The organism is Paraburkholderia unamae, from assembly GCF_003268775.1.
In the GTDB taxonomy this organism is placed as follows: domain Bacteria; phylum Pseudomonadota; class Gammaproteobacteria; order Burkholderiales; family Burkholderiaceae; genus Paraburkholderia; species Paraburkholderia unamae.
In genome coordinates this window covers 57,672-115,342 of the sequence record NZ_QLSU01000016.1, presented here as the reverse complement: position 1 = coordinate 115,342, position 57,671 = coordinate 57,672, and the positions used below count along the sequence as shown (strand labels likewise).

Genomic DNA, 57,671 nt, shown 5'->3' with positions numbered 1-57,671 from the left:
TTTTCATTGATGGCGGGGCCGCTGAGTTCGCCCGCAATGCGGCCCGCGCGCATGACCAGCACACGGTCACACAGGCCGATGATCTCCGGCATGTCGGAGGACACGACGATGACGGCCACGCCCGCGCGCGCGAGATCGTTGATGACCTGATAGATCTCGATCTTGGCGCCGATATCGACGCCGCGCGTGGGCTCGTCGAGAATCAGCACGCGGCAGCCGTTCGACAGCCACTTCATCAGCGCGACCTTCTGCTGGTTGCCGCCCGAGAGCGTGGACACGTCGATTTCGGTGTCGCGCGCCTTCACGCGCAACCGTTTGATGAGCTCGCGCGTTTGTGCGCGTTCGGCGCGATGGTCGAGAACGCAGCGCAGGCGCGCGAGCGTGTTGCGCGGCTTCATCATCGCGTTCACGCGTATCGGCATGTTCAGCAGCACGCCCTGTTGCTTGCGGTCCTCGGGCAGCATGCCGATGCCGCTTTCGATGCCGTGGCGCGGGCGCTTCAGATGCGCGATCAGGCGGCCGTCCACGCGGATCTCGCCGCTGTCCCGGCGATCCGCGCCGAAGATCGCGCGCATCGTTTCCGTGCGGCCCGCGCCGACGAGCCCGCTAAAGCCCAGCACCTCGCCCGCGCGAGCGTGAAACGAAACGTCGCGCACGCGCTCGCCCGCGCACAGGTCGCGTATGTCGAGGCGTGTTTCGCCGATGCGCGCGTCGCGCGCCGGAAAGAGATCGCCCAGTTCCCGGCCCACCATCAACTGCACGAGCCGGTGTTCGTCGATGTCGGCAATGCGCACGGTGCTCACGAAGGCGCCGTCCTTGAGCACCGTGGCGCTGTCGCACAGATGGAAAATTTCTTCGAGCCGATGCGAGATGTAGATGATGCACACGCCGTCGCGCTTGAGCCGTTCGAGCAAGGCGAAGAGGCGTGTGGTCTCGCGTGCGGTGAGCACGGCCGTGGGCTCGTCGAACACGAGCACGCGCGAAGTGCGTGAGAGCGCCTTGCATATCTCGACGATCTGCTGCTCGGCGACCGACAGCGTGGCAACGGGCCGCGACACGTCCAGTTCGCCGAAGCCGAGTGCATCGAGCTGTTCGCGGGCGCGCGCCTTGAGCTTCGACCAGTTGATGATCGTCCGTCCCGCGCCGAGATCGTGCAGGAAGATGTTCTCGGCCACGGACAGGTGCTTCGCAAGCGAGAACTCCTGATGGATCACGCTGATGCCGTGCGCCTGCGCGGCGTGCGGGCTGTCGATCGTGAGGCGTTGGCCGTCCAGCGATATTTCGCCTTCGTCCGGCGTGTACGCGCCGGCCAATATCTTCATGAGCGTCGATTTGCCCGCACCGTTTTCGCCCATCAGCGCATGTACCTGGCCGCCGTGCGCTTCCAGGCTGACGTTGCGTAGCGCCTGCACGCCGCCAAAGTGCTTGCTGATGTTGCGCATGACCAAATGATTGCTCATCGTCTCCTCGGTAATCCTGTTGTGCGACCCGGCAGCGCCCGCGAGCGCCTTTGTGTGCGTCGAATCGTGTTGCCGTCTTGCCGCTGCCTTGACGCGATGGATGATGCATCATATATCCAACGTCGAGACATGCGAGATGAGTGTTTGCCCCAGGACGCCGGAGCGCCGACGAAACGGCGCGACCGGTTGTTCAAAGCAGATGCATCATATATCATGCAACCATGCCGGGCCGCCGCAGCCCATGTGCGTAACGCGGCCGCGCCCCGTTCACTCGACTAGAAACAGACTCAGGAGACATCTTTGACGTACGACTACATCGTGATCGGAGGCGGTTCGGCGGGGAGCGCCGCGACCGGGAGGCTGATCGAAGCCGGTGCGAAGGTTCTGTTGCTGGAGGCGGGCCCGCGTGACAGGAATCCGCTCGTGCATATCCCCGCCGGTTTCACGAGGCTGCTCTCGACGGATCTTCTGTACCACTACGAAACCGAACCGCAAACCGGTCTCGACGCCAGGCCGCGCATCGTGCCGCAAGGGCGGGTGCTCGGCGGAGGCAGTTCCGTGAATGCGCTCATCTATATCCGCGGCCAACGCGAGGACTACGATGAATGGGGCCGCCTCGGCAATTCCGGATGGTCTTACGAGGAGGTGTTGCCGTATTTCAAGCGTGCGGAGGACAACGAGCGCCTGGACGATCACTATCACGGCGTGGGCGGACCGCTCGGCGTGTCGGACCTCACGCAGCGCTGCGAACTGTCCACGGCGTTCGTGCGCGCAGGCCAGCAGGCGGGCATTCCGTTCACGCACGACTTCAACGGCGTGCGCCAGAACGGCGTGGGCTTCAACCAGATCACGACGCGCAACAGCAAGCGTTGCAGCGCGGCGGTCGCGTATCTGCGCAATGCCGAGGCGAGCGGCCGCCTGACCATCCGCACGGGCGTGCGCGTGGACCGGATTCTGATCGAGCAGGGCCGGGCGGTGGGCGTGGAATACACGAGCAACGGCCAGGTCGTGCGCGAGAAAGGGTGCAAGGAAGTGATTCTTTCGGGTGGGGCCGTGCAGTCGCCGCGCCTGCTGATGCTCTCCGGCATTGGCGACGCCGCGGAACTCGCGCGCCATGGCATCCAGACGGTGCAAGACCTGCCGGGTGTCGGCGCGAATTTGCAGGACCATATCGAGTTTCCCGCGGTTTCCTACTGCACGGGCAACTACGGCTATTACGGCCAGGACAGCATCGTCAACACGCTGAAGAACGGCATGCAGTATCTGCTCTTCAAGAGCGGCCCCGTCACTTCGAACGTGACCGAAGCGTGCGCGTTCGTCAACGTCGACGACCCGCAGGAGCGCCCCAACATCCAGATGCATTTCGTTCCGATCGTGTTCCTCGACCTCGACCAGGACAGCGTGAAGTCCGCGGGTGCGACGATCAATCCATGCGTGCTGCGCCCGCAAAGCCGCGGCGAAATTCGCCTGCGGGGCGCGGACCCGGCCGCGGCGCTGCGCATCGACCCGAAGTATTTCCAGCACGCCGAAGACCGGCGCGTGGCCGTCGAGGGCCTGAAAAAAGCGCGCGAGATTCTCGCGCAACCCGCGCTGCGTGCCTATACGGGCGAAGAGGCGTTGCCGGGGGCATCGATTGCGACCGACGCCGCGCTCATGGACTACATTCGCAAGCGCGCGAAAACCGTTTATCACCCAGTTGGCACCTGCAAGATGGGCATCGACGCACAGGCGGTGGTGGACCCGGAACTGCGCGTGCGCGGCGTGAAAGGGCTGCGCGTGATCGATGCATCCGTGATGCCGAATCTCATTTCGGGCAATACGAACGCCGCGTCGATCATGATCGGCGAGAAGGGCGCCGACTACGTGCTCGGCAAGACAGCCCTGAGTCGAGCCGTGCTCGAAGCGGTGGTATAGCGATGTCTGAAGATAGCGTGACCATGAACACGATCGATACAACGGACTCGACCGGCACGATGGACGCCTGGACCTGGCAGACCGCCGGTGCGCCGCAAACGCTCGCCTGGCGGCAAGCGGCGAAGCCCGCGCCGGGACCCGGCGAGGTGCTCGTTCGCAACCGCGCGGTGGGTTTGAATCCCGTTGACTGGAAGTTCGTCGAGTGGGGCTCGCCGGCGTGGCGGCCGGGGCATGTGCCGGGCGTCGACGGCGCGGGGGAGGTGGTTGCGGTGGGGCCCGGCGTGCAGCGCGAATGGCTTGGCGTGCGCGTGGCCTACCATCAGTCGCTCACGCGTGACGGCAGTTTCGCGCAATACACGATCGTGCCGGTGCGCGCGCTGATGCGCTTGCCGCCCGGCCTGAATTTCGCCGAGGCCGCGGCGCTGCCGTGCCCCATGCTGACGGCCTGGCAGGCCATGCAGAAAGTGCCGCATCAACCGGGCCTGGAAGTGCTCATCACGGGCGCGGGAGGGGCGCTCGGCACGCTGCTGGTCCAGTTGGCCGTGCGCTCGCGCTGGCGCGTGGCCGCCATGTGCAACGCGCGGCATTTCGAGCGCATGGCGCGCCTCGGGGCATCGACCTGTCTCGTGCCGGACAGCGAAGGCAGCACCTTGTCGTCGCGCCGGCCCTTCGACGTCGTATTCGATACGGTGAGCGGCCAGCACGCCGCGCAGCTCGCACGCTTCGTGGCCGCGAACGGTCATCTGGTGTGCATCCAGGACCGCATGGAGACGCCTCCGGTCGCGCCCTTCACGACGGCCATCTCGCTGCATGAAGTGGCGCTCAATGCGCTGCACGCGCATGGCTCGGCGGCGCATTGGCGCGCGCTGGTCGAGGCGGGGGAGCGGTTGCTCACTGACGTGCTGCATCACGCCCTCGCGCCGCTGCCCGTCGAACCGATGCCATTCGCGCGGCTGCCGCAAGCGCTGGAGTCGTTGAAAGCCCATACCACGCCGGGCCGGCCCGTTGCCGTCGTGGACTGATTGGCGCGTCTGCGCCGATCCTCCACGCACGGCCGGCGCCGCCTGTTGCGGCGGCCGGGCGTGATGTATGATGCATGCAAACTGTTTTCGTCCAAATTGCCAGAATGAAGCCACTCGCCCGTGTCGAAAAGAGCAATCTCTCGTCACGTATTTACGAAGAGATTCGTTCCCGATTGATGAACGGTCAATATGCGCCCGGTGACCGGCTGCGCATCAACGACCTTGCCGAAAAGCTGGGCACGAGCATCACGCCGGTGCGCGAGGCGATTTTCCGTCTGGTCAGCGAACAGGCGCTGGAAATGACGGCGGCCACCTCGATCGTGGTGCCGGTGCTCGACCCCGACACCGTCGCGGAGATCCAGCTCATGCGCCGCCTTCTGGAAGGTGCCGCCGCCGAGCAAGCCGCGCAGCGCATCACGCAGAAGGAAATCCGTCATCTGAGCCTCACACATGACGAGTTCATCGAGGCCGTTGCCGCGAGCCCTTCCGAGGCCGCGGAGCGCAACCGCGACTTCCACTTCGAACTGATGGCCGCGGCCCGGATGCCCACGCTCAGCGCGACCGTGGAAACCATGTGGGTGCGCATGGGGCCGTTGCTGCACACCTTCCATTCGCATCTGCCCCGGCGCGAGATCTCGAACCGCTCGCACCCCCACTACCGCGTGCTGGCCGCGCTGCGCAAGGGCGATGCACTCGCGGCGTCGCAGGCCATCCAGGAAGATATCGAATGGGGCCAGCGCGTGTTGCTCGAATGGATGGCCGAGCGCGAGCGCGCGGAAGCCGACGCCACGTAAGCCGCAAGCCACGACTGTCACGCCTTTCCCGCGAGGGCGGACGGATGCGGCGGCGCAAGGCCGCCGCGTTGCTTCACTGCCGCATCACGCGATGCTGAATCCGCCGTCGATGGGCAGCACGATGCCGGTGATGTAATCCGCATCTTTCGAGCAGAGAAATTTCACGCCCCGGGCGACGTCCGCAGGCTGGCCCCAGCGGCCAAGCGGCAGGCGCGCGCGAATGGACGCACTGCGCTCGGGATTGTGCAGCGCGCCGGCCGACAGGCGCGTTTCGATCCAGCCCGGCGCCACCGCATTGACGCGCACGCCGCGTTCGGCGAAGGCGGCCGCATGCGCACGCGTCAGACCGACGACACCGGCCTTGCTGGCCGTGTAGGCGGGATTGCGCGCCGAGCCGAAAAAGCTCCACATCGAAGCGATATTGACGACGCAGCCGCGTGCGGCGGCCAGTTTGTCCAGTGCGACTTCGGTTGTGAGCTGGCACGCGTTGAGATTGACGTCGACCACTTTGCGAAAGCCCGCCGAGCCGAATTCCGCGCCCTCGTGCAAGATGATGCCCGCGCCGTTGACGAGCACGCCAATCTCGGCGAGGTCGCCGAAAGCGTCGCGAACCTCGGCCGCCGACGTCACGTCCACCTTGCGGAATTCGATGGCGGGATCGAGATCGTCGTCGGCGTCCTTTCCCATGCAGACGGGGCGCAAGCCTGCCTGCAAAAGCTCCTCGGCAATCGCGCGGCCAATGCCGGTGCCGCCACCCGTTACTACAGCAACCCTGGTCATGAGTTCTCCTCCTGTGAGTCAAATCGATAAAGATATATGATGCATCATATTCCCGGATACGGGAACGCACAAGCATGCGAGTGAATCGGGACGTTGAGGGAAATCCCGGGCACGTCTATGGCGATGCATCATATATCATGGTGGCGACGCCGGGAATGGGTCGTCCCTTCTTAATTCAATAGCTGGAGAGTCGAATGACCAATGCGAAGCGGTTCTACATTGCGGGCAAATGGCAAACACCTGAGTCGAATGCGCAGATCGAGGTGGAAAATCCGGCGGACGAGTCGGTCCTCGCGACTATCGCCGCTGCGTCCGCGCAAGACGTCGATCGCGCCGTGGCCGCTGCGAAGGCCGCTTTCGGCGTGTATTCGCGCACGACGTTCGAACAGCGCGAGCGCTGGCTCGTGAAGCTGCTGGAAATCTACAACCGGCGCTACGACGAGATGGCGCGCGCCATTTCGCTGGAGATGGGTGCACCGATCGATTTCGCCGTGGCGGCCCAGGCGCGCACCGGGCAAGGACACATCGAAGCGGGCATCAAGGCATTGCGCGAGTTTCGCTTCCAGCACGACGTATCCGGCGGTACGGTGGTGCGCGAGCCGATCGGCGTGTGCGCCTTGATCACGCCGTGGAACTGGCCCGTCAACCAGATCGCGTGCAAGGTGGTGCCCGCGCTCGCCACGGGATGCACCATGGTGCTCAAGCCGAGCGAAGTCACGCCGTTGAGCGCGCTGTTGTGGGCCGAGATGATCGACGAGCTCGACTTGCCGCCGGGCGTGTTCAACATGATCAACGGCGACGGCGCGACCGCCGGCGCGGCGCTCGTGGCGCACCCCGACGTGGACATGATTTCGTTTACGGGTTCGACGCGCGCGGGCAGCGCGATTGGCGCGGTGGGCGCGCAAATGGTCAAGCGCGTGACCCAGGAGCTGGGCGGCAAGTCGCCGAACATCATTCTCGAAGGGGCCGACCTGCGCCGCGCCGTGGAACGCGGCGTGCGCCACTGTATGGCGAACAGCGGACAGTCGTGCAACGCGCCGACGCGCATGCTCGTGCCCGAGCGCGATTACGCCCAGGCCGTCGAGATTGCGCGCGAGGTGGCGCAGAGCATTCGCGTGGAGCGTCCCGAGCAGCAAGGCAACCATATCGGCCCGGTCTCGTCGCGCGTGCAGTTCGAAAAGGTCCGCGCGCTCATTCAGGTTGGCATCGACGAAGGCGCCACGCTCGTCGCGGGCGGTCTCGATGCGCCGGCCGGTCTCGAACGCGGCTACTACGTGAAGCCGACGGTGTTCGCCAATGTGCATAACGGCATGCGTATCGCGCGCGAGGAAATCTTCGGGCCCGTGCTCTCGATGATCCCGTACCGGAGCCTCGACGAAGCGGTCGCCATTGCCAACGACACGCCGTACGGGCTCGCGGCCTACGTGCAGGGCGATGGCGAAGTCGCGCGAGCCGTGGCGCGCGACCTGCGTGCCGGCATGGTGAGTCTGAACGGCGCCGACCAGTCATTCGATGCGCCGTTTGGCGGCTACAAGCAATCGGGCAACGGGCGCGAGTGGGGGGCGTTTGGCTTCGAGGATTACCTGGAAACGAAGGTCATTAACGCGGGTTGATGCGTCGGGGTGATGGAAGGCGGGGCGGGGTGGCTATCGCGTTGCGTGATGCCACGCGCCTCGTACTGCGAAGCGTGTTTGCGGTGTTGGTGATCAACGAACGCCAGGCCGCAAAGGTGTCGCTACTGTACAAACGTGACCAGGGCATATCGAACCACATCGACCATTCAGCTCCTCAATAACGCCCGCGCGCGGCAGACATCTTCGCAAGGATTCGCTTCTGATAAGCTGGGCGTGATTCGCCTGGGCGGGGGTGGCGTGCGAACCCTGTTCGCACGGCGCGAGGCCAAGGCCAAGGCCGTTTGCGCCGTCAATGTGAGTTGGAACATGATCCTGTCTTGCCGACTTCGGTGGTACGCCCTTGCGACGTCTCGCATGCTGCGCAGGCATTGGCAGGCAATGTTGCTGTCGATCTCGCTGTTGTTGCCTGCCATGCCGGTGCTCGCGCAGACGCAGATTCTGGGCGCCCCGGTGCTTGAAGCGCTGGCCCCCTCGCACGGTGTCGAATGGCGCTATGCGTGGGTGCACATGCTCGAAGCCGTCGCTGTCCTGTGGGTGTTCGCGCAGCGTACCGCCATCGCCGGGGGGCCGTTCGCCGCCTTCCTCAAGTCGTTGCCTGCCTCCGCCAGCCGCCGCCGCCTGGTCGACGTCGTCGTCGTGCTCATTGCGAGCACGCCGTTGCTGCTGCCCGTGGTTGCCGCCGCCGTCGCGCTGGCCTTTCTGCCGCAGAAGCTGGCCAACTATCTATTCGTTGCCGGTCTGCTGCTGATTACGCTGGGCTGGCAATTGACGGTGCTCTCGCGCGATGTGCGTAGCGCGATATCGCTGATCGTTGCCAATATCCTTCTCGTCGGCAGCATGGAGTTCGAGGACACGATACGACCTGTGTTGCTGGCGATGCCATTGTTGCTCGCCGCGTTCGCGATTGCGTATGCGCCGCCTCGCACGACTTCGCGCTCCGCCAACCGCGGCGCGCGCTCGCATCGCGTCACGGGTTTCGTACGCGCCAACGTGCTGCCTCGACTGTCGCCCGTGGTCAGGCTGCAAGTCGGCATCGTGTGGGATCGCGCCGCAAGCGCTCTCGGGCGCTACCTGATAATGGGCTCGGTCACGGCCTCCACCGGCTTCCTGCTGGGAATATGGGGCTTCGATACGCGCGCCGTGCCGCTCACGCTGATTTCGCAGGCCGCCATCGCACTGATCGCAGCGGGCACCTTTCGCGATTTGCGCGCGGCGCATCTGCGTGCTTCCCACTTCATGCAATCGCTGCCGCTCACGACCGCCGCCAGGGTTCGCGCCGACATGCTGACCGTGGCCGCGCTGGCGCTGCCGTTCGCAGCCGCCACGCCGCTGCGGCTCGTGGCACACGGCGTGCTGTCGTTGTGGTCGGCGGCCGCGCTCGTGGGCCTGAGTGCGCCGCTGCTGGCATTGCTCTCGTTGTCGCAGCGTTACGCGACCCGGCAATCCATGTTGCTCGGCGTCCTGCTGGCCGCGACCTGGGTTGTTGTCGTCTGGAACATTTTTGTTTGATTCACTCCACCATGCTTCGATTCGAAAACCTCAGCAAACGCTTCGGCGGACGCGTCCTCTTTCAAGGACTGCACTATGCTTCGGGCGCGGGATGCGTCGCGCTCTGCGATGAAAACGGCAGTGGCAAGTCCACCTTGCTCGGCATTCTTGCCGGAACGATCGACGCCGACGACGGTGAAATATGGCTCGGTGGGCATTCGCTGCGTGCCGCGCCGCTAGAGGCGAAATCCGCCCTGGCGTATGTGCCCGACGATTGCATGGCGTATCCGTTTCAAACCGGCCGTGCGTTTCTCGAACTCGTGGCGTCCGCGAAAAAGACGACACTCGATACCCGCACGCTCGATCTCGCGGATCGCTTCGGCCTCACGCCGCATCTGGAGAAGCGTTTCGAGCAGATGTCCCTCGGCACCCGCAAGAAGTTTTTCCTGACGGCGACAGCGCTCGGCGATCCCGCCGTGATCATCGCGGACGAACCGGGCAACGGGCTCGACGCGGCCACGCGCGCCGTGCTGATCGATCTCTTCAAGACCTTGGCCAAAGACCGCGCCGTCTTTTTTTCGAGCCACGATCCGGCGCTGGTGCGAGCCTGCGAGGCAAAGATCACCACCTTTGCGGAGCTCGGATTCACCGTGTAAGCGGCTTTCTCAGCGCGCGGTCGGTCTTGATGACGTGTCCCGTGGTCGACATGAATTTCACGAAAGTGTCACAATTCGACCTTTGGGGACATTGTCTGACGAAAAGCACGGAGCTTCATCTTGATCAGCGACCTCGAACTCCTGTCGCGCCTGCTGATTGCGGCGCTCCTCGGCAGCGTGATCGGCTTTGAGCGCGAGCGCCTGAACTGGGCGGCCGGTCTGCGCACACACATGCTGGTGTGCGTCGGCGCCGCGCTGATGATGCTGGTTTCGGCGTTCGGTTTCGCCGACGTGCTGGGCGAAAAAAATGTCGTGCTCGATCCCTCCCGGGTCGCGGCCCAGGTCGTTTCGGGCATCGGCTTTCTGGGCGCGGGGTCCATCCTGCTGCGCGGCGAAGTCGTGCGCGGTCTCACGACCGCCGCGAGCCTGTGGTCGGTGGCCGGTATCGGTCTCGCGGTGGGCGGCGGCATGTACACGGCCGCCATCGGCGCGACCGTCATTATTCTGATCATTCTGGTGGGCGTGAAACCGCTGGAGCGGCGCTTCATTTCCGTGCGTCAGCAACGCAACATACAACTGCTGGTGGAGCGCGGTAGCGTCACGCTCGACTCGGTGCACGAGGCGCTCGGCTCGGGCAGCGTGCGCGTCAAGCAGTTCATCGTCCAGCAATCCGACGACGACGCCGATCTCGATGACGTGCAGATCGCGCTGTCACGCGTGAGCACGAGCGAATTCTCGGCGATCTGCTCACGGCTCGAAACCATGTCGGGCGTGCGCGAATGCCGCCGCGACAAGTAAGGTGAGTGACAGCCTTCACGTGAAGGGCCACGGCCCCTCCAACCGTGGCGGCCCAACTCACGCGCGCCAAATCTCACATATTGGGGAAACTCCTGGACGATACACATTAGTGGCGTTGATTTAACAAAGTTAGAATGATCGCTCTAGATCGATCGGCAGGGCGCTCCCGTGACCGTGCGTCCAGAAGCGCGCATGCCGAGGATCAAGCCGCAGTGGCAGCGGCAACGCTGGTTGGTGCCCCCCTGGAGCCAATTCGTGAGCATTCCTCAACACCGTTTGTTTGCCACGTCAGCCTCGGCTGTATTCCAGGTCCCGGCTATCCATCCTCTTGCGGGAGTCGGTCGTCATCGTGACAGGCGTTGCCTTCCGGCATGGCGCTATCCGATCGGCCGCTCCAGCGCGCTCGTGCCGCGCGTTACCACTTTCCTTTTCCAACCCCTGCATTGCGAGGGACTACCATGCTGAGCCCCCACGAACTTGCCACGTTGATGCTGGTAAAGAATGCGCCGGAGCGGATGGAGGTGGACCGACTGGAACTCGGCGCCCTGCGCGAGCTTCAGTTGATCGAAATCGAACCCCATGAAGTGGGCCTGCCCGTGCCTCGCGTCACTGCGAGGGGAGACGCGATTTTGCGTGCGATTGCCCGCGCGTAACACGACGCGACGAGAGATCGACGGTCTCTCGCCGCGGCAGAGCGGATTCACGCCGGGTGCCGGTTGAAACGGGAACCGGCGAACGGAGTGCAATTGGGGAGGCTGACATGGACCAATCCTGGCTGGGTATGGCCGCCGGCGCCATTGTGCTTGTCATTGCGGCAGTCGGCGTCGTAGTCCACTATCGTCGCGAGCGCAGGCGCGCCGATCTTCTGCGCAATCTCGACCATCACGAATGGTGGCAACGGAACCGCTCACGCCGGTAGACAAGATCAATACTGCTAATTAAAAAACAGGGAGAGCGATCGTGAGCTACGATTATTCGGAGCAGGATCTGGTGCATATCCGGCACGTCGTCGACCATCTCGAACATGAGGTCGAAGGCGCGCGCGTCGCGCAAAACGGCTCCATAGCGAGCCTGAACTACTGGCGCGCCAGGGTGACGACCATCCTTGCCACGCCGTCGCTGCCGATGCACGTCGAGAAGCAGGCGAGAGACCTGCTTGGCCGTCTGGACTGCCTGTGCGACGCGCGTCGTGGCGCGGGAACGGGCGGCAATGCCCGCTCGTTTTTCTCGGCGCACTGAGCGGCGGGGCAATGGTCGACTCGATACGCACGCACGTTCAAATCGATCACGCAAGCGTTGCCTCGAACACGCGCCGATAATTGCCGCCGAGCATCTGCTCGGTTTCCTGCTGCGAAAAGCCGGCCGCGCGAAGCGCCGCGCCCAAGGCCGGCAATTGCTCGTAGCGCTGGAATACGGGCGGCGAAATGAAACCGTACATGTCCGAACCGAGCCCCACGTGGTCGACGCCCACCACATCGGCCATTCTTCTGAATCCGTGTGCCATGGCCCCGAGGTCGTGGAACGTGCCGGAACTCGGCCACACGCCGATCACGCCGCCCGTTTGCGCCACGGCGCGCGCATGGTCGGCCGTGATCAAACGGCTGCGCGCGCCAGGATGGCTCGCGAGCGCCGTATGGGAGAGAACGAGCGGTTTCGTCGTGACCGCTGCCGCGCGTTTCACGAGATCGTAGGTGCCATGCGCCACGTCCACGACAATGCCCAGCGTGTTGCAGCGGCGCACGACGTCCGCGCCGAAATCGGTCAGGCCGCCGTGCACCGGCGCTTCGGTCTGGATGTCGCCGAGCTCGTTGACGCGATAGTGCGTCAACTGAAGGTGCCTCAACTGATGTTGCGAGTAAGCCTCGTCCACGCGTTCCAGTTGGCCTTCGAGAAAATCCGCACCTTCGGCCGCGATAATCACGCACGGCTTCTGGCCACCAACCGAAGCGAGCATGCTTGCGTTCGTCACGATGTCGAGTTGCTCGCGTTCAACCAGTGTTTTCGCGCGCGCGAACTCGATCTGGCCTAGCTGGTACAACTCGCCGGGCTGCGGCGTGCGCCACGCCTCGAAGCGTTTCCGGTCGGCGGACACGCGTGTGACGACGGTGTCGGTGACGATGGCGAGGCAGATGACGTTCATGCCGCCCGCGCGCATCGGCGCGCTCACCGGCGTGAGCGCTCGGCGCTCGCCAAGGGCGGGGTTGCGCGAAACGATCACATGTCCCGCGTGGCTGTGCATGTCGATCGTGAGCGCGCCCGTGGAGGCTTGCCAGGCGGACGGCGCGCTGTCGCTCGCCGCGGACGCGTGCTGCGTGTCCTGCGTGTCGGCATAGCGTGCAAAGCGTCCGGGCGCGCAGGCTGCGAGACCCAGTGCGGCCCCCGAGGCGAGGAATGCGCGCCGGCTCATTCCCGTTGCCGACGCGAGTGAGCCCGGCTGCTGCGGCACGCGTTGCGCGTCTTCGAGCCGATAACGCCAACCGGCCGGATCGTCGACCAGCCGTATCAGCCGGCCGCTCAAGCGAACGGATTCGCGCTCGGGCACGAGCGGCGCACGTGTCACGACTTCAATGCAACTGAAAGGATTCCGTGGCACGCAGCCGCCGCAACACGGCTCATCGGCGGCAAGAAGAAAATAGTCGGCGCTCGTGCTTGCCGGATCGAGTGGGATCATCCATCCGTCGATTTCCACGAGCGTGTCGTGCAATGCGTCGGCGGAGTCGTCGCGAATCGCGCTCCATACAGGCTGCGCGGACTGTGAAGGATCGGAAGAGTCGTCGGTTCGCATTGTCATTGTGATGATTCCGGCGGCCGGTATGGGCGACACCCGCGCGGGTTGTGTCATGCAATCGTAATCAATCAGGCACGCCGGAGAGCGGCAATGTCCTGCGGCATGTTACGTCAGAAGCCCATCGTCAGGCGGCTGAATACCCGTCCGCTGGGCGGGCGCGAGCGCGATGACGAAACTCGCTTGCCAATGTCTGCAATGTCAGATATATTCCGCATCAGATATCGAAATGGGTGAGTCGTGGCCGCTCTTCGACGCGTCACCTCGAACACGCCGCTTTCCAGATCGCGCCACACGGCCTCAGGCTCAGGGCCGCTTTTTTTGCCGAATTATCAGACAAGTCAGATAAATATTCGTGATTGACGGGACATTCGCATCCAGACGAGAGGACGTACCATGAATTCATCGATCAACCCAGGCGGCCCGGCGCAGCTGACCGGCGCGAAGTTCGCGCTCGGCACCTTCGCCGTGGCGCTCGCCACCTTCATGAACGTGCTGGACTCGTCGATCGCCAACGTCGCGATTCCCACGCTCTCCGGCAATCTCGGCGTGTCGATCGACGAAGGCACGTGGGTCATCACGCTCTTTGCGGCGGCCAATGCGGTGTCCATTCCGCTGACCGGCTGGCTTACGCAGCGCGTGGGCCAGGTCAAGCTGTTTGTCGGGGCGATTCTGCTGTTCGTGCTCTCGTCGGCCGCGTGCGGTCTCGCGCCGAACCTGTTGACGCTGCTGGTGGCGCGTATCGTTCAGGGCGCCGTGGCGGGGCCGCTGGTGCCGCTTTCGCAGGCCTTGCTGCTCGCTTCGTTTCCCAAGGAAAAGAGTTCGAACGCCCTGGCGCTGTGGGCGATGACCGCAACGGTCGGGCCGATCGCGGGCCCGGCGCTGGGCGGCTGGATCACCGACAGCTACAGTTGGTCATGGATCTTCTATATCAACGTCCCGGTCGGCCTCTTTGCCGCCGGCGTGGTGTGGGCGATCTATCGCGAACGCGAAACGCCCGCACGCAAACTGCCGGTCGACAAGGTCGGGCTGATTTCGCTCATCGCCTGGGTTGCGCCGTTGCAGATCATGCTCGACAAGGGCAAGGACCTCGACTGGTTCAGTTCGCCGGTCATCTGGGCGCTCACCGCCGTCGCGGCAGTGAGCTTCGTGTTCTTCCTCATCTGGGAATTGACTGAGGAAAGACCGATCGTCAACCTGCGGCTGTTCACCAAACGCAACTTCCTGGGCGGCACGATTGCCATCTCGGTCGCGTACGCGATCTTCTTTGCAAACCTCGTGATCCTGCCGCAGTGGATTCAGGGCTTTCTCGGCTATCGCGCCGTGGATGCGGGGCTCGTGACCGCGCCGCTCGGAATCTTCGCCGTGATCCTCGCCCCCGTGATGGGCAAGGTCATGCCGCGCATGGACCTGCGGGTGCTCGCCACGCTGGCATTCGCCGGCTTCGCCGCCGTGTTCTTCATGCGCTCGAACTACACGACCGGCGTGGATGCCTGGACGCTGATTTTGCCAACGCTGCTGCAAGGCATTCCAACGGCGCTGTTCTTCACGCCGCTCACCGGCATCATCCTGTCCGGCCTGCGGCCCGAGGAGATTCCGGCGGCCGCCGGTCTGTCGAATTTCGCGCGCATTTTCGCGGGCGCGGTGGGCACGTCACTGATGAGCAACGCCTGGAACGACCGCACGATCCTCCATCATGCGCGGCTCGCCGAGCAAACGAGCGTGGAGAATCCGGCGTTCACAGGCGCCATTGCGCACCTCCAGGCGACACTGGGCGGCGGCATACCCAAAGCCACGGCCTTCTACGAAAACGCGCTTAACGCGCAGGCCACCATGCTGGGCTTGAACGATATCTTCTGGATTTCGGCGGTGATCTTTGTCGTCATCATTCCGCTGATCTGGGTGACGCGCCCGGTGAAGGGCGGCGGCGCGGGCGCGGCTGCCTCCGGCGGCCACTGAGGACGGGGCGGCAGCGTGTTTTTTCTTGACAGTATCTGATAATGCAGATATTGTGAGACTCAATACGGAGGATGCCGCGATGGACCACTACACGCCGAAAAATTTCATGCTCACGGAAAGTGTCGGTTTCAGAATCGTCAAGGCGCGCAATCTGGTTGTCGCGGAGTTGGACACGGCGCTCAAGGACCTCGACATCACGAGCCAGCAAATGGGCATTCTGCTTTCGTTGAAGCAGCGTGTGGCGACCACGCCGTTCGAATTGTCGAAGCTGCTCGGCATCGACACGGGCCTGATGACGCGAATGCTGGACAAGCTCGAAACCAAGGGTCTGCTGGAGCGCTCGCGCGACGCGAACGACCGCCGCGTGGTCAATCTGAACCTCACCGCGCAAGGTCTGGAAACGGCGGCGCAGATCCCGGAAATCGCGCCGCATGTGTTGAACGCACGCCTGCACAAATTCACGAAGGCGGAGTTCGCCGAGCTCAATCGCCTGCTTCGCAAGTTCACCGGCGACTGAACGGCGCGGCCGTGGCGCCGCGCTTTTTTTCGACCATTAATCTGACATGTCAGAAAATGAAATCGCAGACTTCTAGATCAAGCATCGGTGCCCGCACGCTGAAGCGGGGCGTATCTGCCATCGCCATGGCCGCGCTCGCCGCCTGCGCGAACTACGCGGGCATCCACAGCGACAAGCAGATGGCCCAGCCGCAACACTTCGAGACGGCGCAGAGCCTGCCGCAAGAGCAGGGGCATTGGCCGTCCGCCGATTGGGTCGACCAGTTCGGCGACGCGCAATTGAAGGCGTTGATTGCCGAGGCGCTGCACGGCAGCCCGACGATCGAAGAGGCCAGGGCGCGAGTGGCCCAGGCCCAGGCGTACAGCGAAACCGCCAAGGCGGGCACGCTGCCGCGCGTCGACGCGAGCTACACCCTCACGCGCCAGCAGTACAGCAGCACGGCGCTGGTGCCCCCGCCGTATGCCGGCTCGTGGCAGACCGAGAACAAGGGCCTGCTCACCGCTTCCTACGATCTCGACCTGTGGGGCAAGAATCGCGAGGCGCTGAGGGCGGCGGTCTCGGAGGCGGCCGCGAGCGAGGCCGACGAGGAAGTCGTCAAGCTCACGCTGGACACGACGATTGCGCGCACCTACAACGAGCTGGCGCGGCTCTACGCGCTGCGTGACATCGCGCAGCAGGAAGTCGCGCGCCGCGAGCAGATCGACCGCATCACGGCGGGCCGGATTGCGACAGGGCTCGACACCGAAGTGGAGCGCAAGACCGCGCAGGCCAACCTGGCGACGAGCCGCTCACGCGTGAGCGCGCTCGACGGCCGCATTCTGACCACGCGCTATCAACTGGCGGCGTTGATGGGCAAAGGCCCCGACCGTGGCATCGCGATCACGCGGCCGACGCTCGGCGTGGGCGACGACGTGCGCCTGCCCGACAATCTGCCCGCCGACCTGGTGAGCCGCCGCCCGGATATCGTCGCGGCGCGCTGGCGCGTGGACGCGATCACGCACGAGGTGAAGGAGGCGAAAGCCGAGTTCTATCCGGACATCAACCTGAGCGCGGCGATCGGTCTGGACGCGTTCGGCTTCGGCCGCTTCCTCACCGCCGCGAGCCGCACGGCCTCGGCGGGCCCGGCAATCCATCTGCCGATCTTCGACGGGGGCGAACTGCGCGCGCAATTGAAGGGCCGCTATGCCGAGTTCGACTACGCGGTGGCCGCTTACAACCAGACACTCATTGGCGCGCTCAGCGGCGTGGCCACACAGCTCGCCCAGATCCGTTCGAGCGATGCGCAGCTCGTCGACGCACAAACCGCGCAGCAGGCCGCGCGCGACGCCGACCAGCTCGCCATCACGCAGTACAAGGGCGGCCTGACAAATCAACTGACCGTGCTCAACGCCGACGTCACCGCGCTGAATGCCGACGAAGCCATCGCCAACCTGAAGATGGATCGCCGCGACCAGCAGATCGCACTGGCTTCCGCGCTGGGCGGCGGCTATGTCGACACGTCTGCCCATGCCGTCGTCGCCGCGCGTTGAGCGCCATGTTTGCAAACCCGTCAGGAGAACTGAAATGAGCGAAACGATCGCGACCGAGCGCGATCCGGTGGATCAACTCGACGAGCCACAAGGCGGCGCGCAAGCGGCCCCCGCGCACGAGAACAAGGCGGCCACGCCCCCCGGCCGCCGCAAGCGCCTGATCGCGCTGCTCGGCGCCGCGACGCTGATAGCGTGTGCAGCATACGGCGCGTACTACTTCACGGATGGCCGCTTTCACGAAACGACGGACGACGCCTATGTGAGCGGCAATCTCGTGCAGCTTACGCCGCAAGTCACGGGCACGGTGGTTGCCGTGAACGCCGACGACACGCAGATCGTGAAGGCGGGCGACCCTGTCGTCACGCTGGACCCGGCCGACGCCAGAATCGCGCTGGCCGACGCCGAAGCGTCGCTCGGCCAGACCGTGCGGCGCGTGAGCGGCCTGTACGTCAACAACGACTTCTACGCGGCGAACGTGGCGCAACGCGCATCGGACCTCGCCCGCGCCAACGACGATTTGCGCCGCCGCGCGGCGGTCGCCGAGTCGGGCGCCGTTTCCGCCGAAGACATTGCCCACGCCCGCGACGCCGTGCAGGCCGCACAGGCCGCGCTCGACGCCGCCCGCCAGCAAGGGGCGGCGAATCATGCGCTGACCGACCGCACCTCGGTCGAACAGCATCCGGACGTCCAGGCGGCCGCCTCGAAAGTGCGCGCGGCCTGGCTCGCGTATGCGCGCGATACCTTGCCGGCGCCGGTCACGGGCTATGTGGCGCAGCGCCAGGTTCAGGTTGGCCAGCGCGTGTCGCCCGGCACGCCGCTCATGGCCATCGTGCCGCTCGACGGCGTATGGGTGGACGCGAACTTCAAGGAAGTGCAGCTCAAGCACATGCGCATTGGCCAGCCCGTTACGCTCACGGCGGATGTCTACGGCTCGGGCGTGAAGTATCACGGGCGTATCGCGGGCTTTTCGGCGGGCACGGGCAGCGCGTTCGCGACCTTGCCCGCGCAGAACGCCACGGGCAACTGGATCAAGATCGTCCAGCGCCTGCCTGTTCGGATCGAGCTCGATCCCCGCGAACTTGCGGCGCGGCCGCTGCGCATCGGCCTTTCCATGACGGTGGAGACCGATACGCGCGACGAGTCCGGCACGCAACTCGCCGCGGCACAAAATACGCGCTATCGCACCGATGTCTTCGCGCAGTACGACGCGCTGGCCGATGGCGAGATCGAAAAGATCATCAAGCAGAACGAAATGGCGGCGGCCGGAACCGCCACGCAATCGGCAACGCAGGGTTCGACCAGTGACGGCAAAGGAAAGAGCGTGCAAGCGTCGAACCTGCGCCAGACCTCACCCAGAAGAACGACCGACCCTGCAAGCGCAACATAACGACGATGGTGCGCGGCAGCAAATTCTGCATGATTTCGCACCGGCGCGGTGGGCAATCGCCGTATGCAGGATTCGCATGATGCATGCCGAAAATTGAATTGGCCACATCCGTGTCTTCCCATCAGAATGCATTCGACGCATTCGCAGGGAGACACGGATTTGACGCGACAGATCTACCTCAACGACCGCTTCGTACCGGAAGCCGAGGCGCGGATTTCCATATTCGACCGTGGCTTTCTGTTTGGCGACGGCGTGTATGAAGTCAGTGCCGTGATAGACCGCAGGCTGGTCGATAACGAACTCCATCTGGCCCGGCTCGAACGCTCTCTTGGCGAAATCGGCATCGCCATGCCGATGGAGCGTCACGCGATTGCAGACATCCAGGCCGAACTGGTCCGGCGCAACCGCATCGAAGAAGGGGTCGTCTACCTGCAAGTGACGCGCGGCGTCGCAGAGCGTGAATTCACATTTGCGCCCGGACTCGTGCCAACGTTTGTCGCCTTCACGCAGCAACGGCCCATTACCGGCGCGGTATCGGCGCGCGAAGGCGTGGCCGTGGGCATCGTGCCCGACCAGCGCTGGGCGCGCCGCGACATCAAGTCGGTGATGCTGCTCGCCCAGGTGCTCGCCAAACGCGACGTGCGGGCGCGTGGATTTCACGAAGCCTGGCTCGTGGAAGACGGCTACGTGACCGAAGGCGCATCGTCGACGGCGTATCTCGTCAACGCGCAAGGCGTGCTGGTTTCCCGCCCGAATTCACAAAGCGTGCTGCCCGGCTGCACGAAGGCCGCCATCTTGCAGATCGCCGGCGATGCAGGGTTACGCATTGAAGAACGACGCTTCACGGTTGAAGAAGCACAGGCCGCGCGGGAAGCGTTTCTCACCAGCGCGTCGAGCACCGTCACGCCCGTCGTCCAGGTTGAAAACGCGGTGATCGGCAACGGCCGTCCCGGACAACTGACGATGCGGCTTCAACAGATCTATCTGGAGCTGGCAACACGCGGGCCGGCTCTTTTCTAGCGGCTCGTCGCGCACGCGCCAGGCAGTGGCACTACACCGTCGTACCGTCATTCAACCACGGTCAGAACAGGGGAATCTCATGAAACCAACCCGCAGACTGGGCCCGCTGCTCGCGGCCACCTTCGCAGCAGGCAGCATGGCAATGGCGGCCGCGCCCGCGCACGCCGACGCCTCGTATGGCGATTGCCTCATCACCGGCGCGAAAGGCACCGATACGATCAAGCCCGCCGTGCCCGGCCAGCTCACCGTCGAGATCAATCTGCCGGCCGTGGGCGACTTCAACGGCGACACGCCCGATACCATCAAGGACGGTTTCGAATTCTGCATGGCCGCCAACATGGCGCATCGGCTGGGCCTCGACAAGCTCAAGCTCGTCAACGTGACATTCGATTCGATCGTTGCCGGGCAAACCAGAGACTACGACATCGCGCTCGCGCAGATCTCGGTCACCGAGCCGCGCAAGAAGGTCGTGGACTTCTCGGTGCCGTACCAGCAATCGGACTTCGGCGTCGCCTCACGCAAGAAAGACCCGGTGACCGAGCAGTCGATCAGGTCGAGCCGCATTGGCGTGCAGGCGGGCACGACGCTCGTCCAGTTCGTGCCCGAGAAGATCAAGGCGACCAACGTGCAGGTGTTTCCCGACACCTCGTCGATGTTCACTGCGCTCGTGGCGGGCAAAGTGGATGCGGTGCTCACCGACACGACGATCGTGCTCGGCCAGGTGGCCAACGCCCACGGCAAGCTCGAGATCGTCGGCCAGTATGTGTCGGGGCAGGAGACGGCCGGGGTCTATCCGAAGGGCTCACCCAACCGGGTCACGATCGACAAGGTGATGACCGACCTGAAGAACGACGGCACGCTCAAGAAGCTCGAAGCCACCTATCTCGTACCGCAATGGGGACGCTCACCGGCGTCGGTGGCTTTCTGGAAACCCTGACCGACTGACGGGAACCCCGACATGGACGCTACCGAATCCACCTTCACCAGCGATCGCGCGCGATCGTGGCACGCGATGAACCGGCTGCGCGTCCATCGCGGCCGGGGCATGCTCGCGCTCGCGGTGGGCGTGCTCGCATTCGCGCTCGTTGCGTTCACGGCGTACCACGTCACCCGCGTCGCGGTGTCGGCGGGCTGGCCGCCCGTTGCCGTGATGGCGGGCGCGGCGCTCGCCTGCGGTATCGCGTTTGCTTTGGGATGCAAGGCGCTGCAAGGGGTTCTGCTATCGGCGCGCGCCCAGCGCGCGGACGATATTTACGCCGCGCGCACTTGCGGCGCGCAGGCTTCCGATGCCTCGTGGCAGTCGTTCGCGTACTCCGCCGCGCTCGTCGGGGCCTGTGCGTTCGCATGGCTGCTCGTGGCCAACGACGCCGCCGTGAGCCGCACGTTCTTCGATGTCGGTCTCATCGTGCGATCATCAAAGGCGATCCTGCTCGCCTTCGTGACCAACCTCGAAATTTTCGCGGTCTCGGCTGTGTGCATTCTCGTGTGGGCGCTGGCCATCGCAATCGCACGGACCTTGCCCGGCCGCGCGGGCAAGCCGATACGCACGCTCGCAATCGCCTATTGCGACCTCTTTCGCGGGCTGCCCGTCATCATCAACATCTATCTGATCGGCTTTGGTCTTCCGCTCACCGACTTGCCCGTGCTGCGCGATCTTTCGTCGAATACGTATGCGATTCTCGCGCTCACGCTCACGTATGGCGCCTACACTGCCGAGATCTATCGTGCCGGCATCGAATCGGTTCACCCCAGCCAGATTGCGGCGGCGCGTTCGCTGGGGCTCTCGTATCTGAAGACGCTGCGCTTCGTGACCGTGCCGCTCGCCGTGCGCGGGATCGTGCCGCCGCTGCTGAACAACATGATCAGCCTGCAAAAGGACACGGCGCTCGTCGCGATCATCGGGACCATCGACGCATTCAATCAGTCGAAAATCATCGCCAGCAACAATTTCAATCTTTCGGCGGTGACGACGGTCGCGATCGTCTTCGTGCTCGTCACGATTCCGCAGGCGCGCTTTGTCGACCGCCTGATCGAGCGCGATCGCCGGCGCATGCGCGCGGGCCTGTGAGCACGACCGGTGAGGACTACGCATGAAACTGATCGAAATCGATAACGTCACCAAGCGCTATGGTGCAACCGAAGTGCTCTCGGGGCTCTCGCTCGACGTCGACGCGCATCAGGTCGTCTGCCTGATCGGCCCCTCCGGTTGCGGCAAGTCCACGCTGCTGCGTTGTATCAACCAGCTCGAAAGCATCGATGGCGGGCGCATCACGCTGCATGGCGATCGCATCGACGGACGCGGCGTCAATCTCGACATGCTCCGCCGCGAAGTCGGCATCGTGTTTCAGGGGTACAACCTGTTTCCGCACATGAGCGTGATCGACAACGTGACGCTCGGGCCGATCCAGGTGCTTGGCATGGCGCCGTATGACGCCCGCGAGGCGGGCATGAGCCTGCTTGCGCGCATCGGGCTCGCGCACAAGGCGCAAGCGTTTCCCGACCGGCTTTCGGGCGGCCAGCAACAGCGTGTGGCGATCGTGCGTGCGCTCATGATGGACCCGACCGTGCTGCTGCTCGACGAAATCACCTCGGCGCTCGACCCCGAACTCGTTTCCGAGGTGCTCGACATCGTGCGGGACCTGGCGGCGAAAGGCATGACGATGGTGCTCGCGACGCACGAGATGGGCTTCGCGCGCGAAGTGGCGGACAAGGTGTGCTTTCTGCAAGGCGGCGTAGTCTACGAGTCGGGGCCGCCGCGGCAGATATTCGATGCGCCCGAAGGTGAAAAGACGCGCGTGTTTTTGCGCGGCATCGTCAAGGCCGGGCGGCTTTAACGCGTGAGCGGGGCGAAGGAGCGACGCAATGGGATGGGGAGCGAGAGAACGGGGCCTGGTGTGCGGCACGCTGCCGCCTGGACGCCTCAACGCGATCACCGACGTGCCAGGTGTGCGCGTGGGCCATCGCACGCTGCGCGAAGGTGCGGTCAACACGGGCGTGACGGCCATCTTGCCGCACGACGGCAATCTTTATCGGCGGAGCGTGCTGGCCGCATCGCATGTGATCAACGGGTTCGGCAAGAGTGTCGGCCTCGTGCAGATCGAGGAACTCGGCGTGCTCGAAACGCCGGTGCTGCTCACCAACACGTTCTCGGTCGCGGCTTGCTCGCAGGCGCTGATTCGCGCGGCCATCGAGACAAACGCCGATATCGGGCGCGCGACGGCGACCGTCAATCCGGTCGTGTGCGAATGCAACGACGGCCACTTGAGCGATATTCAGGCGATGGCGGTCAGCGAGGCGCACGCGCGGGAAGCCCTGCGCTCGGCTCATGCGGGCGCGGTCGAGGAGGGCAGCGTCGGCGCGGGAACCGGCATGGTCTGCTTCGGCTTCAAAGGCGGCATTGGCAGTGCGTCGCGCCAACTCGTGCTGGGCGGTGAAACGCGGCACCTGGGCGTGATTGCGCTTACGAACTTTGGCAGGCCGGGCGACCTCGTGCTGCCGGGCGGCGCGCGCGCGCCGCATCCCGACGATGGCGGCGATGGTGAGCGAAGCGCGGTGGCCGAGAAAGGCTCGGTGATCGTGGTGATGGCGACGGATATCCCGCTGGATTATCGCCAGTTGTTGCGCGTGACTCGCCGCTGCGGCGCGGGCCTCGCGCGCCTCGGCGCATTCTGGGGACATGGCAGCGGCGACATCGCGCTCGGCTTTTCGACGGCCGTAGCGTTCGACCACGACGAGGCGCGCGATTTCGTGCCTGCGCAGCGGTTGAACGAGGCGCGCATCGACCTGCTGTTCCAGGCGGCGGCCGAAGCGACCGAGGAAGCCGTGCTCAACGCGCTCTTCGCCGCCGAAGCGATCAAGGGTCGCGACGGTCATTATCGTCCCGCGCTCGCCACGCTGTTCGCCCCGCGAGATGGCGATGCATAGTCCGCACTTCGAGTCCCTCACGAGCGTTGCGGCGCGCCTGAAGCGGCGCGAGATCACCTCGACGGCGCTCACGCGCGCACTGCTCGATCGCATCGAGTCCGTCAATCCCCGGCTGAACGCGTATTTGACGGTGACGGCCGACGAGGCGCTGGCCGCGGCGCGCGAGGCGGACGCGCAATGCGACGCGGGCAACTGGCGCGGCATGCTGCATGGCATACCGGTGGCGGTGAAGGACAACATCGCCGTGGCGGGCGTGCGGATGACCGCCGGCTCGGCGCTATGGCCGGATGAAACGCCCGCGCGCGACGCCGATGTGGTGGCGCGCCTGCGCGCGGCGGGCGCCGTTCTGCTCGGCAAGACGGCGATGCATGAGCTGGCGTACGGCACGACGGGCCTCAACGCGTTTTTCGGCGACACCGTGAATCCGTGGGGGCCGCGCCTCGATCCGGGCGGATCGAGCGGCGGCTCGGCCGTCGCGGTGGCGGCCGGGCTCGCCTTTGCTGCACTCGGCACCGATACGGCCTGCTCGATCCGCTATCCCGCGCATTGCTGCGGCGTGACGGGATTCAAGCCGACGCAGCATGTCGTCAGCACCGCGGGCGTCGTGCCCCTCGTGCCCACGCTCGATCATGTGGGCTGGTTCACGCGCGGCATCGATGACAGCAAGGCGCTGTGGAACGCGCTCGGCGCGCAGGGTTCGAATGCGGCTGCCGATCTGCCGCTTGAGGGCGCGCCGCGTATGGGTGTGCTCGCAAGCGGTTTCGCCAACGCCGAGCCCGACATCGCCCGCGCCGTTGAAGACGCGCTCATGAAACTGGAGCGCGCGGGCGCTACGCTCGTTGAATGCGCAGATCCGCAGTGGGACGAAGCAGACGAGCTAACCCGTCTCCTCTTTCGCGAGGCGTGGCAGAACTTCGCCGCACCGTTCAACACGCAGCCGGAGCGGTTCAGCGCCGAACTGCATGCGAAACTCGCTCGCAAGGCGACGATAGCGGAGGGCGAATGGCGCGAGGCGCTCCAGCGGCGCACGCGCTTCATCGAGCACATGGAGCGTATCGCCGGAAACGTCGACGTGATGGTGACGGCCTCGGCGCAAACGCTGCCTGCCTCGCTCGATGCGATTCCGCCGGACTACGACCAGCTAGCCTCGCGCAATGCGGCGTTGTTCAATCTGAGCGGGCAGCCGTCGCTCAGCATGCGCTGTGGCTTCGCGCGGGGGCGCTGGCCCGTGGGCCTGCTGGTTAGCGCGCGACGCGGCCACGACGCGCAGCTCTTTGCCGTCGCGCGCTGGATCGAGGCGCAGATCGCGCCACGGGCCGCAATGTCGACGTACGCTCCAGAATGAAACGATGCGGTGTCGTTATGCGCCGGCGTCCGCAGGGCGCAACGCCGCCCAGAACTCGTCGACAACGGGCCGCGTGGCGTCGGCGTTCCGGTAGATGCAGATATCGACGGTGAACCGCCATGCGGGATCGTCGCTCGCGGGCGACAGCGTGCCCGCGGCAAGTTCATCGCGGATCAGCGATTCAGGCAACCATGCCACGCCCCATCCGGCCATCGCCATCGCTTTCAGGCCCACGGCGATGGTGTTTTCGTAGACGTCGTTGCGCTCGAACGCAGCCCGCTCGCGAAAGAGCCGGGCGAGCGCGACGCCGAAGAACGAGTCTCCGCCGTAGCTCAGGTAGTCGAGCGCTGTGTGCTCGCTGATGGCGCGATCGAGTGGACGTTCGCGTGCAGGCGACGCGCAAACCGGCCACACCTGTTCCGTGCCGAGCACGTGCCGCGGAAAACGCGTCTGGTCGAGCAGCATCGGCACCGACTCGTGAGCGTAGGTCAGCAGGAAATCCACTTCGCCTTCGACCAGCGTATTGATGTTGTCCTCGATGCCGCCGTGATCCGGACAAAGACGCGGATAGAACGCGCTCATTTTCTCCGACACCTCGCACAACCACGCTGGAAAGAACGTCACGGCCAGTGTGTGCAATGCGGAGAACGTGAGCGTCGGCCTGATGTCGTGCGTGCGCGCCTCGAAAAGCCGGCGCGTGGCGTAGAACGTCTCGATCGTTTCGCGCGCAACGGGCAGGAACAGGCGGCCGTCGCGCGTGAGCTCGGCCGGAAAGCTCACGCGGCTGACGAGGGTCGTGCCGAGCCACTGTTCGAGTTGTTTGATGCGTCGGCTGAAAGTGGACTGGGTGACGCAGCGTTCCTGCGCCGAGCGGGAAAAGCTGAGCGTCGTTGCGAGACTCACAAAGTCTTCCAGCCATTTCAGTTCCATATGTGGCGCCTCATCGCAAAGCCCCGCCGTTCGTCCTGGACCGTCACTCGCTGCGCCTAGACAGCGTCGACCACAAGACCCTGAGGATACGCCTGGCTCAGCGCCTCAAAGACCATTTCGCCGATGCCGGGCAGCACGGTGTCGTCGGCGGAAACGGCCTCGCCTTCGGTGAACACCGCGAGCGTGTAGCGCAGCCCTTCCGGCGTGGCGACATGCAGCGCGTCGTGGCGGCGGTAGCTTGCGAGCGGGTCGCGCGTCCAGCCTGTCCAGCCCGCCTTGGACCAGACCTTGACGCTCTCGGGCAGCCGCTCCCCGAGATAGCCGCTCACCTGCGCGCCCGGCGTGGCCGCGAACGCGGCGTCGCGCGGGCGCAGCAGCCGCTGCGCCATGCGCGCGCTGGCCTCGGCGTTCACCATTGCACCGTCCATGATGCGCGCGAGCATCGAGGCGGCCGCGTTCGCGCTAAGGCGGTTGTGGTGGTTTTCGCCGCGCCATTTCACGAACTCCGCTTCACGGCCATAGCGGTCGTCGTCCATGAGTTTCTGGGCAATGTTGATACCCGAGAACTCATGGAGTCCTAATGACATGAGCCAAATGTTGATACGCTCACGGGCGGCGGCCCACTGCGCCATCACGTCGGGAGCAAGCTCGGTGTCGCCGGTCGTGCCCGTATAGTGGTCGATCAGGTAGTTCGTGGCGGTGTTGCTCGACCAGCGGATCATGTCGCGCATGGCGCGTTCGATCTCGGGCGTCGCCTCCAGTGCGCCTTCGGCGAGCGCGGCTTCGACGGCCGCCATGATAAAGACCTTCACGACGCTGCAAGGGTAGAACTGCGCATCGCCGCGCGAGGCATAGCCTCGCCATGCGAGCGGCGCGTGGCGACCGGTGCGGTCGTGGGCATGCACGAGCAGCGTGAGCGCGAAACGGTCCGCCGCGAGTCCGGCGCCGGAAAAGCGCTGCACGGCGTGACGCACGAGCGGGTCGCCGAGCGCGTCGAGGGTAGGGGTGCGTTCGAAGAGCATAGGGCGGTTCAGGAGTGGCGATGCAGGTGGACCGGCGCGAGCGCCGCGCCGGTGGTGGAGAGCGGCCGGATGCAACGGACTTCGCGCAGCTCGCCCGGCTCGGCGGCCGGTTCGAGCGCAGGGCGCGCGGCACGGCATGCGTCGACGGCGTGCGGGCAGCGCGAAGAAAAGCTGCATCCCGCGGGCGGGTGGAGCGGGTCGGGCAACTCGCCCGTCACGCCGGGCGTGCGCTTGCGGTGCTTCGGGTCGGGCAACGGAATCGCATCGAGCAAGCCGTGCGTGTAGGGATGATGCGGCGCTTCGAACAGCGCGTCCGCCGAGGCGGATTCGAGCACTTCGCCCAGATACATCACCGTCACGCGGTCGCTGATATGGCGCACGACGTTGAGGTCGTGCGCGACGAACAGGATCGCGATGCCGAGCTTCGCACGCAGGTCTTCGAGCAGATTGATGATCTGCGCCTGCACCGAGGCGTCGAGTGCGGACACGGGTTCGTCGGCGATCAGCAGGCGCGGCTCGACCGCCAGCGCGCGTGCGATGCTCACGCGCTGGCGCTGCCCGCCGCTGATCGCATGCGGCATGCGCTCCTTGAGTTGCGGCGCGAGCCCCACCATGAGCAGCAGTTCGTCCACGCGCTCGCGTCGCTCGGCGGCACTCGCGGCGAGGCCATGCACGAGCAGCACTTCATCGAGCATCTGGCCGAGCGTCATACGCGGGTTCAGCGATGCATAGGGGTCCTGAAACACCATCTGGATGTTGCGCGCGCGGGCCTTGCGGTCGCCGCCCGCCGCCAGCGCGCGGCCTTCCCAGCGCAGCTCGCCGGAATCGGGCGCTTGCAGCCCCGCGATCGTGCGGCCGAGCGTGCTCTTGCCACAGCCCGACTCGCCCACCACGCCGAGTATTTCGCCCGGCTTCACGGCGAGCGAGACATTGCGCAGCGCGTGCAGCTTCAGCGGCTTGCGCCCGCTCAGCAGGTCGCGCGCCGTGCGCGTCTGCCGAAACGTCACGCTGATGTCGCGGCATTCGAGCAGCGGCGCGAGCGCGGCCGCATTCGATGAAGGAAAGCTCGTGGTCATGCGATTTCCTCGATGCGGATGCAGGCGCTCGTATGCCCCTCTCCCACGCCGACGAAGGGCGGCTGGCCCTCGGCGCAGGCGGGCGCGGCGTGCGTGCAGCGCGGGTGAAAGCGGCAGCCCGCAGGGGGCGCGGCGAGGTCGGGCGGCGCGCCCGCGATGGGTTCGAGACGCCCCGCGCGCCGCGCATGGGCGGGCAGGGCGTTGAGCAGCGCGCGCGTGTACGGATGCGAGGGCCGCTCGAACAGCGCAACGGTCTCGGCGCGCTCGACAATGCGGCCCGCGTACATCACCGCCACCTGATCGCAGGTTTGCGCCACCACGCCCAGATCGTGGGTGACGAGCAGCACGGCCATGCCGGTTTCGTCGCGCAACTGCACGACAAGCTTGAGGATCTGGTCCTGGATCGTCACGTCGAGCGCCGTGGTCGGCTCGTCGGCGATCAGCAGCTTGGGGCGGCAGGCGAGCGCGATGGCGATCAGCACGCGCTGGCGCATGCCGCCGCTCAGCGCGTGCGGATAGTCGTGAATGCGCCGCTCGGGCGCGGTCACGCCCACCGACTTCAGCAGGTCGATGGCCTGCGTGCGCGCCTGGCGCGCCGTGAGCTTCCAGTGGCGGCGCAAGCCTTCCTCGATCTGCGCGCCCACGCGCATGGTGGGGTTGAGCGCAGTCATCGGGTCCTGGAAGATCATCGCGATCTCGCGGCCGCGAATGTCGGCCAGCGTGCGATCGGACGCGCCCACCAGCTCGCGGCCCGCGAAGTTGAGCGAGCCTTCCGTGCGCAGCGGCCGCGCGCCGCCGAAAAGCTGCACGAGCGAGCGGCACGTCACGCTCTTGCCACTGCCCGATTCGCCCACGAGGCCGAAAATCTCGCCGGGGCGCACGCTGAAGCTCACGCCGTCCACGGCGGCCACGGTGCGCTGCGCGTCGCCGAAGCTCACGCGCAGGTCGCGCACGTCGAGCAGCACGTCATTGTTGTCGATGCGGGTTTCGGGCGTCATCGCTTGGGCCTCAGCAGGTCGTCGAGCCCGTCGCCGATCAGCGTGAACGTCATGCCGATATAAACGATCGCAAGCCCTGGGAAAACGGAGATCCACCAGCCGTCCTGAATGAAGGTGCGGCCCTCCGAGATCATGATGCCCAGCTCGGGCGTAGGCGGCTGGATGCCGAGACCGAGAAAGCCGAGCGAAGTGACGGCGAGTATCGTCAGGACGACATCGGACATCATGAACACGATGGCGGGGGTGATGACATTGGGCAGCACGTGGCGCAGCATGATGCGCGCGTTGCTGTAGCCGAGCACGCGCACGGCCTGGGTGTATTCGAGGCGGCGCACGAGCAGCACCTCGCCGCGCACGATGCGCGCGAACGAGATCCACACCACGAGCGAGAACGCGAGATACATGTTGCCCGTGCCGGGCCCGAGCGCCCCCACGATGCTGATGACGAGCACATAGAACGGAAACGCCCAGAGAATATCGACGAGGCGCATGATCACGCGATCGACCCAGCCGCCGAAGTAGCCGGACACGAGCCCGACGGCCGTGCCGATCACGAACGGCAGCGCCACACAGATGGCCACGACCACGAGGTCGGTGCGCAGCCCGGCGAGCACGCGCGCCAGCACGTCGCGGCCGAGTTCGTCGGTACCGAGGAGGCTGCCCGCGCCGGGCGCCTGGAGCGACTGGCCCAGATCGACGGCGAGCGGGTCGTGCGCGGCGAGCGTGGGGCCGAACAGCGCGGCGAATATCAGCAGCGCGAGCATCGCGAGGCCCACGCGCAGGCTGTGGCCACGCGTGGCGCGGCGCGCGAAGTGGAAAGTGGCGGCGAGCATCATGACAGACTCACGCGCGGATCGATCAGCGAGTACGCGACGTCCGCCAACAGGTTGATGATGACGACGAGCACCGCGAACACGACGGTCAGGCCTTGCACCATCGGATAGTCGCGCGTGCCGATCGAGGAGACGAGCAGCGACCCCAGGCCCGGAATACCGAACACTGTTTCGATCACGACCGTGCCGCCGATCACCCAGCTCGTGTGCACGGCGAGCACGGAGATCGTGGACATGAGCGAATTGCGGAACACGTGCTTCCACAGGACGCTGGCGTTGCGCAGCCCCTTGGCGCGCGCGGTGTCCACGAAATCGGCGCCCAGCACCGCGATCACCGAGCTGCGCAGCGACTTGATGGTGAGCGCGGCGGTGCCGAGCGCAATGACGGCCGAGGGCAGCACGAGATGCCAGAGGTGGCTGACCCAGCCTTCGCCATAGCCCGACACCGGAAAGAGCGGCCAGTGGATCGACAGCAGCAGCACGAGCAGGATGCCGAGCCAGAACGGCGGCATGGAGAGCGCCACCACGAACACGAGCTTCACGCCATGGTCGAAGAGGCCGCCGCGCTTGAGCGCCGTGAGCATGGCGAGCGGCACCGTGAGCGCGAGCGCCATGAGCGTGCTCACGCCCACGAGCGCGAGCGTGGGGCCGAGGCGCGCCAGCACGAGCGGCGCGACGGCGCTGCGATAGGCGATGGACTGGCCGAAGCTGCCGCGCAGGATGTCCGCGAGAAACGACAGGTATTGCTGCCACAACGGCCGGTCGAGACCCAGTTGCGCGGTGAGGTTGGCGATATCGGCCGCGGTGCCGCGGCTGCCCAGCATGAGCGTGGCGGGGTCGCCGGGCAGCGCGCGCAGCAGCAGGAAGGCGATGACCGTGATGCCGAGCAGCACCGGCACCAGCTGGATCACGCGCGACACGCAGAATGCGACGAGTTTCATGACGGTTTCCGGTGAAGGCCCGCGGAAGTGCGAAAACGCATCAATGCATCACCACGTTCTTGAGCGAGTAGTTCGAGGTGGGCAACACCTCGAAGCCCGTCACGTTGCGGCGGTAGGCATACGGCTCCGTGGGCGTATAGAGGAAGATGAACGGCGCGCCGTCGTGCACGCGCTGCTCGATCTCCTTGAACATCTTGCCGCGCGCTTCGCCGTCCGGCGTCACGCGCTCCTGCGCGTAGAGCGCGTTCACGCGCTCGTCCTTCCATTGCGTGTGGAACGCGTTCGCGCGCTCGGGATTGACGGCCGTGAAGCCCGTGAGCTGGTCGGGGTCGATCGTGTCGCTCGTCGCATAGCTGAGCGACATTTCGTAGTTGCCCGCCTTGGTCGTGCTGAACTGCGTGCTCGCCTCGATGGTCTGCAAATCGACCTGCACGCCGATTTGCGCGAGTTCGGCTTGCAGCGCGCTCGCCACCTGGCGCGCCACGGTGTCGCCGCCGGGCACGAGCATCGAAGTCTTGAAGCCGTTGGCGAGACCGGCCTGCGCGAGCAGCGCCTTCGCCTTCGCGACATCGTGCGGATAGGGCTGCAACTGCGTGTTGTTGTACGCCATGACCGGCAGCGACGATGTGGCCGCGCGCCCATTACCTCGCAGAATGCCCTTGATGATGCCGGCCTGGTCCACGGCAAGGTTGAGCGCCTCGCGCACGCGCGGGTCGCCGAACGGCGGCTTCGTGGTGTTGAGCTGCACGAGGTCGATGCGGAACACCGGCGCGCTTTGCACGGCGATGTTCGCATCCTGCTTGAGGCCGTCGACCTGGTTATAGGGAATGCCCACGATGGCGTCCAGCTCGCCCGCCTTTAGCTTGAGCACGCGCGCATTGTCCTCGGGCACGATCTCGACGCTTGCGCCATCCACCGAAGGCTTGCCCTTTTCCCAGTAGTACGGGTTCTTTTCGAACACCTGGCGCTGGCCGCGCGCCCAGCTCTTGAGCACGAACGGCCCTGAACCCACGGGATGTTCGAAGAACGCGTCGCCTTGTTGCTCCACGAGCTTCTGCGGCAGGATCGAAGCGCTGAACATGGCGAGGTTGTTGAGCATCGGCGTGAAGGGCTTGTCGAGCTTCATCACCACCGTGTGGTCGTCCACGGCGCTGTAGCTCGCAATGGGCTTGAAGAAGCTGGCCCACGACGACTTTTCGCCGGCCGCGCGCTTGAGCGAGTACACCACGTCGGCCGCCGTGACCGGTTGGCCGTTCGAGAAGCGCGCGTCGCCGCGCAGCTTGAAGCGGAACTCCTTGCCGTCGGACGAGACGGTCCACGACTCAGCCACACCCGGTTCGAGGCGCTTGCCGTCGCGGCTCGGGCGCACCAGCTGGTCGTAGATCAGCAGCTCGGTCCAGATCGAAGGGTTGTCGCTCGAAGCAATGGGGTCGAGCGTGAGCGCGTCGGCGCGCACGCCCAGGCGCAGCGTCGCCGCGCTGCCGTCGGGCGCGAACAGCGACGATGCGAGCGCGAGTGCGGCGAGGCTCGCCTTCAGGGCGAGAGAAGTACGGTTCGTGACGGGCACAGGCCTCTCCATGAGTGGGAACGTGTGCTCCGAGTGTCGAAGGGACAAATTTTGGCGTCAAATCACAAGATCACCCCATTGCATAACCTTGCGTTATAGGTTGCGGGGGCAACGAAGTGGGTGCGCGGTGGGCGCAAAGGCGTGTCGGCGGGAGAAAGCACGGTATTTCTGTTTGGCTGGCAGCACGACATTTGAACGTGGCTGGGGCACCATTGTCATGGCCAGATAGAGATGTCTGGTCGCCATGCGGGTGCAGAAACTGGACGGCGCTTTGGAGCGGCTTGAACGGTGAGCCCTGCTCACGACCCGTGACTGTGCACCCGATTCAGTCGTGCTCGAAAGCGGCGCTCTCCGGGCCAGTATGCCGTCTTGCGCATTCCACGAAGGTGTCCAGACCCGGCGAGCCATAGCTGGGGTTCCACGCGATCAGCGCCGGGGTCACGGCGCCCACATCCGCAAGCGGAACGAAACATACCCCCCGCATGCCGCTGCGGGCCATGCTCTCCGGCACGAGTCCGATGTGGAAACCGTTGGCGACCATTGCCGCGATGCTGAGCCAGGTCCGGGTTGCATGGCGTGTGCGCGGGTGCACGCCGGCACGGCTGAATGCGGCGATGACGTTGTCGTAGTTGGCGGGCGCGATCTCGCGGTCGAACATGACGAAGTGCTCGTGCTCCAGATCCGCGATACGAAGCGACTCCCGCTGCGCGAGGGCATGAGATTCCGGCAGGCAGACAGCCAGCTTGTCCGCGCGTAACGGAATCGATTTCAGCTGGGGCGGCACGGTGGCGGCGTTGATGAAGCCGACATGCAATTCACCGTGCAAAAGCGCCTGGACTTGTTCGGCCGATCCAGTCTCGTGCAGGATGACCTCGATATTCGGCATCACCTCGTCGAATGCCGTGAGGATCCTCGGCACCTCGCGATAGAAGAACGAACTGGTCACCCCGACATCGAGGCGGCCGCGTCTGCCGCTGGCGACGGCCTTGGCCGTGTCCTTGGCGCGTGCAATACGCTCCAGGATGATGCGGGCCTCCACCAGGAAGGCGGCGCCGGCCGGCGTGAGCTGGACCTGCTTGCTGTCGCGATCGAAGAGGCGGGCGCCGACTTCCTCCTCCAGCGCCCTGATGGCCGAACTCAGCGGCGGCTGCGTAATGGACAGACGCTCCGCCGCTCGCCCGAAATGCAATTCCTCGGCCAGAACGGAGAAGTATCGGAGATAGTGCGTCTTCATCTCGGCATCGATAGCTATTTTTATCTATTTTAGGCTCCGTCAATACTTTCTGTAAATCGTCGGGCCAGGGTTGTGCCGCGCCGATGCATCTTCGATTCGAAAAAAAGATCGTCCGAGCCGAAAACGCAATTGGACGGGAATCGTTGCTCTGCCTACAGTCGCTCGCATGTCGCCGATATCTGACCGGCCGATTACCAACATGCAGGAGACACGATGAAACCGGACGAAAATACGGGCCCTGGGCACGAAACCGCTGCGCAGGCGCGCGGCGGCCCGCTGGCTGGCGTGAGGATCCTGGACTTGACCTCCGTCGTGATGGGGCCTTTCGCAACCCAGATCCTCGCCGCGCTCGGCGCCGAGGTGATCAAGGTCGAGTCACCCGACGGCGACAACATGCGCCACGTGGGGCCGATGAAGCACCCCGGCATGGGTCATATCTTTTTGCACGCCAACCGCGGCAAGCGCAGCCTTGTCCTGGACCTCAAGCAGCCTGAAGCGCGCAAGGCGGCGCTGCAACTGGCTGAGCGCTGCGATGTGTTGATCTCCAACGTGCGCCCCCAGGCGATGGCGCGTCTGGGTCTCGACTACGAAGCCGTGCGTGCGGTCAATCCGCGCATCATCCACGTGTCCTGTTGCGGCTTTGGCCAGGACGGCCCGTATGCCGCGAAGCCGGCGTATGACGACCTGATCCAGGGCGCTTCCGGGCTGCCCTGGCTGATGAGCGAGTACGGCGCCGACAAACCCTGCTATGCGCCGCTCACGCTGGCCGACCGTGTCACGGGCTTGCACACGGTGTATGCCGTGACGACGGCCCTCTACGAGCGCGAGAAGTCCGGCACCGGACAGGCGGTCGTCGTGCCCATGTTCGAGGCCATGGCGCAGTTCGTACTGGGGGATCACCTCGCGGGCCTGAGTTTCGAGCCGCAGGACGGCGAGCCCGGCTATGCGCGGCTCCTGACCTCGCACCGCCGGCCGTACAAAACGAAGGACGGGCACCTGTGCGTGCTGATCTACAACGACAAGCACTGGCGCGCGTTCTTCACTGCCATCGGTCAGGCCGGGAAGTTCGAAAGCGATCATCGCTTCTCCACCCATACCAACCGCGCGAGACATATCGACGAGGTCTATGCCTGGGTTGCGGATTTGATGCACACACGCACCACGGCGGAGTGGCAGGCGCTGCTTCAGCAGGCGGACATCCCGAACATGCCGATGAATTCGCCGCACGATCTGGTGGACGACCCGCATCTCACCGCCGTGGGCTTTATCGGCCATCAGGAGCATCCGACCGAGGGGCCTTTGCGCACGCTGGGCAACCCGACGAGCTGGTCTCGTAGCGCTTGCGTCGAGCCGTCACCCGCCCGGCGTCTGGGCGAGGACTCCGCCGATATCCTCCGCGAGTTGGGTTGGTCCGATGCCGAGATCGATGACCTCGTGCAATCGCATGGCACGGCCACGCCCACCTGAGCACGATTCGGCTCAGTTCTCCTAAAAAATTTCACGAGACACACCATGGATTTCGCACTCACAGAATCCCAGCAGCAGATTGTTGATGCCATCGAGAAAGTTTGCACCCCGTTCGACGCCGATTACTGGTATGCGCGGGACAACGATGGCGAGTTTCCCGAAGCGTTTTACCGCGCGCTCGCCGATGCCGGCTGGCTGGGCATTGCAATGCCGGAGGAGTTTGGCGGCGCGGGGCTCGGCATTACCGAAGCCGCGCTGATGATGCACACCATTGCGAGCACCGGCGCGGGATTGTCAGGCGCGTCGGCGGTGCACATGAACATTTTCGGCCTGCATCCGGTGGTGGTGTTTGGCACACAGGAGCAGAAGCAGCGCATGCTGCCGCCGCTGATTGCCGGCAAGGAGAAGGCCTGCTTTGGCGTGACCGAACCCAATGCGGGCCTCAACACCCTCAAGCTCAAGACGCGCGCCGTGCGCGAAGGCGACCACTACGTGGTGCATGGCCAGAAGGTGTTCATCTCCACCGCGCGAGAAGCCGCAAAGATCCTGCTGCTCGCGCGCACCAAGCCGGTGGAGGAGTGCAAGGGTACCGAGGGACTCTCACTGTTCTACACCGACTTCGACCGCAGCAAGATCGAAGTGCACGAGATCCCGAAGATGGGCCGCAAGTGCGTGGATACGAACCAGCTATTCATCGATGGGCTGCGCATTCCCGTGGAGGACCGCATTGGCGAGGAGGGCAAGGGCTTTGAATACATCCTGCACGGCATGAACCCGGAGCGCATCTTGATCGCGAGCGAGGCGATCGGTCTCGGCCGCGCGGCTCTCTCGCGCGCTGCCAGATATGCCGGCGAGCGCGAGGTGTTCAATCGTCCCATCGGCAAGAACCAGGGCATTCAGCATCCGCTCGCCGAGCGCTGGATCGAGCTGGAAGCCGCCTTTTTGCTGGCGATGAAGGCCGCATGGCTGTACGACCAGCACAAGCCTTGCGGCGCCGAGGCCAATGCCGCGAAGTTCTTCGGCGCGGAAGCGGGTTTTCGCGCCTGCGAGACGGCAATCTTCACGCACGGCGGCATGGGCTACGCGAAGGAGTTTCATGTGGAGCGCTACATGCGCGAGAGCTGGATTCCGCGCCTCGCGCCCGTGAGCCCGCAACTGATCCTGTGCTTCATCGCCGAAAAGGTGCTGGGGCTGCCGAAATCCTACTGAGCGGGCGCGTATGGACTATCGAAACCTTGAAATCGCGGTCGCCCGCGGCGTCGCCACGATCTGGCTCAACCGGCCCGACATGCGCAATGCGATGAACGAGGCGTTGATCAGCGAGCTGACCGACGCGGTGCGCGCAGTGGGCGCCGACACCGGCGTACGGGTAGTCGTGCTGGCGGGGCGCGGCAAGGCATTCTGTGCCGGCGCCGACCTGGGCTGGATGAAGCAGATGGCCGAATACAGCCACGCGGAAAACCGGGCCAGCGCAGTGGAGCTGGCGCGGATGCTCAACACGCTGCATACCTGCCCCAAGCCGACGATCGCACGCGTGCACGGACATGCCTTTGCTGGTGGCATGGGACTGGCATCGGCCTGCGATATTCGTATTGCAGATCCTGCGGCCGAGTTCTGCCTGAGCGAGGTGCGCATCGGTCTCGTGCCGGCGACGATTTCTCCATACGTGGTGCAGGCCATGGGAGCGGCGGCCGCTCGGCGCTATATGCTGAGCGCCGAGCGCTTGACGGCCACCGAGGCGCACCGTATCGGCTTCGTGCATGCCCTATGCGCGCCGGGTGCGATCGACGCAGCCGTTGACCGCTTTGCGCAACAGCTGCTCGGCGCCGGACCGGCCGCGCTGGCGCGCACCAAGCAGCTGCTCGATGACGTGGTGGATCGTCCGGGCGACGAGGCATTGCTGGAGATGACCGCCGACGTCATTGCCGATGTGCGCGCGTCAACCGAAGGCCGCGAGGGTCTCAGCGCCTTCCTCGAGAAACGCAAGCCTGCATGGGAGGGGGCATGACCCAGGTCCGTATCGTCGAGGTTGGCCCCCGTGACGGGCTCCAGAACGAAACGCAGACGGTTGTGACCGCAACGAAGATCGAACTCATCGAACGTTTGGTCGCGGCGGGTCTGCGCACGGTCGAGGCGACATCTTTCGTTTCGCCCAGGTGGGTGCCGCAAATGGCCGATCACGCCGAGCTGATGGCGGCGCTCCCGCGGCATCCGGGCGTGACCTACCCGGTGCTGACGCCCAACCTGAAGGGGTTCGAGGCGGCGTTGACGCATGGCGTGCGCGAAGTGGCCGTATTCGCCGCTGCCTCGGAGAGCTTCTCCCAACGCAACATCAATTGCTCGATCAGCGAGTCGATCGAGCGCTTTCAGCCTGTGTTCGAGGCCGCGCAGCGCGAAGGCGTGCGTGTGCGCGGCTATGTCTCGTGCGTGGTGAGCTGCCCCTATGAAGGGCCGGTCGATCCGCAACGGGTGGCCGAGGTCGCCGCGCAAATGATGGCGCTGGGCAGTTATGAAGTGTCGCTGGGAGACACCATCGGCACAGGCACGCCGGCTTCGGTATTGCGCATGCTGGAGGCGGTCGCCACGCGCGTGCCGGTGGCGCAACTGGCCGGTCATTACCACGACACCTACGGCATGGCCGCGGCCAACGTACACGCCTCGTACCAGTTCGGGCTGCGCGTGTTCGACAGCTCCGTGAGCGGTCTGGGCGGCTGTCCGTATGCGAAGGGCGCGTCGGGGAACATCGCGACGGAAGACGTGGTTTACCTGCTGCACGGGCTGGGCGCTACGACCGGCATCGACCTCGACCGGCTCGTCGACACGTCCGTCTGGATTTCACAGCAACTCGGGCGCGAGCCGGGTTCCAGGGTGACTCGGGCGATGTTCGCCAAACGCCAGAGCATCTGACAAGGCGGCTGCCTTTTTTATTAGAAATATCTGCCGTACTTAAACGGCGCACGGAGACAACATGCTGGCAATCATCGGGCTCATATCGGTATTGACGCTACTGACGCTCATCCTGACGAAGAAGATGTCGCCCCTCGTGGCGCTGATCGCCGTACCCATCGTTGCCGCACTGATCAGCGGCTCCGGATTGAAAACGGCGACGTTCGTCGTCAAGGGCATCGAGAGCGTTGCACCCGTCGTCGGCATGTTTATCTTTGCGATTCTGTACTTTGGCATTGTGAGCGATGCCGGCATGCTGGATCCCATCATCAACCGCATTCTCCGGATGGTGGGCGGGCGCCCCACGCGCATTCTGATGGGCACGGCAATGCTCGCGCTGCTCATTCACCTCGACGGCTCCGGCGCGGTGTGCTTCCTCGTCACGGTGCCAGCCATGTTGCCGGTCTATGAACGGCTCAACATGGACAAGCGCTTGTTGACCTGCATGGCGGCGTTGGGGGCGGGCATCAATTTTCTGCCCTGGAGCGGGGTCATGATCCGTGCTTCCGTCGCGCTGCATATCCCGGCCATCGATATTTTCACCCCGCTCATTGGCGCTCAGGTGGTAGGCATCGTATTCGTGCTCGTGACCGCGTTCGTATTGGGCAAGCGTGAAGAGCGGCGCCTCGGCCTGGTGCACGATGGCGCCGCGTTCGTCGTGCCGACGCGCGAGTTGTCAGAACAGGAGCGGGCGCTGCGCCGGCCGAAAATGTTCTGGGCAAACCTCGGCCTGACCATCCTGGTGATGGGCGTGATGATCAGCGGCAAGGTCGAGCCGGTCGTGATGTTCATGATCGGCACGGTCATCGCGCTGTTTCTCAACTACCCGAATGCCGACGAACAGCGCGCACGCGTTGATGCGCATGCCCGCGCCGCGCTGATGATGGCCGGCGTGCTGCTCGCGGCCGGCGCCTTTACCGGTGTCATGTCCGGAACCGGCATGCTCAATGCCATGGCGAACGCCGCCGTTCACTTCATTCCTGCGGAACACGCCTCGCATATCCCGTTCATCATGGGGCTGATCTCCATGCCGCTGAGCCTGATTTTCGATCCGGATTCGTTCTACTTCGGCATTCTGCCGGTCGTGGCGAACGCGGCGCATCAGCTTGGCGTCCCGCAAATTCAGGTTGCTCAGGCCGCCATTCTCGGGCAGATGACCACCGGCTTTCCGGTGAGCCCGCTGACGCCCGCGACGTTTCTTCTGGTCGGCCTGGCAGGACTGGAATTGTCCGAGCATCAAAAATTCGCCATTCCGTTCCTTTTCGGCGCGTCGGTTGTCATGACGTTGGCATGCGTGGTGATGGGCGTCTTTCCGCTCTGAATGCGACGAATTCGATCCACCTGAAAACGGGGTTGCGCGCCGCGCCCTCGGCGAAGCGCGCTTCACCGCCCGGCTACGACGCGCGCGTGAACGTCCCCAAGCCCTGCTCGTTAAAATTGTCGAGCGTCACCTGCTGCCCCGCGAAACTGACCTCGAAGCGCGAGCCAGCCGGAGCCTCCGTGGGCGGCAGGACGTAGCTGAACACGTCGCCGTTCCAGTGCGTGCAGGTGAACTGGGTGCTGGCGGGGCCGAGAGTGAGCACGAGCGCATTGTCCTGGACGGCGACCTGTAGCGGACCGAAATAGTCGTTGGCGTAGACGCCAGCGTAATTGGCGAGAGGCTGCGCGGGTGCAGGAGACGCGGGGGGCGTCGCGCCCGCCAGCGCGCCCACTGGTTGCGAGTACACGGCGAACACCGAGGTGAAAAACGCCAGCCAGTCCTGCTGGGCCTTGCCATACTGCACGAGATCGAAAAACTGTTGCGCGAGCGCTTCGGGCACGCCTACTGGTGCCGTGTTGGTGAGCACGACAATGGCGAGGTCCATTGACGGCACGACCATGAAGGTAGTCGCCGCGCCGGCGGTGAACGCGCCGGAATGATTGAACATTGCGCGGCCGCTGTCGGTCGTGCTCACAACGAAGCCGTAGCCGTAATACGCGGCCGGCAGCGTCGCAGTGGCGGGGCGGCTCTCGATCTGCTGGGAGAGTGCCGGCTGAAGCGCGCTGGCGGGAATCACCACCTGTCCGTTGACGGTACCGTTGCGAAGCAGCATGGCTAGCCATCGGGCCATGTCGTTCGCGGACGAACTGACGCCGCCCGCCGGTGACTGGGGGTCGGGGTCACGCAGCGGGCCGGGCACGTATTTGCCGTTGACCAGAACATGGCCCGCGGCCGCATTCGAGCGTGCGGCGAAATCGGCGTAGAGCGAACTGGTGCGCGTCATGCCGAGCGGCCGGTAGATCGCTTGCTGCGAGAGCGTGGCCCAGTCCACGCCCGCTGCCGCCGCGACGCCGGCCGCGCCCGCGGTGAGCCCGAAGTTCGTGTAGTGATAGGTCGTACGGAACGGGTCGAGCGCGAGGTAGTGCAGACGTTGCAGTATCTGCGTCTGGTCGTAGCCGATCTCTTCGAGGGTGTCGCCGGCATGCTCTGGCAATCCCGAGCGATGCGCGTAGAGATCGCCGACCGTCACCTTCGCTGTGGTGGTCGGGTCGGCCAGCGTGAACCACGGCAGTATGCGGGACATGGGGGTGTCCCAGCTCACGACGCCTTGACCGACCTGCGCCGCGACGACCGTCGCCCCGACAGATTTGGATACCGAAGCGAGCTGGAACACGGTGTCGGCGTTGACGGCCTGCTGGGTTGTCACGCTGGTGACGCCGTAGCCCTGCGCGAAGACGGTGTTCGTGCCCCGCACAACCGCGACCGACATGCCGGGGATGCCCGAGGTTGCCATCATGCTGCGTGCGAGCCCATCGAGTTGCGCAAGTGCCGCATTAACCTGTGCATCCGATACTGGCCCGGTTGCCGAACCCGAACCTGTCGTCACGGCGGCGCTACCGCCACATGCGCTCAGCGCGCCACACAATGCCGTGCCCAGAACGCGCCGACGCATCAGGAAGTGGGGAGTCGTTGTGGATTCCGCTTTCATTGTCATGATGAGTTGTGGTTGGTTTGCATATGTCGTTGAGAAGTTCTATGCCGGCATTGCCATGGCAGGGCGTAGTGCCGGCGTTGCCGCTTGTCGCCGCGGGAATACGGACAGCAACCACATGGGCGAACCACTTTCGCGTCGATAGCAGCCCGAGGGCCAATTGCGATCGCAGCGACCGCGTACTTCAAGAACGTGAGCTTGCCGGAGACCTGTTCATCCACGGTTGGCCGTTGCGAGCGGATGATAAAGACGCAGAACGCGACGGCGAATGGCCGCGCGGGCCGTGTTGCCGGAACCGTGTTGATGCAAATTACTATCGAGTTATGCTGCCCACTTTCACTGGGGAATCCTGTCTCGGAGCTTCATGGATAATAGCAAGTTGAAACAACAAATTCAGTCATCCGAAGATGCCAGGGTGAACCTTCGCTGGCTCGCTGCTACCCCATGTGGAGCGCTTGCGCGATGTGGCGCGCGAGGGTGCTTTCATCGACAGGCTTATGCAGCAGCGCGTCGCCAATGCGGGTTGCATGCCGGATACGTGCCGGGTCAATGTCGCCGCTCACAAAGATGACCGAAAGCGCTGGCATCCTGGCCCTCAGGGCCATCGCGAGATCGAGTCCGTCCTCACCGTGTTGCAGGCGCAGGTCGCTCAGGCACACGCGCCATTGACGCTCGTTCGCCAGTTCAAGCGCCTGCGCGGCGCTCTTCACTGCGTCGACCTGGGCGCCCCAGGCCCTGAGTAGACGCGCGAGGCTGTCACACACCACGCGATCGTCATCCACGACCAGCATCGCGATCCCGTCGAAGCGCGTAATGCCCGCAAGCCCCTCCGGCGCCAGCCGCGTGCGACCCGAGTCCGCTGCATCGAAAGGCAGGCGTACGCTGAATATGGTCCCTTCACCCGGTTGCGAGCGGAGGGTGACTGTGGCTTCCAGCACGCGCGCGAGACGCGAGACGATCGACAGGCCGAGCCCGAGACCCCGTTCGCGCGAATGCTCCGGGTTGTGCGACTGAAAGAACTCCTCGAACACCTGCGTTTGATGTTCCAGTTCGATGCCCGGCCCTGTATCGGATACGTCGATTTGAATCGTATGCGCTTCGGGTACGACGTCGATCCTTACGCTGCCCTGCTCCGTGAATTTGACCGCGTTGTCCAGCAGATTGCGCAGCAGCCGTTCGAGCAGCACGGGGTCGGTATGGAAGACCACATCCGGGCACGATGACTCGATCATGATATTGCGTTCCCGTGCAACCAGCCCGATCTCGCGGGCGAGACGCTCGACCAGTTCCTGCAAGTCGATGTGCTCATACCTGACCCTCACGACGCCGGCATCGAGCCGCGAGAGGTCCAGCAGGTTGTCCAGCAGTCCACCCAGCGCGCGGCTTGCGCGCGCAATGTTGTCTGCAATCTCGCGCTGCTCGTCGGTGGTCGACGTTTCCCGCAGCACCGCGGTATAGAGGGCGAGCGCTTGAGCGGGCTGGCGAAGGTCGTGGCTTGCGTTGGCGAGAAAGCGCGACTTCGCCATGTTCGCGTCGATCGCCTTCCTGTGCTCAATCCCGGTGAGCTGTTGCTGGTGTTCAAGCGCCTTCATCGCCTCCTCACGCTCGAAGCGGATACGCACCGAATGTTCGAAGACATCCGCCATGTTGCGTGAGAAACGCAACGTCGTCACCAGGAACCCAAAGAGCGTGAAGACGATAATGTAGGCCGAACCCGTGCCGAGCCGCAACCACTCGAACGCGAGCGGAGGGAGGGACAGGAGCACCAGCGCGCGGTAGGCCGGAACATACGACGCATAAGTCACGACTGAACCTGTCAACGAGAGCAGCACCAGGATGGTCCACTCCGCGCGCCCTCCGGGCGACAGCGCGCCAAAGTAGCCGACCGAGGCGAACGCAAACCACAGGCCGTTCACGGTCGCGAACGCCACATACTGACCGAAGACCCGCGGGACTTCGCGATCCTCGAGTTCCTGTAGCGCGCCCTTGAGCAGTCCGCGACTCAGCCATACCCGGTAGGCATTGACGGTTGCCACCAGCACCACCGGGCCAATCACCGCAGCGACCGGGGCGTTGCCCCAGAACACGATCGTGAAGAGGATGGTCCCAACGACAAAGGCTGGGCCGGCTTCGCGAGAGCGTTGCGCGAGCAACTGGATGCACTCACGCTTGAGTACGCGTTTCGTCTCGCTGGCGGTTGCATCAGTCGGCGCCTGGCCCAGTGTCGCGCCCGCCGTGGCGGCGTCAAAGTGTGCCTCGGTGCTCATGCCAGATCCGCCCCGCGCCAGCCGAGGCGCGCCAGCACATACACAAGCTGACCGCGGCTACGCACGCCCAGGATGTTGAAGAGGTTCTGCACGTGGGTTTTCACGGTCAGATCGGAGATGCAGAGTTCCTCTGCAATCGCCTTGTTGGTCTTGCCCTGCGCTATGCGCGCGAGCACCGCGCCCTGTCGGGTGGAGACACCGACTTCGCGCAGCACCTGGTCACGCTCAGCGAGGGTGCGTGTGACACTCAGCAAACACGTGGCCGGCAGCGAGATGCCGCCGGCGAGTACCGTTTCGATTGCAGACATCATCTCTTCGGAATTCCCGGACTTCTGAATGAAACCCATTGCACCATTGTCGATGGTGAGTCGGATGACGTCGGGGTCCTCGTTACCCGAGAGCACGACGATGGGGATGTTGTCGTGAAGTTCTCGCATGGCGTGCAGTGCCTGCACACCCTGCATGCCCGGCAACTGCAGATCCAGCAGGATCAGGTCCACGAGATGCGCCCGCTCCAGGACTGCCTCTGCTCCCGCCACGTTCGACGCAAGATCCACCTGAATCCCGGGCCGAACGTGTCGAAGCAACAGTCTCAGGCCTTCGCGGAAGAGGGCGTGGTCGTCAATGACCAGAACATGCAATCGCTTCATGGAACCCCCATGTGAACCGTCCGGGTCTTTCGGATCTGGTTGCGCATTCAAATAGCATATCGACGTCATCGACACTCCATATTCAGGACATGCTGCCTGGTGGTACCCAGCGCTACGCTATTTTCTCGAAGGATTGGGAAAATACTCCATATGGAGCATTCCCTGGCAAAAACCCAAGGCATAGCATTCATCAGGTTACGCTTGAAACCGCGTGAATCAGTTCTACGAATTTCCCGGAGTGTGAATGCAGCTATATAGCAATGGGTTATCTGACGTTACGCGAGAACACCAGCCAGAGGAACGCTGGATAAGAAGTCACTGAATGTCATTCCCGCGGGCAGCAGTCCTTAACTCTAGCCAATCCAGATAGACAGGCAACGCCGAAAGATTGCCGCCACCGCTAACAATGTGATTGCACACTTTCCGGAATGTGTGCGCTGCCGGTTGTCGAGAAGCACATTGTTTGCGATGCAAAGCCGGTCGTGTTTTCCCAACACGACGGTTTTTTTGCCAGCGCCTGCAAGGCATTTGAGAAAACTACACCGACCGAACAAGGGAATTCGTACCATGAAAATGAAGCCATTCACGCTGGCAGCGAAAATTGCCATGCTGGCGCCGTTTGCACTTGCCGCTTGTTCAGGCAGCGACTCGCAGAGTCCGGTGCAATCGGGCGTGTTCTCGGACAGTCCAGTCAAGGGCCTCTACTACGCGGCCAGCCCCTCGGGCCAGTCGGGCATGACCGACGTGAATGGCGCGTTTAAATATGTGACGGGCGACACGGTGTCCTTCTACATTGGCAAAGATGCCACCGGCACCCTGCTGGGCAGCGCCACCGGCGGCGCCACGCTGACCCCGATCGACCTTGCCGAAACGCCTACGGGTAATGTGACGGCAATGTTGCAGGTACTGCAGTCGCTGGACGCCGATCACAATCCAGACAACGGCATCGACATCGAGAGTGCGCCGCCCAGCAAGTGCAATATGACCGATCAGTCCGGCTGCACGGTGTCCGCTGCGCAGGCACAGTCCAATTTCGCCACCTCGCTAGCCCTGTCGGGAAACACGACATATATTGGCAAGCCAACGGCATGGGCCTCGCAAATGAAAGCAAACTGCCTGATTACCCGAAACGGCGATTGCTACCAGATCAGGGGCGTAGCCTATTCGCCATCGCCGGTGGGCTATAACGTCAAAGACGGCCCCGCTCTAGGCGATCTGTTCTGGGATTCATTTTCTACGCAGAACAACGGCAATATCGATCTCTATAACTGGTACTCGCTATGGGGCGAGGGCGTATTGCAAGGCACGGCGTCGCAGTGTGGCGGTAGTAACTGCGTCGCCCGCAACGACCTCAAGAATCTTAAGAACATGGGTGTCAACACCATTCGCGTCTACGCCATGCTCGACCGTCAATTGCCGAATGGCGCTGTCACGCTGCCCCTGACAGGCCACCAGTTTTCGCATAGTGCTTTCCTGCAAAGATGTGCCGACCTGGGCATTCAGGTCCTGGTGGATATCCCGATGCCCTCAATCATGTTCAAGCAGAACGAGTACGTCAACGCCGACCCCAACCTCATAAAATTCTGGGAACAGAATCTTCAGGAGACCGTGAGTGAGCTGAAGGACAATCCGGTGGTCATGGGCTTCGACATCATGAACGAGCAGGACGGGGATCCATACGGCTTCAACAGCAACCAGAGCGCGGGAACACCCACCAACGACTTTTACTATGAGCAGTCCATCAAATATGCGTCGATGATCAAGCAGATCGCCCCCAGCAAACTGGTGGGCTGGGCGATCCACGACGACCCCACGCAGCTGCGATGGGCCGCGAACAACCAGTTCTCGGCGGGTGCTCTGGCTGGCCGCACCTACCTGGCGGAACTGGCCAAGGTGTTCGACTTTTGGGGCCTCAATACCTATCAATCGGAGATCCTGGACCCCGTGCTAGGCAAGACGGCCGACACTCAAAAGTCTGTAAACATGTCTTATGCGGAACTGCCGGGTTCGATGCAGCACCCCGTTATCTTCACCGAGTTTGGCTGGCCGGGCACCGGCCGTCAGGGTGACCAGGCAAGCGGCGGACTGTATGTCAGTACGGCGACCGATCAGAATCTGGCAAAAAAAATTACCCAGATGTACAGCCTCGCGTATGGGTCGACCTACCAGAACGTCTTTGCCGGCGCATTCTTCTTCTCATACGCGGAAGAGTGGTGGAAAGGCGGCAATCAAAGCACTGCGCAAGGGGATCCTAATAATTGGCGGACGACCACATCGGTGACCGTGCCCATTCCGACCTTTCCGAATCATTGGAATGACGAAGCGGGGTATGGTCTTTACACGGTCACTCAGCAAGGCAAGAAAAATGGCTTGAGTCCGTGGTGCGGCAGCGGACCGTGCCTGCCTGCCGACACCCTTGGCGGCTTGCAGTACTCGATCGATGCATTGCACCAAATCTATGACCCGTCGTTCAGTCCGCCTGCCAATCCTAATTACCCGCTCTAACGATGAATAAGAGGCCCCGATAACAACGGGGCCTCTCAATTTCACGCTCGTGGCCGACCGGGCGAACGGCGGGGCTGCCTGGTGTTGTCACAGGGTAAGCGACGTTCAGTTTTGCGCCAGGTGCTTCGCGCGAACCGGATTCCAGGAAAATACATGGGCCCAATCATCGATCGACAATGGAAACGGTGGACCGCCGTAGCGGGCGCGATGTTGCTGGCTTCGTGCGGCGATTCGGGTGGCTCGAACGCTGGCGTTCCCGATCCGATCCTGCAGATCATGCACAAATCGAACTACCAGAGTTCGACATGGTCGATGCGCGTGATCGACCTTGACTCCGGGAAGCTCATCTACGACCTGAATCCGGACGCGCAACTGCTGATCGGTTCGGTTCGCAAACTTTTCTCGGTTGGCTCGGCGCTGATTCAACTCGGTGCCCAGTATCAGTTCGTCACGCCCGTCTACCGTCAAGGCGCAGTCGATGCGAGCGGCATACTCAACGGGAACCTCGTGCTGGTGGCGAGTGGGGATCTGACAATGGGGGGCCGCGATAACCCGGACGGCACGATCGCCATTAGCACTTTCGACCACAACGAAGCCAACTCGCTACGTAATGCGATACTGACCACCCCCGATCCGCTCGCCGGATACAACGCCCTCGCACAGCAGGTGGCCGCAGCCGGTATCAGGACGATCAACGGCGACGTCGTGATCGACGACAGGCTGTTCGAGCCATTCGACTTTCGTAGCGAGTTCAAGGTGCGGCCGATCTTCGTCAATGACGACGTGATCGACGTCACCTTGAACCCGAGCGCCGCGGGCACGGTCATGCCTTTCGACTGGCGGCCGAAATCGGCCGCGTTTAGCGTGCAGTCCACCCTCTCGACGGGCAGCGCCGCGTCCGACCTCGAAATCAAGCTCGAACCCGCGCCGCCGACATGCTTCGGCACACCGGGCTGTGCCGGTGAAATCAGCGGCAACGTGCCGGCTGACTATGTGCCTGCGCTGACGAAGAGCTGGCCGGTGATCCGTACGTTTCGCGTGACCGACCCTTCCAGCTACGCGCGCACCGTGTTTATCGAGGCGCTGGCGCGCGCGGGCGTAAAGGTGACGGCGACGCCTGTTGCGTCCAATCCCGTGCAGTTGCTGCCGGCGAAGGGCTCGTATTCGAGTAGTACGCAGGTTGCGCAACTGACGTCCCAGTCTTACGCACAAATCGCCAGATACGTGATGAAGGTCAGCTACAACATAGGCGCCGACACGAGCTTGATGCTGTACGGCCTTGCTGCCAGCGGCGCGACCACAATGACTGGCGCACTCGCGGCTGAGCAGGCAGAGCTATCCTCAACCTTCGGCATTGCGCCCAGCCAGTACCATTTCGTCGACGGCAGCGGCGGCGACGATACCACCGCGACCAGTAGCGCTGTCATTTCGCTGCTCAAGGGCATGAGCACGCAATCCGTGTTTTCGTCGTACCGGGACTCGTTGCCGACACTCGGTGTAGACGGCACGCTCGCCAACACCACGAACTTCGAGTCCGACTCCACGTTGGCGGGTGCGAGAGGTCAGGTGCACGCGAAAACGGGCACGTTTGTCGGCGCAGATGCGTCCGCGCCCTCCGGGATGATTCTGAAAGGGCATTCGCTGGCTGGCTATATCGACACCAAAAGCGGGCACCGGCTGGCGTTTGTCGTGACCGTGAACAACGTGCCGATGTCGAGTCTCGATGACGTGATTTCGGTCTTCCAGGACGAAGGAACCATCTCGGCGCAGCTCTGGAATTTGCAGTGACGCTATAGCGCTGCAACGCACATCGCGTCCAGCGCATGAGCCGGACGCGATGTCGTCAATCCACGCTAGTAACGCGCGTAGACGATCCCGAGAATGTCCGCTTCATCGTTGAACACGTCGAGCGTATCCGAGAGTGCGCTCAACGGTCCCGCGTTGTTGACGAACAACGCATACGTCAGGCGTCTGCCGCTTGAAAATTTCACGAATCCCGGCCAACCCTCATCGACGTAACTGGCGCTACCACAATTTGAACGTCCTCACGTGGTCCCGTGGCGCCAGCCCTCGCGTTGTAACAGGCGCGAGACAAAGCACAACAACAAGAAATCCAACTTGCGCCAGATAGAACGAAGCGGACCATTGATCGTGCGCGGCAACGTAACAAGTGTTGTGCAAGACGTCGCTAACGATTACGAGCACCGTAAGCCGCACACCCGTTCGTGGTTCTAGAAATAAGAGTACGGCCGCCAACGGATCGAGGACCGTCAATGTGTCCCAGTAGACCTTGCTGAGTGGCGAAATTGCGGTGCCGTAACCGTAATCCCACAACAAACCATGTTGCAAGATCGCTCTGAGATGATTGAATGTTGCACCGAGCAAGCACAGCGCAAAAAGTGCACGGATTGCAATGGATGCACGACGCACTATGAAAGTCCACGAGAACGAATCTCGCGGCAGCTTACCAGACGTGCGGTTGCGCAGGGTACGTCACGCGGACCGGCGCGGTACGTGCCGGCGATGTTTCCCGACATTACAAATAGCGCTATCCAAGATGGGCGTCGTTCAACGATCGCATACCGAGTTTGCCGCACCCGCCGCTGCTGTGACGTCATTCGTCGAGGTCAACGCGCAGGAACGTCACCGAGCCCGTCGTCAAGCCTGACGAAGCGGCGCTGTCACCACTTCGTGTCGTCTAGCAGCCGATCGAAAAGCCGGTTGCGCAACTCGTCGGGCACGGCTGACAGCCCGAGCAGCGTGCTGAACGCGATGCCGCTCGCCGCAAAGTAGCGCAGCAACGAGAGTTCGAGGTCCCGTGCCTCGGCTTGAAGTTTCTCCATCTTGACCGCGTCGTGAATTTTGAGGTCATCGAGGAGGGCCGGGCTTTCGATCAGGGCCGCAAGCACCGCGCGTGCGACGGAGTCCGGCTGGTTGATCGACTCCCTGAAGATAGCGATCTGTGTGGAAAGAACGGGTTCAGTCCGTGCCGTGCCACCGGCCAGGTGCTCGTGCGCGATCTGCTCGAACTGCTCGCGCTGACGATCAAGCAGCGCGCGCAGCACCCCGAGCTTGTTGCGAAACTGGTGAAGCAGTCCGCCTTTGCTAATGCCGCTCTCGCGCGCAAGCGCATCGAAGGTCAATCCGCCGACTCCGTCTCGGCTCAAGATTGCAAGCGCAGCGTCAATTGCCTTTTTGCGGGAAATCTCGGAACGTGTCTGGTTATCCATTGTTGCTGGGCGCTGCATTTCGCGCTCGCATGGTGCGCGTACGGCCTGCACGCGGGAGGAGAGCGCCGGTTTGATGACGAAACCGCGATTGTACCCCTCCGGTCGGTCAAAAACAAACCGGGTAGACGGTTTACATTCGAGCGAGCCGATGCTACTCTTCGTCGCATCGTGACCTCAGCCGAATGCCCGGGGCATTTGGCACCATTTGAAAGGATGTTTCCGTGCTCAATATCCGATTTGCCAAGGCGTCGTCAGCCTGTGTAGTACTCCTGATGGTGTCCGCGTGTGCGGGCGTGCAGCCCGTCGCCTATACGAGCCTCGCCTCGTCTTCGCAGTTGAAGGAGAACCGGGATAACGACTCGTCCCAAACGCCGTTCAGGTATGCGGCGCCCGTTATCTGGTCGCGCTATTCGGAGATCATCGTCGATCCGGTCGTGGTGTACCAGGGCGGCGATAACCAGTTCGGCGACTTGTCGGACGAAGACAAGGCCGCGCTCGCCGACTACATGAACAAGACCTTTGCAGAGAGACTGTCAAAACGGTTCGATCTGGCAACCCATCCATCGTCGGCGGCGCTGCGCGTGAAGCTCACCTTGACGGGCGCGGAGAAAACGACTGCCGTGATCGGTCAGGCGATGCACTTCGATATCGCCGGAAATCTCTATAACGGCGTTCAGGCGATCCGCGGAGGCAAGGGGGCGTTCAGCGGTTCGGTGTCGTATGCCGTGGAAGTGTACGACAGCGCGTCGGGGCGTCTGCTGCGCGCCTATGTGACAAAGCAATATCCGAACGCGATGAATCTGCCGGCGGCGTTCGGTTCTCTGAGCGCGGCCAGAACCGGCATCGACAAGGGCGCCGACGCACTCGTCGCGCAGTTGCGCTGACAGTTGCGCTGACTACGAGGCTGTCTGGGCCAAGGGGGCGTCGTCGCCTTGTTTTCGTGCCAGTCGCCTGTTGTGGGCCCCATTCATTCAATGACGGACATTCGTGAATTGACCATGCATGCCTTCGCCGAACTCGTGATGTCGGTTTCCCCGCCACTGATGGTGTCAATTGCCTTCGGCGTGGCCTATTTGCTCGTCGGCATGCCATTCCACGTGACACAAGGCCCGGGTTCGCGAGACGGCTATGGGACGATGGCAGGCCTGCTCGCGTCCCTGATTTATATCGCATTCGCGATCGGCTACCGGTCCGAATTTCACTGACAACCTCGCCTGGTTGCGCGCACACCGTGAATCATCCGGCTAAGAGAATCGAACGAGAGCGACGGCATCGCGCACCCGGACAGCGTGTACAACGACGGGCTGCCCACAATGCGTCGAGCTTCTTTGCTGGCGCGCTCGGCCGTGCATTGGCCTTCGCGTACCGATATGCGATCGGCGTGTGGGATGTCGTCACGGGGAAATTGTGAATGACTGGCTGCGACCCAGGGTAATCTGGGCCGCGTTGCTCGTGGGGGCCTTGATTGGCGGTTTGGCGTTTGCTCATGCGCTGATGGAGGGCGGACCTCGCGTAACCGTGAGCTTTGCGTCCGGCGCAGGGTTGGCTATCGGGAAAACGCGCGTGCGTTATCGCGGGGTGGATATCGGCCGGCTCGCCCGTCTACATATCTCGGCTGACGGTCTACACGTCTACGCCGAGTTGCAACTCGATGCCGCCGCGCAGCGCGCCGCGATGTGCGGAACGAAGTTCTGGGTGGTGCGCCCGCGCATTGACGTGAGAGACATTTCGGGGCTCATGACCGCTGTCACCGGTACCTGGATCGACGTCGATATCGACCGCTATTCGATTCGAGCCTGTCATGCATTCACCGGCCTGGATATGCCGCCCGTGATGACCGGCGAGGAGGAAGGCGCGCGTTTCGTCCTTCGTGCCGCTTCGCTCGGGTCTTTGCATGCCGGCTCACCCGTTTATTTTCGCGGCGCGCAGGTCGGGCAGGTTCTCGGTTATTCGCTGGAGCGCAATGGCGGCAACGTTCGCATCGGCGTGTTTGTACGTAAGCCTTTTGATCGCCTGGTCGCTTCCAGCACTCGATGGTGGCAGTCGAGCGGTGTCGAGTTCACACGTGACTCCGCCGGCATGAGGCTGGACTCGCCGCCGTCCGCGGCGCTGCTTGAGGGCGGCGTGGCGTTCGACACGTCGCATGGGAACGTCCGTGCCGAGGCGAACGCGAACGCGAACGCGAACGCCAATGACTTTCCGCTCGCAGGTAGCCGGGCAGACGCCATGCGGGCGAACTACGGGCCGCCTGCCGTGGTCCAGATGCGCTTCGCGCAGTCGGTGCGAGGTTTGTCGGTTGGGGCGCCAGTCGAATTTCGGGGTGTCGTATTGGGTACGGTCACAGCCGTTGATATCGACCTCAAACCCACGAGCGAGCATTTTGACATGCTGGTCACGCTGAGCCTTTATCCCTCAAGGCTCGGGCAAAGCTATCGCAATGCATTGGGAGATGGCGCGGGAGCAGCAGGCAAGGTGTTGCTACGCGATCTCGTGGTCCAGGGACTACGCGCACAGGTGCGCACCGGAAGTCTCCTGACTGGCCAGAAGTACATCGCGCTCGACGTATTTCCGCACGCACCCCCGGCCCACATCGATACGGATCGCTCGTCTGTCGAATTGCCGACCTTGTCCAACTCGCTTGAGGAACTTCAGGAGCAGTTGTCGACCATCGTGCACCGACTCGACCAGATGCCGATCAATCAGATTGGGAGCAATCTGGACGCGACGCTCCAGCAGTCGAACGCATTGTTTGCGCGGCTCGATGCGGAAGTCGTTCCTGCGGCGCACTCGACACTTGAATCGGCGCAGCGGGCGTTTCGCGCGGCAAAGGAGATTCTTGACCAGGGTTCGCCATTGCAGAGTGACGTAGGGCAGGCGTTGACCGAGTTGCGACGCACGCTTGCTGGCTTGAACGCACTTTCCGATTATCTCGAACGTCACCCCGAGGCGTTGATCCAGGGGAAGGGGGGCGATCACTGAGCAATCCTTCGCATTGGTGGATTCGCAGTGTGATTGCGGCGCCCGGCGGACATGTACTGGCAGCTCGCATCGAGCCAGGAAGAAACCGTGGTGCGCGCGGAGCTTGATCCCGCTCCGCTCGCCGAGTATCGCGCTACGGTGCCGGTATGGCTGGATCGACGCCCGGACGTGTACGAGGAAGCCATGGGTGCGATATGTCGCCCGCCTGACGCTGCCTGAACGGTCAGACGTTGATTAGTCGTATCGATGGCCCTTATAAGCAGTGGTTTTTATCTGACAGTTAGCCATTCGCGCGATGACAGGTTTCGATGCCTTATCCGGAGCCAATGCCGTTGATAACTACGGCAGCTTGTTACCCGGGAAGGCGTCCATCCTGGGTCGCGCCGCATTCACCGAACAGGTTGGCGCGGCGCATGAGCAAGGCTGGTATGCGAATATCGGCGAGAGCGCGCCCGAGCTTTCTGCGGTGGCCGTGGCGCTCGATTTCGGCGGCGACCTCTACGGGCTTTCGATTGGCGGCCCGACCGAACGCATTCGCGAGCGCTTGCGTGAGCACGTGGCGACGCTCATCAAGGCAAGGGAACAGATTCTCTTGACCTGGCAAAAGAGCGAGGCGGGCTGAGCGGCGGCGTTGTCGTGTTGGCGGCGATTGTACTTTGGTGCAATGACGAAGCGCGCGGTTGCGGTTATGTTGTCACCCGAACGGCGTGGGAGAGACGTTCGCTCTCCCCGTGCCGATTGTGCACGATTGTGCCGTTTGTGCCGATTGATTCGAGGTCGCGACATGCCCTTATCCGTGAAAGAACCCATCCGCGCCCAGGACATCAGCGCCGTCGACGAATTGAAGGCGGGGAGGGTGTTTCTGCTGACGGGGCACACACCACCAGTCGGCGAGCCCGAGCGCATCGTCATCAAGGGCGAAGCCGTATCGCAGAACAAGGCCGTGGCTTTCGCGAAGATCCGGCACGGCGGAATCACTGCGCGATTGGTCGATCCCGGCGCCGAACTCGTCCTGCTCAGCGGCGAGGAGAAAATGGCCTTGACGCGCTTCACGGATCGATACAGGGAATTGATCCGTCAATGCTCGACGGCGCCCGGCGTCGCGGGCAACGACACCGGCAGGGTGCTGGCAGCACTGGATGCGGCTCTGAGAAACTCGAGTTACCAATGGGGGAAGATGAGGTTGCAAAGCCTCACCACGCTGGAGTACGCGCTCGCCCAACGCGCGAATGGCCACAAAACGCCGTTGCAGCGATTCATCGGCGCACTCAAGGGTCCCGACGGTCTCGAGAAGATGGGCAAGATCGTGGCCGCCGATTCGTTCATCGGCAATACCGATCGCATCCATCCGGGTTTTGACCCCTCGGGCTTGCGCAGCCCCCAAACGCGATCATGGCTCAAGAGCGGCCAGAGCGATCCGAAGGCCGCTCCCGATCTCAAGCTGGGCATGAAGACGTTTGTCAATCTGGGCAACATCATCGTGGTGGCGGGCGATCAGAAAGACCGGCGTTTCGAGGCGTCGCTGCTCGACTACCTCGATCCCGCGTCGCCATACGGCGATGTCGATCAGGACGTCGACGAGACCTATGCCATGTTCTGCCTCGCGGACGAGGCGAAACGCGTGGTGTTCGTCAACGACATCATCGAGGACTTCGAGACCGTGCTGAGCCCAGGTCGAAAGCGCTTCGATTTTGGCCATACCGTGCTTGGCGGCAATGCTGCGGCGCGACTCGAAGCGGGTTTGCTCGACGGGTGCAGGGCGATCCTGAAGCACTACGAAGGCCGCGTGATGCCCACGCGGCCGTCGGCCAATCTGCAAAGGCGGCTCAACCTGCTGCGCAGGACCTTGAACTTGCCGGTCCAAGATGTGAACCCGGTCCAGGGCGCTGCCGCGCCTCAGCAAACCCTGATCGGCGCGCACAGATTCGGGCTCAGGATCGGCGTGCACCGCGCTTGATCGAGCGGGAGTGGGCCCGGCAGCCACGGCCAAAAAAGGAAGGAATCCTTTCTGGTTTTCGGAAAACCGAAGGCGCTCGATGGCGCTCACTGGAGGGTAAACAGGGGTGACGGAGCAGACCGGCACTCAAGTCCAAGCAGCGCCGCTTTGCGATCGATGCCGCCCGCGTAGCCCGTGAGACTGCCCGATGTCGCGACGACGCGATGGCAGGGCACGATGACGGAAACAGGATTGCGGCCAACCGCGCTGCCGACGGCGCGTGCGTGATCAGCGCTCAAACCCACGTCTTTCGCCACATCGCTGTATGAGATCACGCTCCCATAGGGGATGGCGGAAAGTGCTTTCCAGACTCGCCGCTGAAACGGCGTACCGCGCAAAGCGATCGGGAGCGTAAAGACGCAGCGTCCACCCGCGAAGAATTCGTCCACCTGCTGCCGGGCGAGGAGGACGAGCGGCGGCGCGTCCTTGCGAACCGGCATGAGCGAGCATTCGGGGAAATATTTCTGGCCGACGAAGAACAGCCCCGTCAGGAAATCGTCTTCCACGCGCAGGGCAATATCGCCCAGTGGACTCGAAATCAGGTAAGCCGGTGTCATGGGCGTTGGCCTTCCAGTTGTTCCCAGATGCGCACGGTTGCGTAAGCGCGCCAAGGCTGCCATTTGTCGCCGTGGTGGCTGGGTTGGGGGGGATTCGGGCAGTCCGGCGGTTCTCGTGTCGCCGGGTTGTCGTCAGGAAAGGCATTGGGCCAACCCAGGGCGCGCATGGCGATGTACTGAACCGCCCACTCGCCGATGCCACGAATCCGCCGGAGCGCGGCGAGCGTTTCTTCCAGGGGCGCCGCCGGTTCGAGGACCATGCGCCCCGAGGAGACGGCTTGTGCGACCGCAATGACGGCTTCGGCGTGGGCCTGCGTGGCGCCGGCTTCCCTGAGCGCAGCGACCGGTGCGCAGGCGATCGTGTCGGCGGCCGGGAAGGTCCTCGTCAATCCTTGCGGGCCGATAATCTGCATTCCGAAATGATCTGCGACACGCGAGAGGATCTCTCGTGCATCCGACATCGTGTCTTGCTGGCCGACGATGGCGCGCACGGCGATCTCGAAGCCGTCGAGGCTGCCCGGCACGCGCATGCCTGGGGTGACGCAAGCCAGATCGCCTAGATGCCCTTCGATCAGATCAGGGCGGGCGGCCAGATCAAAGAGGCGTCTCACACGCGCAAGAATCTGCCCGATAGCCGGGGCGAGGGCGACAGGAACCGTCACATCGAGCGCGTACCGATGCGGCGCATGGCGCACGCTGATCCAGCCAACAAGGTTCCGTCCGCCTTGATGCAATGCGACGGTGCGCGAATAAACGTCGTCGCCGATATGTTCGACGGTGTCGATGCTGCGGCGCTCCAGGAAACCCAGAATGCCGGACCAGCAGAACGGCGGTCGATAGCCGAGCGCGAACGTCATGCTTTCCGCCTGCGGTGCGTCCGGCCCCTTGCGGAACCGGAGCGGATTGAGCCCATAGCGCTTCAGAAAGAGATCGTTGAAGCGCCTGACACTGCCGAAGCCCGACGCCAGGGCAACCGTGTTGACGGGCAAACACGTGTCCGTCAACAGGCGCTTGGCCATCAGGAGTCTTTGGGTTTGCGCGAACTCGATTAGCGATACGCCGAATTCGGCGTCGAAAATGCGCCTGAGATGCCGGTCGGTCACGCCGATTCGGGCGGCCAGAGCGGCGACGCTGCCGGTATTCAGAAAGCCTTCTTCAACGAGCGCCGCGGCGGCCCGGGCCAGACGGCTCGACACGTCCAGCAGGCCGTTGCCCGGCGCAAGCTCGGGGCGGCACCTCAGGCAGGGACGAAAGCCGGCGCGTTCGGCCGTGGCGGCGTTCGGAAAAAAGGTGCAGTTCGCGAGTTTGGGCGGCCGAACCGGGCAGACCGGGCGACAGTAGATTCCTGTGGACGACACGCCGACAAAGAACCAGCCGTCGAAACGGCGGTCTTTCGAGAGCATGCTTTGGTAGCAGGTTTCCGGGTCGAGGCGCATGCCCAGACTTTAATGCAAATAGAGGCCGGGATCTGGCCAGATTCGGACATGAGTATTGCGCCGGGTTGGGGGGCGGGTGTTCGCACAGGGTCCGATCGAAATGCCGCTTGCGCACACCGTCCGCGCGCCCTTTTGCCCGCGATAACCGCTCTCCAAGGTCGTTCCCGTTAGAATTGCCATGGCCGAATCCGCGTTGCCCCGGTTGCACGACCGCGCACGCGACTGCCTTGCCATTTTCCAGTTCAATTCACGCGTGAAGACCGCTACCCTCGACCAACTTCGTGACGGGCAACTCGCCGGCGCGCGACAGCTCAAGCTCGCCTGCGGGTTGACCGAATTTCCGCGCGAGATCTTCGGTCTCGCCGACACCCTGGAGGTGCTCGACCTCTCGGGCAACGCGCTCACCGCGCTGCCGCACGACCTGCCGAGGCTGCGCCATCTGCGCATTCTGTTCGCCTCGAATAACCCGTTCACCGAGTTGCCGGCCGTGCTCGGCGACTGCGAATCGCTCAGCATGGTCGGCTTCAAGGCGAACCGCATCCGGCACGTTCCGGGGCATGCGCTGCCGCTGCAATTGCGCTGGCTGATCCTGACCGACAACGACATCGACGCGCTGCCGGCGGAAATCGGCGAGCGCCCGAATTTGCAGAAGCTGATGCTTGCGGGCAACCGGCTGCGCTCGCTGCCTGAGTCGATGGCCGACTGCAACCGGCTCGAACTGCTGCGCATCGCGGCGAACCGGCTCGACGCCTTGCCCGAGTGGCTGTTGCGCCTGCCGCGGCTGGCGTGGCTCGCCTACGCCGGCAATCCGCTGAACGCCATGCGCGAACAGGTGGCGCTGGCCAATGCGCCGGAGCCTGATATCGACTGGCATACGCTCGCGCTCGGACAAACGCTCGGGGAGGGCGCATCGGGCGTGACGCATCGCGCCACGCGTCTGCTTGCCGACGGGCATCCGGTCCAGGCGATCGCCGTCAAGCTGTTCAAAGGCGCGGTGACGAGCGACGGGTTGCCGGAGCTCGAAATGGCCGCGTGCCTCCAAGCCGGACGGCA

At 63.9% G+C, this 57,671-nt stretch carries 52 protein-coding genes (2 of these 52 cut by a window edge); 33 read left to right on the top strand and 19 right to left on the bottom strand.

Annotation, left to right across the window (positions count from 1 at the left end; translation table 11 throughout):
• A protein-coding gene (locus C7401_RS25165; RefSeq protein WP_112174133.1) for a sugar ABC transporter ATP-binding protein crosses the window boundary here: on the bottom strand, positions 1-1,460 show its 5' portion. It extends 34 nt beyond the left edge of the window; the window shows 1,460 of its 1,494 coding nt (coding positions 1-1,460); its start codon is at positions 1,458-1,460; the stop codon falls past the left edge of the window.
• A 300-nt stretch (positions 1,461-1,760) separates the two neighbouring features.
• Between C7401_RS25165 and C7401_RS25160 the strand changes: the two genes are divergently transcribed.
• From C7401_RS25160 to C7401_RS25150, 3 genes are all read left to right on the top strand, one after another.
• A complete protein-coding gene (locus tag C7401_RS25160) occupies positions 1,761-3,374 on the top strand; it encodes a GMC family oxidoreductase (protein WP_112174132.1) in 1,614 nt (537 codons plus the stop codon).
• A 23-nt stretch (positions 3,375-3,397) separates the two neighbouring features.
• On the top strand, positions 3,398-4,396 hold the full coding sequence (locus C7401_RS25155) for a zinc-binding dehydrogenase (RefSeq protein ID WP_181565686.1): 999 nt from the start codon (positions 3,398-3,400) through the stop codon (positions 4,394-4,396).
• Between the two features lie 104 nt (positions 4,397-4,500).
• Positions 4,501-5,190 (top strand): GntR family transcriptional regulator, encoded by a 690-nt coding sequence (locus tag C7401_RS25150; RefSeq protein WP_112174130.1) that lies wholly within the window; start codon positions 4,501-4,503, stop codon positions 5,188-5,190.
• Positions 5,191-5,274: 84 nt separating this feature from the next.
• Here C7401_RS25150 and C7401_RS25145 read toward each other — a convergent pair whose 3' ends face one another.
• Positions 5,275-5,970 carry an SDR family NAD(P)-dependent oxidoreductase gene (locus C7401_RS25145; protein ID WP_112174129.1) on the bottom strand — a complete coding sequence of 232 codons (696 nt, stop codon included), beginning with the start codon at positions 5,968-5,970 and terminating at the stop codon, positions 5,275-5,277.
• A 194-nt stretch (positions 5,971-6,164) separates the two neighbouring features.
• Here C7401_RS25145 and C7401_RS25140 point away from each other — a divergent pair, with 194 nt between their 5' ends.
• From C7401_RS25140 to C7401_RS25120, 5 genes are all read left to right on the top strand, one after another.
• Positions 6,165-7,583, top strand: coding sequence for an aldehyde dehydrogenase family protein (locus C7401_RS25140; RefSeq protein ID WP_112174128.1), 1,419 nt, complete (start codon positions 6,165-6,167; stop codon positions 7,581-7,583).
• A 399-nt stretch (positions 7,584-7,982) separates the two neighbouring features.
• Entirely contained in the window at positions 7,983-9,113 is a 1,131-nt protein-coding gene (locus C7401_RS25135) for a DUF6136 family protein (protein WP_112174127.1), read from the top strand.
• A gap of 11 nt (positions 9,114-9,124) precedes the next feature.
• The gene (locus tag C7401_RS25130) at positions 9,125-9,748 is read left to right on the top strand and encodes an ABC transporter ATP-binding protein (RefSeq protein WP_112174126.1); all 624 of its coding nucleotides are present in this window, start codon (positions 9,125-9,127) and stop codon (positions 9,746-9,748) included.
• A gap of 120 nt (positions 9,749-9,868) precedes the next feature.
• Complete coding sequence (locus C7401_RS25125) at positions 9,869-10,546, top strand: MgtC/SapB family protein (protein ID WP_112174125.1); 678 nt, start codon at positions 9,869-9,871, stop codon at positions 10,544-10,546.
• A 458-nt stretch (positions 10,547-11,004) separates the two neighbouring features.
• On the top strand, positions 11,005-11,199 hold the full coding sequence (locus C7401_RS25120) for a hypothetical protein (RefSeq protein ID WP_112174124.1): 195 nt from the start codon (positions 11,005-11,007) through the stop codon (positions 11,197-11,199).
• Positions 11,200-11,246: 47 nt separating this feature from the next.
• On the opposite strand, the gene C7401_RS45350 is transcribed toward C7401_RS25120, so the two are convergent.
• On the bottom strand, positions 11,247-11,432 hold the full coding sequence (locus C7401_RS45350; RefSeq protein ID WP_220092853.1) for a hypothetical protein: 186 nt from the start codon (positions 11,430-11,432) through the stop codon (positions 11,247-11,249).
• A gap of 74 nt (positions 11,433-11,506) precedes the next feature.
• Here C7401_RS45350 and C7401_RS25115 point away from each other — a divergent pair, with 74 nt between their 5' ends.
• Positions 11,507-11,785 (top strand): hypothetical protein, encoded by a 279-nt coding sequence (locus C7401_RS25115; RefSeq protein WP_112174123.1) that lies wholly within the window; start codon positions 11,507-11,509, stop codon positions 11,783-11,785.
• Positions 11,786-11,831: 46 nt separating this feature from the next.
• Here the strand turns inward: C7401_RS25115 and C7401_RS25110 are convergent, their stop codons facing one another.
• Positions 11,832-13,337 (bottom strand): dipeptidase, encoded by a 1,506-nt coding sequence (locus tag C7401_RS25110; protein ID WP_112174122.1) that lies wholly within the window; start codon positions 13,335-13,337, stop codon positions 11,832-11,834.
• 390 nt (positions 13,338-13,727) lie between these two features.
• Here C7401_RS25110 and C7401_RS25105 point away from each other — a divergent pair, with 390 nt between their 5' ends.
• The 10 genes from C7401_RS25105 to C7401_RS25060 all read left to right on the top strand — a co-directional run bounded on the left by C7401_RS25105 (position 13,728) and on the right by C7401_RS25060 (position 25,012).
• Positions 13,728-15,290 carry a DHA2 family efflux MFS transporter permease subunit gene (locus tag C7401_RS25105; protein ID WP_112174121.1) on the top strand — a complete coding sequence of 521 codons (1,563 nt, stop codon included), beginning with the start codon at positions 13,728-13,730 and terminating at the stop codon, positions 15,288-15,290.
• A gap of 79 nt (positions 15,291-15,369) precedes the next feature.
• Entirely contained in the window at positions 15,370-15,807 is a 438-nt protein-coding gene (locus C7401_RS25100) for a MarR family winged helix-turn-helix transcriptional regulator (RefSeq protein WP_112174120.1), read from the top strand.
• Between the two features lie 56 nt (positions 15,808-15,863).
• Entirely contained in the window at positions 15,864-17,336 is a 1,473-nt protein-coding gene (locus C7401_RS25095) for an efflux transporter outer membrane subunit (RefSeq protein WP_112174234.1), read from the top strand.
• 34 nt (positions 17,337-17,370) lie between these two features.
• Positions 17,371-18,723 carry an HlyD family secretion protein gene (locus C7401_RS25090; protein ID WP_112174119.1) on the top strand — a complete coding sequence of 451 codons (1,353 nt, stop codon included), beginning with the start codon at positions 17,371-17,373 and terminating at the stop codon, positions 18,721-18,723.
• A gap of 159 nt (positions 18,724-18,882) precedes the next feature.
• Entirely contained in the window at positions 18,883-19,743 is an 861-nt protein-coding gene (locus tag C7401_RS25085; RefSeq protein ID WP_112174233.1) for a D-amino-acid transaminase, read from the top strand.
• A 79-nt stretch (positions 19,744-19,822) separates the two neighbouring features.
• A complete protein-coding gene (locus C7401_RS25080; RefSeq protein ID WP_112174118.1) occupies positions 19,823-20,680 on the top strand; it encodes an ABC transporter substrate-binding protein in 858 nt (285 codons plus the stop codon).
• A 21-nt stretch (positions 20,681-20,701) separates the two neighbouring features.
• Complete coding sequence (locus C7401_RS25075; RefSeq protein WP_112174117.1) at positions 20,702-21,811, top strand: amino acid ABC transporter permease; 1,110 nt, start codon at positions 20,702-20,704, stop codon at positions 21,809-21,811.
• A 28-nt stretch (positions 21,812-21,839) separates the two neighbouring features.
• Positions 21,840-22,577, top strand: coding sequence for an amino acid ABC transporter ATP-binding protein (locus tag C7401_RS25070; RefSeq protein ID WP_220092855.1), 738 nt, complete (start codon positions 21,840-21,842; stop codon positions 22,575-22,577).
• Positions 22,578-22,605: 28 nt separating this feature from the next.
• Positions 22,606-23,667, top strand: coding sequence for a DmpA family aminopeptidase (locus tag C7401_RS25065; RefSeq protein WP_112174115.1), 1,062 nt, complete (start codon positions 22,606-22,608; stop codon positions 23,665-23,667).
• Positions 23,660-25,012 (top strand): amidase, encoded by a 1,353-nt coding sequence (locus C7401_RS25060; protein WP_181565685.1) that lies wholly within the window; start codon positions 23,660-23,662, stop codon positions 25,010-25,012. Before C7401_RS25065 ends, C7401_RS25060 begins: the two co-directional genes overlap by 8 nt.
• A gap of 15 nt (positions 25,013-25,027) precedes the next feature.
• Here C7401_RS25060 and C7401_RS25055 read toward each other — a convergent pair whose 3' ends face one another.
• The 8 genes from C7401_RS25055 to C7401_RS25020 all read right to left on the bottom strand — a co-directional run bounded on the left by C7401_RS25055 (position 25,028) and on the right by C7401_RS25020 (position 33,613).
• Positions 25,028-25,942 (bottom strand): LysR family transcriptional regulator, encoded by a 915-nt coding sequence (locus tag C7401_RS25055; RefSeq protein ID WP_112174113.1) that lies wholly within the window; start codon positions 25,940-25,942, stop codon positions 25,028-25,030.
• A gap of 56 nt (positions 25,943-25,998) precedes the next feature.
• Entirely contained in the window at positions 25,999-26,964 is a 966-nt protein-coding gene (locus C7401_RS25050) for a serine hydrolase (RefSeq protein ID WP_181565684.1), read from the bottom strand.
• Positions 26,965-26,972: 8 nt separating this feature from the next.
• A complete protein-coding gene (locus C7401_RS25045) occupies positions 26,973-28,040 on the bottom strand; it encodes an ABC transporter ATP-binding protein (RefSeq protein WP_112174111.1) in 1,068 nt (355 codons plus the stop codon).
• Positions 28,037-29,038 carry an ABC transporter ATP-binding protein gene (locus C7401_RS25040; RefSeq protein WP_112174110.1) on the bottom strand — a complete coding sequence of 334 codons (1,002 nt, stop codon included), beginning with the start codon at positions 29,036-29,038 and terminating at the stop codon, positions 28,037-28,039. The genes C7401_RS25045 and C7401_RS25040 overlap by 4 nt, the downstream gene beginning before the upstream one ends.
• Positions 29,035-29,874: an ABC transporter permease gene (locus tag C7401_RS25035; RefSeq protein ID WP_112174109.1), complete on the bottom strand. Its 840-nt coding sequence runs from the start codon at positions 29,872-29,874 to the stop codon at positions 29,035-29,037. Before C7401_RS25035 ends, C7401_RS25040 begins: the two co-directional genes overlap by 4 nt.
• Complete coding sequence (locus tag C7401_RS25030) at positions 29,871-30,812, bottom strand: ABC transporter permease (protein ID WP_112174108.1); 942 nt, start codon at positions 30,810-30,812, stop codon at positions 29,871-29,873. Before C7401_RS25030 ends, C7401_RS25035 begins: the two co-directional genes overlap by 4 nt.
• 40 nt (positions 30,813-30,852) lie before the next feature.
• Positions 30,853-32,379, bottom strand: a complete 1,527-nt coding sequence (locus C7401_RS25025) for an ABC transporter substrate-binding protein (RefSeq protein ID WP_224038321.1) — start codon at positions 32,377-32,379, stop codon at positions 30,853-30,855.
• A 325-nt stretch (positions 32,380-32,704) separates the two neighbouring features.
• On the bottom strand, positions 32,705-33,613 hold the full coding sequence (locus C7401_RS25020; RefSeq protein WP_112174106.1) for a LysR substrate-binding domain-containing protein: 909 nt from the start codon (positions 33,611-33,613) through the stop codon (positions 32,705-32,707).
• Positions 33,614-33,826: 213 nt separating this feature from the next.
• Between C7401_RS25020 and C7401_RS25015 the strand changes: the two genes are divergently transcribed.
• The 5 genes from C7401_RS25015 (at position 33,827) to C7401_RS24995 (ending at position 39,347) form a co-directional block, all read left to right on the top strand.
• Positions 33,827-35,080: a CaiB/BaiF CoA transferase family protein gene (locus tag C7401_RS25015; RefSeq protein ID WP_112174105.1), complete on the top strand. Its 1,254-nt coding sequence runs from the start codon at positions 33,827-33,829 to the stop codon at positions 35,078-35,080.
• A gap of 45 nt (positions 35,081-35,125) precedes the next feature.
• Positions 35,126-36,289: an acyl-CoA dehydrogenase family protein gene (locus C7401_RS25010; protein WP_112174104.1), complete on the top strand. Its 1,164-nt coding sequence runs from the start codon at positions 35,126-35,128 to the stop codon at positions 36,287-36,289.
• A 10-nt stretch (positions 36,290-36,299) separates the two neighbouring features.
• On the top strand, positions 36,300-37,088 hold the full coding sequence (locus C7401_RS25005; protein WP_112174103.1) for an enoyl-CoA hydratase/isomerase family protein: 789 nt from the start codon (positions 36,300-36,302) through the stop codon (positions 37,086-37,088).
• Positions 37,085-37,987: a hydroxymethylglutaryl-CoA lyase gene (locus C7401_RS25000; protein WP_112174102.1), complete on the top strand. Its 903-nt coding sequence runs from the start codon at positions 37,085-37,087 to the stop codon at positions 37,985-37,987. Before C7401_RS25005 ends, C7401_RS25000 begins: the two co-directional genes overlap by 4 nt.
• 61 nt (positions 37,988-38,048) lie before the next feature.
• Positions 38,049-39,347: a CitMHS family transporter gene (locus C7401_RS24995; protein WP_112174101.1), complete on the top strand. Its 1,299-nt coding sequence runs from the start codon at positions 38,049-38,051 to the stop codon at positions 39,345-39,347.
• A gap of 73 nt (positions 39,348-39,420) precedes the next feature.
• Here the strand turns inward: C7401_RS24995 and C7401_RS24990 are convergent, their stop codons facing one another.
• The 3 genes from C7401_RS24990 to C7401_RS24980 form a co-directional block, all read right to left on the bottom strand.
• Positions 39,421-40,959, bottom strand: coding sequence for a serine hydrolase (locus tag C7401_RS24990; protein ID WP_112174100.1), 1,539 nt, complete (start codon positions 40,957-40,959; stop codon positions 39,421-39,423).
• Between the two features lie 476 nt (positions 40,960-41,435).
• The gene (locus tag C7401_RS24985; RefSeq protein ID WP_112174099.1) at positions 41,436-43,265 is read right to left on the bottom strand and encodes an ATP-binding response regulator; all 1,830 of its coding nucleotides are present in this window, start codon (positions 43,263-43,265) and stop codon (positions 41,436-41,438) included.
• On the bottom strand, positions 43,262-43,984 hold the full coding sequence (locus C7401_RS24980) for a response regulator (RefSeq protein ID WP_112174098.1): 723 nt from the start codon (positions 43,982-43,984) through the stop codon (positions 43,262-43,264). Before C7401_RS24980 ends, C7401_RS24985 begins: the two co-directional genes overlap by 4 nt.
• Positions 43,985-44,482: 498 nt before the next feature.
• Between C7401_RS24980 and C7401_RS24975 the strand changes: the two genes are divergently transcribed.
• A complete protein-coding gene (locus tag C7401_RS24975) occupies positions 44,483-46,420 on the top strand; it encodes a cellulase family glycosylhydrolase (protein WP_181565683.1) in 1,938 nt (645 codons plus the stop codon).
• 120 nt (positions 46,421-46,540) lie between these two features.
• Entirely contained in the window at positions 46,541-48,208 is a 1,668-nt protein-coding gene (locus C7401_RS24970; protein ID WP_309252001.1) for a D-alanyl-D-alanine carboxypeptidase/D-alanyl-D-alanine-endopeptidase, read from the top strand.
• 65 nt (positions 48,209-48,273) lie between these two features.
• Here the strand turns inward: C7401_RS24970 and C7401_RS45080 are convergent, their stop codons facing one another.
• Together C7401_RS45080 and C7401_RS24960 are read right to left on the bottom strand one after the other, a co-directional pair.
• Positions 48,274-48,411, bottom strand: coding sequence for a hypothetical protein (locus tag C7401_RS45080; protein ID WP_181565682.1), 138 nt, complete (start codon positions 48,409-48,411; stop codon positions 48,274-48,276).
• 690 nt (positions 48,412-49,101) lie between these two features.
• Positions 49,102-49,650 (bottom strand): TetR/AcrR family transcriptional regulator, encoded by a 549-nt coding sequence (locus C7401_RS24960; RefSeq protein WP_112174094.1) that lies wholly within the window; start codon positions 49,648-49,650, stop codon positions 49,102-49,104.
• Between the two features lie 272 nt (positions 49,651-49,922).
• Between C7401_RS24960 and C7401_RS24955 the strand changes: the two genes are divergently transcribed.
• The 6 genes from C7401_RS24955 (at position 49,923) to C7401_RS24935 (ending at position 54,586) form a co-directional block, all read left to right on the top strand.
• Positions 49,923-50,534 carry a DUF3313 domain-containing protein gene (locus C7401_RS24955; RefSeq protein WP_112174093.1) on the top strand — a complete coding sequence of 204 codons (612 nt, stop codon included), beginning with the start codon at positions 49,923-49,925 and terminating at the stop codon, positions 50,532-50,534.
• A 90-nt stretch (positions 50,535-50,624) separates the two neighbouring features.
• Positions 50,625-50,855, top strand: a complete 231-nt coding sequence (locus C7401_RS24950; RefSeq protein WP_112174092.1) for a hypothetical protein — start codon at positions 50,625-50,627, stop codon at positions 50,853-50,855.
• Positions 50,856-51,057: 202 nt separating this feature from the next.
• Complete coding sequence (locus tag C7401_RS24945) at positions 51,058-52,629, top strand: PqiB family protein (RefSeq protein WP_258397225.1); 1,572 nt, start codon at positions 51,058-51,060, stop codon at positions 52,627-52,629.
• A gap of 51 nt (positions 52,630-52,680) precedes the next feature.
• The gene (locus C7401_RS45075) at positions 52,681-52,848 is read left to right on the top strand and encodes a hypothetical protein (protein WP_181565681.1); all 168 of its coding nucleotides are present in this window, start codon (positions 52,681-52,683) and stop codon (positions 52,846-52,848) included.
• A gap of 130 nt (positions 52,849-52,978) precedes the next feature.
• A complete protein-coding gene (locus C7401_RS24940; RefSeq protein WP_258397224.1) occupies positions 52,979-53,251 on the top strand; it encodes an IclR family transcriptional regulator in 273 nt (90 codons plus the stop codon).
• Positions 53,252-53,425: 174 nt separating this feature from the next.
• Complete coding sequence (locus C7401_RS24935; protein WP_146757996.1) at positions 53,426-54,586, top strand: hypothetical protein; 1,161 nt, start codon at positions 53,426-53,428, stop codon at positions 54,584-54,586.
• 86 nt (positions 54,587-54,672) lie between these two features.
• Here C7401_RS24935 and C7401_RS24930 read toward each other — a convergent pair whose 3' ends face one another.
• Both C7401_RS24930 and C7401_RS24925 read right to left on the bottom strand, forming a co-directional pair.
• A complete protein-coding gene (locus tag C7401_RS24930; RefSeq protein WP_112174088.1) occupies positions 54,673-55,182 on the bottom strand; it encodes a methylated-DNA--[protein]-cysteine S-methyltransferase in 510 nt (169 codons plus the stop codon).
• On the bottom strand, positions 55,179-56,618 hold the full coding sequence (locus C7401_RS24925) for a DNA-3-methyladenine glycosylase 2 family protein (protein WP_112174087.1): 1,440 nt from the start codon (positions 56,616-56,618) through the stop codon (positions 55,179-55,181). The genes C7401_RS24930 and C7401_RS24925 overlap by 4 nt, the downstream gene beginning before the upstream one ends.
• Before the next feature lie 178 nt (positions 56,619-56,796).
• Here C7401_RS24925 and C7401_RS24920 point away from each other — a divergent pair, with 178 nt between their 5' ends.
• A protein-coding gene (locus C7401_RS24920; protein WP_112174086.1) for a leucine-rich repeat-containing protein kinase family protein crosses the window boundary here: on the top strand, positions 56,797-57,671 show its 5' portion. 532 nt of this gene lie beyond the right edge of the window; the window shows 875 of its 1,407 coding nt (coding positions 1-875); it begins with the start codon at positions 56,797-56,799; its stop codon lies beyond the right edge, outside the window.

Coding starts and splice junctions, on each gene's coding strand:
- C7401_RS25080 (WP_112174118.1), top strand. CDS start 19,823: ATGAAACCAACCCGCAGACTGGGCCCGCTGCTCGCGGCCACCTTCGCA.
- C7401_RS25145 (WP_112174129.1), bottom strand. CDS start 5,970: ATGACCAGGGTTGCTGTAGTAACGGGTGGCGGCACCGGCATTGGCCGC.
- C7401_RS25105 (WP_112174121.1), top strand. CDS start 13,728: ATGAATTCATCGATCAACCCAGGCGGCCCGGCGCAGCTGACCGGCGCG.
- C7401_RS25095 (WP_112174234.1), top strand. CDS start 15,864: ATGAAATCGCAGACTTCTAGATCAAGCATCGGTGCCCGCACGCTGAAG.
- C7401_RS25120 (WP_112174124.1), top strand. CDS start 11,005: ATGCTGAGCCCCCACGAACTTGCCACGTTGATGCTGGTAAAGAATGCG.
- C7401_RS24990 (WP_112174100.1), bottom strand. CDS start 40,959: ATGCGTCGGCGCGTTCTGGGCACGGCATTGTGTGGCGCGCTGAGCGCA.
- C7401_RS25050 (WP_181565684.1), bottom strand. CDS start 26,964: ATGCTCTTCGAACGCACCCCTACCCTCGACGCGCTCGGCGACCCGCTC.
- C7401_RS25005 (WP_112174103.1), top strand. CDS start 36,300: ATGGACTATCGAAACCTTGAAATCGCGGTCGCCCGCGGCGTCGCCACG.
- C7401_RS24975 (WP_181565683.1), top strand. CDS start 44,483: ATGAAAATGAAGCCATTCACGCTGGCAGCGAAAATTGCCATGCTGGCG.
- C7401_RS25020 (WP_112174106.1), bottom strand. CDS start 33,613: ATGAAGACGCACTATCTCCGATACTTCTCCGTTCTGGCCGAGGAATTG.
- C7401_RS25075 (WP_112174117.1), top strand. CDS start 20,702: ATGGACGCTACCGAATCCACCTTCACCAGCGATCGCGCGCGATCGTGG.
- C7401_RS45075 (WP_181565681.1), top strand. CDS start 52,681: ATGTACTGGCAGCTCGCATCGAGCCAGGAAGAAACCGTGGTGCGCGCG.
- C7401_RS25015 (WP_112174105.1), top strand. CDS start 33,827: ATGAAACCGGACGAAAATACGGGCCCTGGGCACGAAACCGCTGCGCAG.
- C7401_RS25010 (WP_112174104.1), top strand. CDS start 35,126: ATGGATTTCGCACTCACAGAATCCCAGCAGCAGATTGTTGATGCCATC.
- C7401_RS25045 (WP_112174111.1), bottom strand. CDS start 28,040: ATGACCACGAGCTTTCCTTCATCGAATGCGGCCGCGCTCGCGCCGCTG.
- C7401_RS25140 (WP_112174128.1), top strand. CDS start 6,165: ATGACCAATGCGAAGCGGTTCTACATTGCGGGCAAATGGCAAACACCT.
- C7401_RS25100 (WP_112174120.1), top strand. CDS start 15,370: ATGGACCACTACACGCCGAAAAATTTCATGCTCACGGAAAGTGTCGGT.
- C7401_RS24925 (WP_112174087.1), bottom strand. CDS start 56,618: ATGCGCCTCGACCCGGAAACCTGCTACCAAAGCATGCTCTCGAAAGAC.
- C7401_RS25000 (WP_112174102.1), top strand. CDS start 37,085: ATGACCCAGGTCCGTATCGTCGAGGTTGGCCCCCGTGACGGGCTCCAG.
- C7401_RS24980 (WP_112174098.1), bottom strand. CDS start 43,984: ATGACGTCGATATGCTATTTGAATGCGCAACCAGATCCGAAAGACCCG.
- C7401_RS24985 (WP_112174099.1), bottom strand. CDS start 43,265: ATGAGCACCGAGGCACACTTTGACGCCGCCACGGCGGGCGCGACACTG.
- C7401_RS25110 (WP_112174122.1), bottom strand. CDS start 13,337: ATGACAATGCGAACCGACGACTCTTCCGATCCTTCACAGTCCGCGCAG.
- C7401_RS25060 (WP_181565685.1), top strand. CDS start 23,660: ATGCATAGTCCGCACTTCGAGTCCCTCACGAGCGTTGCGGCGCGCCTG.
- C7401_RS25035 (WP_112174109.1), bottom strand. CDS start 29,874: ATGATGCTCGCCGCCACTTTCCACTTCGCGCGCCGCGCCACGCGTGGC.
- C7401_RS25135 (WP_112174127.1), top strand. CDS start 7,983: ATGTTGCTGTCGATCTCGCTGTTGTTGCCTGCCATGCCGGTGCTCGCG.
- C7401_RS25150 (WP_112174130.1), top strand. CDS start 4,501: ATGAAGCCACTCGCCCGTGTCGAAAAGAGCAATCTCTCGTCACGTATT.
- C7401_RS24955 (WP_112174093.1), top strand. CDS start 49,923: ATGGTGTCCGCGTGTGCGGGCGTGCAGCCCGTCGCCTATACGAGCCTC.
- C7401_RS24960 (WP_112174094.1), bottom strand. CDS start 49,650: ATGGATAACCAGACACGTTCCGAGATTTCCCGCAAAAAGGCAATTGAC.
- C7401_RS25090 (WP_112174119.1), top strand. CDS start 17,371: ATGAGCGAAACGATCGCGACCGAGCGCGATCCGGTGGATCAACTCGAC.
- C7401_RS25030 (WP_112174108.1), bottom strand. CDS start 30,812: ATGAAACTCGTCGCATTCTGCGTGTCGCGCGTGATCCAGCTGGTGCCG.
- C7401_RS25065 (WP_112174115.1), top strand. CDS start 22,606: ATGGGATGGGGAGCGAGAGAACGGGGCCTGGTGTGCGGCACGCTGCCG.
- C7401_RS25130 (WP_112174126.1), top strand. CDS start 9,125: ATGCTTCGATTCGAAAACCTCAGCAAACGCTTCGGCGGACGCGTCCTC.
- C7401_RS24950 (WP_112174092.1), top strand. CDS start 50,625: ATGACGGACATTCGTGAATTGACCATGCATGCCTTCGCCGAACTCGTG.
- C7401_RS25040 (WP_112174110.1), bottom strand. CDS start 29,038: ATGACGCCCGAAACCCGCATCGACAACAATGACGTGCTGCTCGACGTG.
- C7401_RS24995 (WP_112174101.1), top strand. CDS start 38,049: ATGCTGGCAATCATCGGGCTCATATCGGTATTGACGCTACTGACGCTC.
- C7401_RS24930 (WP_112174088.1), bottom strand. CDS start 55,182: ATGACACCGGCTTACCTGATTTCGAGTCCACTGGGCGATATTGCCCTG.
- C7401_RS25055 (WP_112174113.1), bottom strand. CDS start 25,942: ATGGAACTGAAATGGCTGGAAGACTTTGTGAGTCTCGCAACGACGCTC.
- C7401_RS25155 (WP_181565686.1), top strand. CDS start 3,398: ATGAACACGATCGATACAACGGACTCGACCGGCACGATGGACGCCTGG.